The organism is Deltaproteobacteria bacterium (assembly GCA_021737785.1).
Taxonomy (GTDB): Bacteria; Desulfobacterota; DSM-4660; order Desulfatiglandales; family Desulfatiglandaceae; genus AUK324.
Window position 1 is genome coordinate 1 of record JAIPDI010000021.1, and the last position, 57671, is coordinate 57671.

Below are 57671 nucleotides of genomic sequence, written 5' to 3' on the forward strand. Positions count from 1 at the left end.
CAAGGAGACTGGAAATGCAATGCTCAGAATCCGCTGTGCGATATACAATGGGACCTACCAAAAGGTCTTCGAGAAGTACAAAAATGGCCAGCTTCCACTTTAGCCATCAATTTTTGTTAACAAACCGGTAATGCTCCCACGGGTATCGTACCTTATGGGGCAGACATGGGCGGTTGTGTTCCTTACGGGGATTTGCTTTTTGAAAATAACTATCTGCGCGATCATTTGGATTTTTACGATATTTGCACGAACAGTTATTATCCCAACGCCCCCACCAACATGACCTTCATTGATAATGTGAAGGTATCCGCCAGCGATGAGGTGCCGGCATGGATACTGGAATCCGCAGGAAGGCAGTAATTGCAGTTGTTGGCCGGCTACCCCGTTTCTTTCTGCCTGCCGGACGGGCATGGATGCCGCCGGAGCCAAGCCTCTTGTCCAGGGCGCCTTGCTCCTAACGACGTTCCCTGTGGTGGTGGCGGCACTTTACTTCTCCTCAACCCCTGAAGTTTCTGTCGGCGCCCATATCGGGATCATATACACCATTACACCATCGTTGGTGTTACACACCCTCTCCCAGGTTCATGGGGTCTTAATCGATCTGGAATCCCTTGCGAGCATGAGATAAGAAACTTGGGCGTTGGAATTATAATAAGAAACAAAACGGTCGATTTCTTCGGCCCGGTGTTCCAGTAGATTTTGAGCCCAGCGGAAGCCGATCGGCTGAAACAGCAATCGGACCTCTAGGTTGAGAGGACCGGAATCATTGGCAACGGGAATCGAGTAAAGAACGAGATCCCTTCCGCCCGTGAAATCCAGATCGCGGATCGCTTTACCCTGAACCGCGATATCCGGACCGGCGATGTGTTTATCGAAGCCTTGGGGCAGAAGACGATTGTCTTTGATAAAGCGGATGGCTTCCAGAAGACCGGTGGTTATCCTGCCATCGGGGGTCGCCATGACAGGTTCATAGATCTGGACCTGATCTTCATCATCGATACGGGTGTAGTGCGTTTCGTATTGTCCTTTGTCGGCATCGTTGTCATTACCGGTAATGGACCCATCAACCCGGAGCCCGCCTGATTCGAACATAACCCGTCCCTTGTGGTCCCGCGCAATAAAGTGGATCCACATCCGTCTTGAAGGGTAGGCCGTCGGCAGTTTATGGCCGGAAAGATTGGTCACCTCCACCAGCACCTGCATGCGTCCGTTTTCCACGCTCGTTTCTTTGATTAAGATGCGTGCAGCCTGTGCCTGCAGAAATGAAAACGTGTCCATGGCGGTGTCTGAGAGATCCTGGGGTGAGGCGGTCACCTTCAGGTCTGCGCGATGACGGTTCAACAGATAGAGCATGAAAAAATTGCCGCCCCGGAAGACGTGCCTGGAGAAATCTTTCCTCGGCTGTCCCAATACCGACGTAATTGCCATGGGGTGGTTGAGTTGGGGCATATGACAGCTCTGGCAGCTTTGGGTGTCCACATAGGCGCCGTGTCGCCACTCAAGAAAAGGCACCTGTTCAGGGAGTGTGCCGATGACCTCTCCCTCCGGTCCGAGGGTGCGGGTATACAGCGTATGACAGGAAGCGCAGAACGCCGATTCCCGCAAATGGACGGCCCGGGTGGGAATGAACCGGGCTGCCGAGCGCATGACTTCTGTGCGGCCCACGTCAACATCGTAAGGCCCGAAGATTGCGCGATCATCCAAAGGCGTTCGCTGGTCCACGACAAACCCCGCGGTAAAGCCTTCCCGGGTGCCAAGTTTTTCAGCCTGGATTTGATGGCACATGGTGCAGGACACGCCGTCTGCGGCCAGACGATCCAGCGGCATGGGGGTCGCAAGAACCGGAAGGTGTGCAAACACCCCGCCCTTCACCCCTTGCGCGTTGGATTGATGGCGGGACATCGGCATGTGGCAGGCGGCGCATTCATCCTGGATGTGTTGCGCGGCCTTTGAATGCATGAGGGTTTCGCGCCTGACGGAAGCCTGCCAGTAGGGATCACGTGAGGAATGGGCCATGATGGACGCCTGCCAGTCGGACCCGATGGAAACGTCCTTCCCGGATGAAGTGAGCAGCCCGTTGTGGCAGGCAAGACATCGATCCGCTGTTTCATAAAGCAGCGGAACGGGGTTCCGGGCGGCCCCCCCGGCCGTGAGGGCGGATACGGCGAGAATCAATACAAATAAGGACAATCCTATTCCGATGGGTTTCGTCATATCCTGTCTACCATCCCTCGAAAAAACCGCCGTCGAACCAATCCCAGAGGAGATAGGCACCAAACTGCACTTTACGAACGTCCGTGTTGTTCATCGGAACGCGGAACCCCAGGTTCAGCCTCACGTGCTGGCGCCGGCTGAGGGTCACCTGGAGCTGAGGCGCCAAATCCCAGTTGATTTCGGAGCCGGAGGTCAGTTCCTTCGAAGACAGCACCTCGATCATGGGCGACCAGCTCCGGCCGAAACGCCCGGTGAGGAATGTGCGTCCCACCGCCACCTTTAAAAAGACCTCCTCATTCAGCTTGTCGCGGTCGAACGGGTAGGCGAAACCGGCCTGGGTGTGCAGGAAGAAGTCCTTTGGCAGGATCTGACCGTATGCGAGATAGGGCTCGACCACGGTGGTATCGTTCCCGAAGTCTTTGTCTTTGTCACCTGTGGGAAAGAAGACCTCCCCGCCCAGGGAAACAATGGAACCGCTTTCCAGGCTGTGAAACATCACCCGCTTGAAACCGATGCCGATATCCCCCAGACCGGACGTCCATCCGGTGTCTCCGTCACGCGACATCCGTTGTTCGCTCCATCCGAAAGGGAGGATGAATTCCAACTGATTGCGGGCGCCCAATCGTTTTTCATAAACCAGCTCCCAAGCAATCCTGTCCCGGCCTTCAGTATCCGCAAAGGCGTAGAGGACCGCTTCATCTTCCGGATACGCCTTGGTGGTGAAGAGCGGGGTGGGCAGGTTCAGCTCCCCCCGGGGCCAGGTTTTGTCTGGACAGAAGGTCCGAATGTGGTCGAGGATCTTTTGACTCTGCTCTATGGTCAGGGCGGCGCCGAAGGCGGGCATCATCCGTTCAAAGGCCCGGGCCGGTCCGCCTTTTTCGGTCACGGCGATCCAATCCGTATCCGCTTCTCTCGGGGCGAATCTGCAATCCGTGAAATCCGGCAGGGGGGTATCGAAGCCGACACGGCTCGGGGAGGCGCCCGCGCCATCACTCCCATGGCAGGCCGCGCACGCTTTTTCGTAGAGATCCCGACCGGATTCAGCTTGGCTGAGCTGCTGATGATCACTCCCGGTTGCCGCGGATAGAACGGACAAAATGACCGCGAAACCAGCGAGAATGAAAAAACAGAGCGGCCGAATGATATGTTGACGGTCCATGAGTTTTTCCGTTTCAATAATTTCGTGGATAACTGCCTTTAAAATTCTAGCATAGTCCGATGGCATTTTTCATCAGCAAAACCCCTACATCTTGTTCCCCGGACGCGCCATTTCATGGAGAATCCGGCGGTACAATCTGTAATTGGCAAACGGAATGTTACTGCGCGGCCGGTCATCCAGACAGGGAAGGTAGTGACCGCCTGCAAGCAGTTCCGGCACGGTTTGTTCCACGGCGTTTTGCACGGCCGTCTCATCCCTGGACAATGCAGTTGCGTCAATCCCGCCGATCAGTGCCACGTCAGATCCAAATTGACGACGAAGTTCGGGGTATGCCATGCCTGCAGTTGTGATGGTGCTTATCCAGAGGCCGTTGATGCCGGCATGGATGAGAGAAGGCAAGAGCGGGGTCAGATCGCCGCCTGTGGTGCAAAGAATGCGAAGGGGAATATCATATTTTTTCAGGAGATCAATGATCTTCCGGTAGCCCGGTACGGCGAAACGCTCGAACATGCCGGGAGAAATCACCGGACCCATGTTATATGCAATGGGTTCATAAAACGAGGCATAATCCACCGACACTTTTGAAAGCACCCTCTCAAGGCAGACGCAGTAAAAATCCGTGGTCCTGTCAACAAGGTCTTCCACTATCTGCGGCCGTTCAATAAGCGCGACGCAGGCAGCCACCAGAGAATCCCAGTCTCCCACCCCCAACATCTGCAAGAGACCGCCCCCGGAAGCATCCACATAAACCACCCGGCCCTCCCGGCGGAGGCGTCGGCTTCGTTCCACAAAACCCTTTTCATAACGGGACTGTTGGTCCGGGTTGTAGTGTTTCTCAAAAGACGAGGGGTCGTCGAGAAGGTCCGGTGCTTTTTGGTAAAATGGATAGCTGCGGAGCATGAGTCCGACTGAATGGTGTGCCTCAAGATCAAAATATTCTTCAAAGGACGCAGTTCGGGGGAATCCCTCACGACGCCATCGTTTCAGGGTGTCTTCATCAGGCTCAAGATCGAAAAACGGAAACCTGTCAGCCCTACGGCCCAACAGGGTTCCCAAGAATCTTTGTCTCTGGCTGATTCCAAGCATTATCCCCCCCGGCGAGTTCTTAAGAGGTGAGTAACCCCTACATATATCGTTTCAAGATGGATGGCGGACAAACACCATTTTTTAATGGGTTAAAAGCAAGATAAGCTATTTTGCATATTTTATCAATCAGGGACCCGATAGGAGGCCCGGTCAAATAGCAGCATTCAATTGACAAGCGTACCAAAGAAGGGTATTGATCTCCCTATGATTTTTATAGGTATGCCAATATTTACCCGACGGCAGGCGTGCAGGTGATGAAAAAGACGGCCCTGATATTGGGCATTTCGGGACAGGATGGGTCCTATTTAGCTGAATTGCTTCTGGAAAAGGGCTACCGGGTGGTGGGCTCTTCCCGGGATGCCCAGATGTCTCAGTTTTCAAATTTGATTCGATTGAACATCAGGGACCGGGTGGAGGTGGAATCGGCCTCTCTAAACGATTTCCGGAGTGTCCTGCAGATCCTGAAGAAGGTCCGGCCCGATGAGGTCTATAACCTTGCCGGCCAGAGTTCGGTCGGCCTTTCATTTGATCAGCCGGTGGAATCCTTTGAGAGCATCAGCATCGGAACCCTCAATCTCCTGGAAGCCATTCGCTTTTTGGAGGTGCCCATCAAGATCTATAATGCGGGGTCCAGCGAATGTTTCGGCAATACGGACGGTCACCCGGCCGATGAACAGACGCCTTTTCGCCCCAGGAGCCCCTATGCCGTTGCAAAGGCCGCCGCCTTCTGGCAGATGGCCAACTACCGGGAGGCCTACGGCCTTTTTGCCTGCTCGGGTCTCTTGTTTAACCATGAATCCCCCCTAAGGCCCCGGCGGTTCGTCACCCGTAAAATCGTCAGCGCAGCCTGCCGCATTGCAAAAGGGGAGGGTGAAACGGTTGAGCTGGGGAACATCTCTGTGGAGAGGGACTGGGGCTGGGCCCCGGAATATGTGGAAGCCATGTGGCGGATGCTTCAGCAGGACACCCCGGACGACTATGTCATTGCCACCGGAGAAACCCACCGGCTGGAGGATTTCATTGAAAGTGTTTTCACGGTCCTGGGCCTGGACTGGCGGGATCATGTAAAAACAGACGAGGCCCTTTTCAGGCCCACAGATATTCTTACCGTGAGGGCGAATCCGGCCAAGGCGCAGCAAAAATTAGGATGGTCGGCCAGGTACCGGATGCGGGATGTGGCAAGGATGATGGTGGCGGCGGAGAGGGCGGAATAGAGATGGGAGAGATTATGAAACGGGCGCTGATTACAGGAATTACCGGCCAGGATGGGGCCTATCTGGCCGGGTTGTTATTAAAAAAAGGCTACGAAGTCCACGGTATTAAGCGGCGGGCATCGCTCTTCAATACAGATCGGATCGAACACCTTTACCAGGACCCTCACGAATCAGACAGAAAATTCGTCCTCCATTACGGAGACCTGACCGATTCCACGAATCTCATCCGGATCATCCAGCAGGTACAACCCGATGAAATCTATAATCTGGCGGCCCAGAGCCATGTCAAGGTCTCTTTCGAGACGCCGGAGTATACGGCCAATGCCGATGCCCTGGGGGCCCTTCGCCTGCTGGAGGCGATCCGTATTCTGGGACTGGAAAAAACCACCCGATTCTATCAGGCATCCACCTCCGAACTCTACGGGCTGGTGAGGGAGGTCCCCCAGAATGAAAAAACGCCCTTTTATCCCAGGTCGCCCTATGCCGTGGCCAAACTGTATGCCTATTGGATTACTGTGAACTACCGGGAGGCCTACGGCATTTTCGGATGCAACGGCATCCTGTTCAATCATGAATCTCCTCTTCGCGGGGAGACGTTCGTGACCCGAAAGATTACCCGTGGCCTGGCGAGAATCAAGCTCGGGTTTCAGAAGTCCATCTATCTGGGGAACCTGGACGCGAAACGGGATTGGGGCCATGCACGGGATTATGTGGAGCTCATGTGGTTGATGCTCCAGCAGGAGAAGCCGAAGGACTATGTGGTGGCCACAGGAATACAGCGTTCGGTGCGGGACTTTGTCAATGTCGCGGGGAAAGAATTGGGATTTGATATCCGCTGGGAAGGGGAAGGCCTGGAGGAAAAGGGGTATGATCAGAAGACCGGCCGGTGTATGGTGGCGATTGATCCGAGGTATTTCCGGCCGACTGAGGTAGAGTCCCTTCTCGGGGATGCCAGCCTGGCAAGAACGGAGCTCGGCTGGGCCCCGAGGATATCATTTACCGAAATGGTCGCTGAGATGGCGGCCCAGGATCTCAGGGAGGCGGAGCGGGATTCACTCTGCAGCCGGGAGGGGTTCACCGTGCGAAATTTTTTTGAATAGCCCGGAAAATTAATATCTTGACATTACGGAGGTTCGCCGCTATTATTAACAGTTTAATTAATTGGCTCCTTGTCCCTGTAATCCGATCTGCAGACCGAAAATTCGCCTGAAACCGGTTTAACGGGACCAATACAATCCTAATCAGGAAAAAGGCCGAAGGGAGAGAACACGTATGCGGTATTATGAGACCCTCTACATCATCAATCCCGATCTGACGGACGATGAGTATCGAGATGTCGTCGCCAAGATGAATACCCTGGTGGAAAAAGAAAAGGGTGTCATTACCAAGGTTGAGGAATGGGGGAAGAGGACATTAGCTTATGAGGTGAAGAAGTTTGACAAAGGCTCCTATGTGCTCCTGCAGTATTGCGGGGAATCAGGCATCGTTGAACAAGTAAAACGGGAAATGACCCTGGATGACAGGGTTCTTAAGTATCAGACAATCAAGCTGAGCGATAATGCCGATCCGGAGGCCTTGAAGTCCGCGGAAGAGGGGGACAAGAAGGGCTCCGGCGAAGAGGAGAAAACCACCGAAGACGACAGTCGCACAGCGGACGAGGGAGAAAATGGCATACAATAGAGAGGGGAGCGACGACAGAGCCAGGGGGAAAAACAATAAATTCAGAAGAACCTATCACAGAAGAAAAGTCTGCAAGTTCTGTGCTGACAGCACCCTTACCATCGACTACAAGGATATCAAGAACATCAGATATTTTACGACGGAACGGGGCAAAATTACGCCGTGCCGGATTTCCGGCAATTGCGCCAAACACCAGCGGTTGCTGGCCCTGGCCATCAAGCGGGCCAGAAACATTGCCTTGTTGCCGTATACAACATCCCTTGTGAACTGATCTTGAGCCCTCGGAGATATCCTGATCCTGGCTTTTCGAGGGTTTCGGGGCTTTTGTCATTCTTGAAATCCCATGAAAACGAGTGATGTACTGGGATGTGCCGGCGGAGCAATATCTCTTCTTTTGGCATCCGTGCTGATTCCGTTTGTCGGCCCTTTTTTCAGCCTGCTGACGCCTCTGCCATTCCTCTACTATTCCACCAGATTGGGCCTTATCGAGGGCATTAAACTCACGGCGGTGGTGGTTACCGCCATCGGCCTGATTGCCTACGCCGCCGGCTATTCGCAGATTACCCTCCTGGCCTTGGAGTTCAGTGTCTTAGGAATAGGACTGGCCGAGCTTTTCAGGCGGAAACTCAGCCTCGGGAATACCATATTTCTGGGAACGCTGTTCATGCTGTTCCTCGGTCTGGGGATGCTGGTCCTAACGGGTCTGTCGAGGAACTTGGGGCCTATTGAAATGATCCTCGGCTATCTCGGGGGCCATCTCGACACCGCGGTTCAGACCTTCGAGGATGCGAACCCGGATCAGCTGAATACCCTTGAATTAAATACCTATGTCAAGGCCTTCATGGCGATCATTTCACAGATTTATCCCTCCCTTATGATCATAGGGACCGGCTTTGCACTTTGGCTGAATGTGGTTATCGCCAGACCGCTTTTCAAAATGGGGAAACTCGAGTATCCGGAGTTTATCTCCATGGACCGATGGCAGGCGCCCGACCACTTGGTCTGGGGTCTGATCGGTGCAGGTTTTGCTTTATTTTTGGCATCAGAAAGCATACAATTTTTAGCGCTCAACGCCCTGATTGTCATATTGGCCATATATTTATTTCATGGGCTCTCTATTATTATATTCTTTTTGAACAAGTATCGCGTTCCTTCCTGGATCAGGCTCGGCATCTATTTTTTGATCATTGTTCAGCAGCTTTTTCTGGCCGTGCTGACCTTTGCCGGGCTGTTTGACCAATGGATTGATTTCAGGAAAATCCACAGGAGGGCGGATAGTCAACCCACGTGATGGAGGAGATATTTAAATGGAAGTGATTCTACGGCAGGATATGGATGAATTGGGCTTGGAAGGGGATATTGTCAATGTTGCGAATGGGTATGCGCGCAACTATCTGGTCCCCAGAGGATTTGCACTTCAGGCCACCCCTCAAAACATGAACGCCCTTGAGCTTCAGCGGAAAAAAATCGAAGTGAAGCGGCTGAAAGGGAGAGAGGTCGCCGAAAAGCTAAAAGAAAAGATGGCCGAGGTGGTCATCAATATTTCACAGAAGGCGGGCGAAGAGGGAAAACTTTACGGCTCGGTGACCACCATGGATATCGCCGCCTTGCTGGAGTCCCAAGGTATTGAGATAGACAGGCGGAAAATCAACCTGGACAAGCCGATCAAGACGGTGGGAGAATACGATATCCCGGTCAAGATCTATCCCAAAGTGACCGGGTCCATAAAAGTGATCGTTAGCCCCGAGCAAGAGCAGAAAGAGACAACCCGTTGAGAATTGCGCGGTGAGGGATTAAGGGATCAAAGGTATTTTGCCAATTAAATCCCCGGCACTTAAAGGTCCTATGCCTCAGCCAAAAGAAAAATCCCCTGTTTCCCATCTGAAGGTCCCACCCCACAATGTGGAGGCTGAACAGGCCATATTGGGCGGCATCTTAATTAACAATGACGCCATGAACCAGATTGTGGAGATCCTCTCCCTGGACGATTTTTACAGGGAGGCCCACGTTGCCCTTTTCGATGGAATGACCCTGTTGTACCAGCGTGGCGAGCCGATAGATATCATTACCCTTTCCGAGATCCTTACACAGAAAAAGACCTTGGAAAAGGTGGGGGGTACCGATTATCTGGCCCTCCTGGTCCAGGCGGTATCCACCTCGGCAGGCATTGTTTACCACGCTGAGATTGTCAGAAACCTGGCGGTTCGGCGGCGACTGATCAGCCAGTGTTCCACCATCTCCGAACTCTGCTTTCAGAACCAGGAAAGTACCGCGGATCTTCTTGAAAAGGCCGAGCAATCCATATTTGATATTGCCGAGAATCAGATTCGGGAAGGGTTTCAAAGCCTGAAGCAGGTCATTGACGGGAGTTTCAAGAAGCTTGAAAGCGCGGCCCAATTTGAAGGATATGTGACCGGCGTTCCCACTGGGTTCGAGCAATTGGATCGTCTGACCGCCGGGCTCCAGCCTTCAGACCTGATCATTGTTGCAGGCCGGCCGAGCATGGGAAAGACGGCCCTGGCCCTGAACATCGGCTACAACGCCACCAAGAAGACCGGGAATGTGGTCGCTGTGTTTTCGTTAGAGATGTCCCGGCAGCAGTTGGGCATCCGGCTGTTGGGTCTTGATGCAGGGATAAACGCCACAAAGCTGAGGACCGGCAGCCTGAGGGGTGACGACTGGCCCCGCCTCACCGAATCCGCCGACCGGTTGTCAGAGCTGCAGATATTTATAGATGATACCTCTGCCATCAGTGTGCTCGAAATGAAGGCCAAATGCAGACGGCTGAAGAAACGCGCCGATCTGGGGCTGGTCATCGTCGACTATATGCAGTTGATCCAGGGGCGCAGATCGGCGGAGTCCAGGCAATTGGAGATGTCGGAGATATCCAGATCGTTGAAAGGGTTGGCCAAAGATCTTAATGTTCCCGTGATAGCCCTGTCCCAGCTGAACCGGAAAGTCGAAGACCGGCCCAACAAGAAGCCCCAGCTGGCGGACCTCAGAGACAGCGGGGCCATTGAACAGGATGCGGATGTGATTGCATTTATCTACAGGGATGAGATTTACAATCCCAATGCAGAAGAAAACAGGAATATTGCCGAGATCATCATCGGAAAGCAGAGGAACGGCCCTACCGGTTCTTTCAAACTGACCTTTCAAAAGGAACTGACGCGTTTCAGAAATTACACCCAAGAGGATGTGCCGATGTAAGGAGGTCCCGGTAAATCTTCATGGGGTGCATGCCCCGATCCCCGATTCCCTAAGGCGGCCTGACGGCCGCAACCAAACAGGTTTCACCTCAGTCCCAGAAGCGTTCCGGACGCCCGTGGGTGTCTCTGCCTCCCGCCCAGCAGGCGGGACAAAAACCGAATACAGCTCCTGGGGACGGCAGCAGGGCTTAACAATACAGTCTGTTCCAGCCCCAAGTACAGCCTTTCATGGGACGGTATGTCCTTGCTGCCTTTACATAAACATTATCCGGAGCCCGGGGGCGGCCGCCGAACCATACGACCTCATTTTAGTACAGCTCTTGGGCAGAGACCCCTACGGGCGACAAAGAGTCTAAGGCCGCCGTCAAACCTGTGCGCTCTTCCATCCCGCCGAGGTGATTTTCCGATTTCCCTTTGTCACCACGAGAGATTCGCATCCCGGACGTGAGTTGATGAAGCGGGTGCCGCGCTCGGGCGTCATGACAAATACCGTAGTGGAGAGGGCGTCCGCCTCCATGGCCGTGTCCGCCACGACCGATACGCTGGTGCTTTCTTCAGGCGATCGTCCGGTGTGGGGATCCACGATATGGTGGAACAGCTTCTCTCGGTCAAAATAGATCTCATAGTTTCCGGATGTGGCAACCGCCCCGCCTGCCAGATGAATGACGTCGGGATATTGGTTTTTCTTGCGGGGATCCTGTACCGCGATGGTCCACGGCTTGCCGTCACGCCTGCAGCCCGCGGTCCGGATGTCTCCGCCGGCATTGATCAGGTGGTTGGTGATCCCGTTTCGGGAGAGAACCCCCGATGCCCGATCCACGATATATCCCTTTGCAATGCCGTCCAGCGTAATGCCCATGCCCGGCCGTTTGAAACGAACCGTACGTCCGGTGATTTCGATGTGGGATGCATTGACCAGCCGGATGGCTTTTTCCAGCTCTGAGCTGGAGGGGGGCACGGGGTTGCCATCGGAAAATTTCTCTTTAAACAGGTCTACCAGCGGTTTCACAGAGATGTCAAAGGCCCCGTTGCTGATACGATAATAGTCCAGCGACCTGGCAACCACCTCAGCCACCTCAGGGGGCATATCTTTCAGAAGCCCTTCCCGGTTGAGCTGGGCAATGGCGGTTGTCTGGTCAAAACGGCTGATGTCCCGCGACAGCCGATCAATCTCTAGGAAGGCCTCTCCCATGGCCGCTTCGGCCTGGTCCCTCGAGGCGTGCAGGAGGGTCATGGAGACGAAGGTTCCCATGGCCAACCGTGTCTTGGATACTTTATAGAGCTTGCGGTTAAACCGTACGGCCTCGGCCCCTGTCGGGATAACAACGGCGGCAGAAGCAAGGCCGATACCGAGAACTCCCGAAAGCTTCAAAAAAGACCTTCGATCCATGGTTCCCGATGCATGATGCAAGCGCTCATTTCTTTTCATTTTGTATTCCTCCATAATCCTGATGCCCCTGATTGTGGGAGTATGTCCCCTCTGACCGGGACCCCCAAATCGCCCTGTATCAGGCCGCTGCCATAGTTGTCTGCTGAACTCTTCTTTCGTCCTCGGAATAATTTCTGAAGATGCCCCTCGGGCATTTCTCCACACATATCTGGTTACACTCGGGGCCGAATTCCATACATTTCTGATGATCGATCTTAACAATGCCGTCTTCCAATGCCACTGCTTTGGCCGGGCATACCTTGACGCACATTTTGCAGGAGATACAGCCCACCTTGCAGACCTCTTTAACATCTTTTGCCGGGTCTTTGGTGCTGCACGGAACCCAGACTCTGGCCTTCAGGGGAATCAACTCTATAATCCCTTTCGGGCAGGTGCGCACACATGTCCCGCAGCCCACACAGAGACCGATATCCACCAGGGGAAAGCCGTCCTTCATGGTGATGGCGTCAAAAGGGCAGCTTTCTGCGCATTCGCCCAGGCCCACGCATGCATACCGGCATGCGTACGGTCCGCCAAAGGCCAGGGTGGCGCCGGTACACGACCCATATCCGATGTAGTTCAGCTTTTTCCGGACATCCCCCTCGATCCTGGAACAGCGGACTGCGGCGACCATGTTTTCGACGGTGGCCATCCTTTTGCCGGATATCTCGGCAACCAGTGCGGCGACTTCCGCCTTTCCGGGGAAGCAGAGGTTGGGGGGAACATCCGGATCGTTCACGACCGCTTCGGCGTATGCCTCACATCCTGCGAAGCCGCATCCGCCTCACTGGGCCCCTGCCAGGACCTCCAACACCTCTTCCACCTTGGGGTTGGCCTCCACCGCAAACTTATGGGCCGCCAGCGCCAGACCGATGCCGAAGAAGAGGCCGATACACCCCAATACGGCTAAACCGATTAACGCCATTTTGATTAGTGCCGGATCCATTCAAACTCCCTTAAAAAATGACTGAATTATCTGAATTTAAGAATGTGCCACAGACAGCATCACCGCTGCCAAGAAAATGTCTCGGATTGTCGTGCATCTACAGAAAATGCCTCAATTCCCAAATTTCTCAAAATATGGACATCCCTGAAAAGCCTAAAAATGCCAGGGCGAAAAGCCCGGCCACCACAAAGGCGATGGGAAGCCCCCGGTATGTCGGGGGGACATTGGCCAGTTCCAATCGTTCACGGACAGAGGACATCAAAAAGAGGGCGATCAAGAACCCCAGCCCCGCACCGAGGGCAAGCATCAGGCTCTCGAAGGCATTGTACGAGTTGTCCGCAAGGATCAGGGGAACGGCAATGATGATGCAGTTTGCAATAACCAGCACCAGATAGACCCCGAATGCCTTGAACAGCAGCGGATTGACCTTTCTCAATATGGTATCCACCGCCTGAACCGATAAAGAGACCAGACCGATGAAGACAACGATCTGGAGGAAGTCCAACCGGTAGGGCTTAAGCACAAACTGATAGAGGAACCAGGCCATCATGGCGCTCACCACAATGACGATGGTGAAGGTGATGCCCATGCCTACCGCGGTGGATTTTTTCTGGGATGTCCCGAAAAATACGCACAGCCCCAGGTATTTGGTAAAGACAAAGTTGTTGATGATCATGGCGCCGATGAGGATGGAGAACAGATATCCCAGGTAGACCTTCTTGACGCTGAGAATGGCTGTCCCCAGGGATTTCCCCTCAGCGGAGATATTGTCGGCCGTCAGCACATGGGGCTGATTCTGGTTGAGAGGGTCTGCGAATGACAAGATCACTGTTTTCCGGTCGGCACTGAGGGTGATATCCTGAATCTTCAATTTGATATCCGGGTCAGGTTCTTCGTAAACCGTGTAATTGGATGGATTGCCGGCCCAGGCCTCATCCACCGGTCCGGCAAATTCGATGACGATCTGATTGGCGTCTTTGAAGGCCGTCTTCTTTACAAAGCGATGCTCCTCGGTTGCGCACCCGCCAATCAGGAAGGCCCCGATAATAAGCAAAATAGCTGAAAACAGATAGTTTCGTCCGGAGATGTTCATATGCCTTTGGCCCTTCTCTTCCGGTTATAGACAAGCTCCATATAATTAAACATGGCCATCATGATCCCCACACAAAAGAACCCGGCTGCCGGGAGGACAAAGAAAAGGAGCGGTCGAACGCCCAGGACGTCATACCCGAGAAGCGTCCCCATCCCCAACAATTCCCTGACAAACCCAAGGGCCACCATCCCGAACATGAACCCGAGACCCATGCCGATCCCATCCCAGAAAGAGGCGGAAACGCTGTTTTTACAGGCGAAGATCTCCAGTCGCATGGTGATGATGGCAAAGGCCACAATCAGTTTAACGAAAATCCCCATCTCTTTGTAGGCCGCAGGCATGTACGCCGCAAGGACCAGATCAATGACCGTCACCCACGTGGCGATGGTCAGGGTATAGGTGGGGATTCTGATCCTGGGATGGATATAGTTTTTAATGGCCGCTATGGTGCAACTGGAAAAAACCTGCACAAAAAGGACGGCAATTCCCAGCATGATGCCGTTCATGACCGTGGTGCTGATTCCCACTGCCGGGCACATGGAAAGGGCCAGACGAAAAATGGGATTTTCGTTCAGAATGCCGTTGGAAATCAACTGAAAATTTGTTTTTGTAGTGGCGGGCACTGTCTTGCTCCTTGACTGAGGCGGCCTAACAGCCGCAACCAAAAAGATATTTGGTGCGCTAATGCATAGGGCACCAACTTCTCTTCATAATGCAGAGAAGTTACACCCAAAGATTCTAAAAAGCCACCGGAATGTCCTGGCTGGTGATCATCGCGTCCAGCCGGTTGATCCGGTAGGCAAACTTGCCAACCATATTCTTGACGCCGTCGGTCACCGCTTTGCTGGAGATGGTCGCCCCGGTCAGGGCATAGATGTCCTTGTCCTCATATGTGCTTCGGATGGCGTCCACCTCTCCTTGGGAAATCTGGGACCCCGTCCTTTCCCCGGCCTCCAGATACGCTTTGTATTCATCAGGGAGGGGCTCTTTGACCACATGGAGGTCCTTTACCTTTTCAAACGGCTTTCCCTGGAATTGATTCTTGAAATAGTCCTGCGTGATCTCTGCACCGAGACCCGGGTCCTCTTCATGCTCCATGATCTCAAGACCCAGGATCTCAAACGACGGATCCAGGGCCAGCATGACATGGATAAATGTCTTAAAGCCGGGGAACTCCCCGGGCAGCAGATAGGCCAACCGCTTCCCGCCTAACATGGCCACAATGGTGGCGTCTGCATACACAAACGTTTCAGGCGGTTTCAGGACTTTCTTCAGGGCGGCGGAGCGTTCTGCCGGTTCAGAGGCCTCTTCGGGTATCAAGTCGAGGGCATACTGATTCACAAACCGGCCGTCCAGATCCATCACCACAAGCTGGTACCCCACGCCGTCCCCTTTCCGTACAGGGAGCACATATCCCAGAGTGCTCGTATCGCCATCCGTGAGGATATACCTGTAGATGGTGTGCAGATTCAGATCAGAGGGGGCCGGATGGCTTTTGGTGTAGCCCAGCAACCCGAGCATGGTCTGTTGAACATTGACGTGTTCGTTGTGTTTTTTGGCCTTGTCCGTGACAATGAAAACCGAGCCCATTACCAGGGCTGCAATCAGGCAAGAAACCGTAAGACCGATGACGATGCGAATAATTTGCTTCATTGTCAGGCACCTTTTTGAGGAGCAAAACGCTTGGGTCTAAACCATCCCTCTAATGCCGGTACGAGCGGATTCATGAGCAGAATCGCATAGCAGACACCCTCCGGATATCCGCCTTTTAAACGGATTAAGACCGTCAGTGCCCCTATACCCATCCCGAAAATCAGCTTTGCCGGGGCCTGGGACGGGGAGGTGACATAATCGGTGGCCATGAAAAAGGCCCCCAGAAAAACCCCTCCCGAGAGAATGGCCAGCAGCGGATTTCCTGTAAAGAGACGCTCCCCGCCGAACACCCAGGTAAAGAACCCCACCGACACAATGACAGATACAGGGATATGCCAGGTGATATATTTTTTATACATCAGGAACAGACCGCCCATCAAAAGCAGGAGGGCGGATGTTTCCCCGATACATCCCGGTCTCCATCCCACAAAGAAATCAGCGTATATTGTGGACATGCTCCCGAATTTTTCCATCAGCGCATCCGGGCCATAATGCCGCAGCACATAAAGGGGGGTGGCCGTGGAAACCGCATCGATTCCCGATCCCATATACTTGAAAACAGCCGCGTCACGGATGGGAGGGAGCCAGGCAGAGGTGGCGGCCACGGGAAAGGTGGCCACCAGAAAGGCCCGGCCGATAAGGGCCGGGTTGAATATGTTGAACCCGATGCCCCCCAGGAGATGCTTGGCAACATAAATGGCCATTACCGCCCCCAAAATGGGGATCCAATAAGGGACCCCGGGAGGGATGACATAGGCCATCAGCAGCCCGGTGATGACAGCGCTTCCATCTTTTATGGTTATGGGCCGGTGGAGCAGCTTTTGGGAGACCGCCTCTGCCGCCACACAGCTCAAGACGCTGATGGCGGTAATAATGAGCGTCTGAATACCGAATATAAAAACAGATAAGATAAGCGGCGGCAGGAGGCAGGCCACCACCGTCCACATGATTTTTTCAACGGATTCACCGCTCTTTACGTGAGGCGATACCGAGACCGTCAGCAACGGCGAACCGACCAAAGGCGATCCACTCTCTTTTTCTACCGTTTCGATGGCACGACTCCTTAAATCAGTAAATCGGTTAACAGAAGCTACTTTTTTGCTTTCATTTTGGCCAAACGGATAAACTGGACCAGGGGGCGTTTGGCCGGACAGGTATAGGCGCAGCACCCGCATTCAAAACATTCAAATACGCCGAATTGCGATGTATCCCCTGCACGCCCCGCCTCTACATGGACGCCGATTTCATTGGGGAGAAGTCCCATGGGGCAGGCCTCCAGACACCACCCACAGCGGATGCACTGGCCGTAGGGACGGAGATCGATTTCCTTCTCGGTTAAAAAAAGGATTCCGGAGGTGGTCTTGGTAACAGGGATATCCAGGGTGGAGACGGCAAAGCCCATCATCGGGCCCCCCAGCACAATCTTGGCCAGGCCCGGCAGTGTTCCGCCCAGATAGGACACAATATCGCTGATACGGGTCCCGATTTTGACCAGGAGATTTGCCGGTCTTGCGATACCGCGACCCGAAATCGTCATAATTTTTTCGTATAAGGGCTTTTGCAGCACCACAGCGTCGTAAATCGCCTTGGCGGTTCCCACATTCTGGACGATGACGCCTACATCAAAAGGGAGCCCGAAACCGGGGACCTTACGGCCGGTAATACTCTGTATCAACTGTTTTTCCGATCCCTGAGGGTATTTGACCTTCAGGGGCGATACCGTTACATTGAAATCGTTGGACGCCTCGGCGCAGGCGGTTTTCATGGTTTCGATGGCGTCAGGTTTGTTGGCTTCAATGGCGATTTGGCATTCTTTAATGCCCAGGATGCGCAAAATGATCTTGGCCCCTTCAACCACCTTTTCAGGTTGCTCGAGCATGAGGCGATGATCAGCGGTCAGATAGGGCTCGCATTCAGCGCCATTGAGGATGAGGGTGTCCACCTTTGCGGCGGGAGGCGGGGAGAGCTTAACATGGGTGGGAAACCCGGCCCCCCCGATTCCCACGATCCCGGCATTCTTGACCCGATCCAGCAGTTCATCCTTTGAAAGTGCCTGCCAGTCAGATTCCGGCCATTCCCTCGGTGGGGCCTCGGTATCTGTCTGGATAACGACGGCCGGGGCCTTTACTGCAATGGGATGGGCCGATGCACCGATTGTCTTCACGGTCCCGGTGACGCTGCTGTGGATAGCGGCCCCAAGGCCCTTTTCCACAACTCCTATGACATCCCCTTCGGCAACCTGGTCTTTCTTCTTGACCAACGGCGTACAGGGGGCGCCGAAGTGCTGATTGAGAAGAATCTCCACGTCTTCGGGTATGGGCAGGGTTTCAACTGCCAGATGTTCTGTGAGGTCCTTTCCCTCGGGTGGATGGATCCCCCCTTTCGGAAAGGTAAGCAGTGATTTATTCATATTTCCACGCGACCTAATCGGAAGGTTGATTCGGATAAGGTAATTAAGAGCTTTTCCTATAGCCAGACGAAAAGGGCTTTGTCAAGTCATTTCCACTGGAACCAAAAACTTTTCCGGCCTCGAGAATATCCTCCCTGATCTGAAGAGACAGATCCTTTACCGACCCGAAGGGCCGTTCATCCCGTAATCGTTCGATGAACTGGATGCCGATCTGCTTTCCAAGCAAATCTCCATCAAAATTAAGAAGATGGGTCTCCACCGAAAACGGACCTTTGCCAAAGGTTGGATTAAAGCCGATGTTGGTCACACCGTTATAGGTTTGATGGTCCACTATTACATGGACGGCATAGACGCCCAGCTTGGGAACCAATTCGTCAATCAGCTCGATATTGGCAGTGGGAAACCCCAGGAGCCGGCCCCCCCTGTTTTTCCCCCTGACCACGGTCCCGCAGACCTGATAATCTCTCCCTAACAGCTCCCTGGCCTCGGAGAGATTCCCTTCCTGGATCAGTTTCCGGATGGAAGTGCTTGAGACGAGCTTATCGCCCACATAGATGGGTTCCACCACATGGACCATAAATCCGAAGTCCTGGCCCTCTTTCTGAAGAAATTGAATATCCCCTTCCCGATCGTGTCCGAATGTGTAGTCATATCCGACAACAATCTCTTTGACCCCGATCCTCCTTACCAGGATCTCCCGGACAAAATCGTGGGCTGAAATGGCTGCAAATTCCATTGTAAAGGGGATGCAGAATACCACATCAATATTCGCCTTCTCAATCAATTTCAGTTTTTGCCGGGTCAGCGTAATCAGCCGGGGGCCGTTGCCGGGTTTGACGACCTTTATCGGATGGGGATCGAAGGTCATCAGGGCCGACTGGCCGCCTATCTGTCGAGCCCGTTCCTTGACCAGGTCAAAAAGAGCCAAGTGGCCTTTATGCACACCGTCAAAATTCCCGATGGTCAGGACCGGATTTCGAAGAGGGTGTTTCAGATTTTTCAGATCATAAATAACAGACATGACGCAATATCACGAAGATCCGATACCGGGCCCGGCCTGCAGGGCCGGTTCCGTGAGGAAACCCCCGGACCTTTTGTTTTGAATACGTTTAGATCAGAACCGGCGGTCGCGGCCCTTGTTACAGGATGACTGAATTAAACACCGGGCCGATTCGCGGCAACAAAATTTATTGACAAACGGAATCTTTTAATATAAATTCATTTTTTAAAAAGTTCAACCTCATTTTTGTGCCGAAGTGGCGGAACTGGTAGACGCGCTAGGTTCAGGGTCTAGTGGGCGAATGCCTGTGCGAGTTCGAGTCTCGCCTTCGGCACCAGATAACTACAGCGCAACCTCTTGAGGTTGCGCTTTTTCGTTCTGATTCATACCGGGTTATCTGTGGGTGCGGCTTTCAATCCACAGGAACGTCAGGAAGTCGCTGGACGAGGATCCTTTTCCCGGTTCACCGTCACAATAGGCTTGCTGCCCGGACAGGCGGTAATCGTCGAACGGGCAGAACCCGGTATGGGTCACGCGTTAACTGAAGTGAAAATATTGCCGGATTGTAATATTTCCGAAAGAGTGATGCAAGGTTCGGCTGTTATGTGTCATAAGGTCTTCGGTTCGGCGCGTTTCAGAGGATCAAAAGAGATGGACGTATTGTCGAGGACCGGAGACACGCCGGATGAATGCCGGTGTTCCTGGCTACGGCAGGGAATCTGGAGAGAAAACGTTTTGCATCGCATCCTTTGAAATACCATCCGGTAAGGAGATATCATGCCAGAAAAAAGAGAGATCGCAGAAGAGGTCTTTGCGGCCATGTTGGATCAGGCCATTGAAGATTTGAAATTAAGTGGACTGGATGCAGGAGAGATCTATTCCATTGTGGAGGAGAACTTCGGCATCGCCTATGCCCGGAGGTTCTGCACGCGTATCAAAAGGTAAGGCGTATCCCCCCTGACGGCCGGCGGTATATTCAGGGGCCTGGGTCTTGAATTTTCAGGCATGCTCCCGGTGTGTCCCGAATTTCCTGGCACGGGTCGTGCATAAAAGGTTTAAGTGCAGGAACGGACGTGAAGTCGGGCAGAGTTCGGAAATTCCGTCTCCCGGGAAACCGAAGATCCGCAACCCCCTGTTGCCTGTCTGTCATGGCCGACTTCAACCGGCATCGATCGAAAAAGAGCCCGGCACTGAATCGGAAGCGCTGTTCTCCAAACCGGACCATTGCAGAACCCGGTGTTAAGGTTGTATATAATTCAAATCATTTCAGCTACCTTCAACAGAAAGAAAGATCATGCCGTATATCCCAAGACGCTCGGTCCCTTCCGGGAATTATGTGGTCAGTGAGTGCAGGGAATTGATCCTGGAGGTTTTCTTGGGAACCTGCGTGGGCGTCTCTCTCTGTGATCGTGAGGCCGGTGTGGGAGGGTTGATTCATCTCCTCCTGCCGGAGCCCACCAGTTCGGATATATTCGATCGACCCGAGACGTATGCCTCAACCGGCCTTCCCCTCTTTCTAAAGGCACTGTATGATGCAGGGGCCTCCAGGGATAGATTAGAGGCCCGGATTGCAGGAGGCGCCCTGGTAGGGCCTGTCGCCGAGAGAGATCTGATCCTTGACATCGGCGGGCGGACCAGCGAAACCGTGGAAAGAATATTGAACCGAGAGGGGATATGGATCGGCAAGAGCGAGACAGGCGGCTATTTTTCCTGCCGTCTGAGTCTGGATTTGAGCACTCTGGAAACCCTGATTGAACCTCTGGGCAAGCCGCCCTCTCTCTCGCCGGTCACGGATTTCACAAAGCCCAGCGCAGAGCAGCTTACGCGGGTGATCCGTTCAATACAACCGATCCCTCAGATAACCCTCAAGGTCATTCGAATGCTGAATGACGACGACTGCTGCATGGGGGAGATCGCCAAAGAAATCCGTCAGGACCAGGTCCTCACCGCCAAGGTGATCAGGCTATGCAACTCTTCGTTTTTCTGCCTGAAAACAAACGCCGACTCCATTGACAGGGCCCTCGTCATGCTGGGGGAAAAGCAGTTTCTGCAATTGGTCATCTCGGCATCCATGGAAGGCTTTTTCGAGGAAACCGCACCCGGATATTCCCTGTGCAAGGGCGGCCTTCAGAAACATGCCCTCGGAACGGCGATGATTGCCGAGAAGCTGTCTCATTTTACAGGAGGTGTCCCGACCGATAACGCCTATACGGCCGGCCTGCTGCACGACATCGGAAAGGTGGTGCTGGATCAGAGCATCGCCGCCTCCTATCCCTATTTTTACCGCAGAACGCAGGAGGATGGGGTCAATCTGATTGAGCTCGAACAGGAAGTATTCGGGCTCTCTCACGCCGATGCAGGCGGCCGATTGGCCGAGACCTGGCATTTGCCGGAGAACCTTACGGACACCATCAGGCATCATCACTCTCCTGAAAAGGCATCCATTATGCCCGAACTGACCCATCTCGTCTATGTAGCGGATCTCCTCATGTCTCGTTTCCTTGTGGGGCAGGAACTGGAGCGACTGAACACCGACGGGCTTGCATCGCGGCTGAAGAGGATAGGGCTCCGGCCGGAACAGTTTCCTTTCATCGTGGACAGCATTCCCCGTCAACTCTTTCAAACCACCTGAGTCGCCCTTTCCCGGATCGCGCATAGCAAGAAAAAGACCGTCACAATGAATCCCATCGCAGAAGAAATAAAATTCCAGCGGGTCTGGATACGGGAATTGGTCCGGGAGCATGAGGCGATCTGTTGGGGCTACAGGGTCGATCTCGCCAGACCCATGATCGAGATCTCCAAGTCCAGAAAGGAATGGGGGGCTTGGGATCCCGCTTGCCGCACCATCCGAATATCCGCGGCCCTCATAACGGGGCATTCCTGGGATGCGACCCTCAATGTCTTCAAGCATGAAATGGCCCACCAGATCGTCACGGATATATTCGGGGCGGCTGAAGGTCATGGACCGCTCTTTGACCGGGCCTGCGCCATGATCGGCGTGCCCGAGGCATACCGGGGGGCCAGGGGGGATGCCCCCCGAAGGATTGGGGATTTCAGGGATGAGCAGATCGACTCGGAAAACATGCGGATGCTGGATAAGGTCAGGAAACTCCTATCCCTGGCCCGCTCGGGGAATGAGAACGAGGCCTTTCTGGCCATGCAGAAGGCCAATGAACTGATCGAGAAGTACAACATCGACCGGATCGAGCAGGACAGGGCCGCCAAATTTGTGTACGCCATCATCCACCACAAGAAGAAGCGTGTGGAGAATTATCAGCGCCGCATATGCCTGATCCTGAAGGACCATTTTTTTGTGGATGTGGTCTATTCATCCCTCTATGATGCCACGGCATGCCAGACCTATCGGACCATTGAACTTCTGGGGACGGTGGAAAATGTCCGCATTGCGGAATACGTCTATTATTTCCTGATGAATCAGATGGAGGTCCTCTGGAAGGTCCATCAACGCAAGCGCTCAGCCCCCGCTTCCAGGAACAAGCGGTCGTACCGGCTGGGAGTCGTCAAGGGTTTTCACGAAAGGCTGGACCGGCAGGCGATGGAACGGTCCGGGCAGTATCCTTCTGCTGAGACCGGCGGCCCCAGAACCCTGAGCGCCCTGATCCTGGCGGAAGACAAGGCATTGAGCGAATTCACAAAAACGCGGTTTCCGCGATTATCCAGGTACCGGTGCGCCGGCGGGAACATCGATTTCACCATGTTTCAGGCCGGGCGTAAGGACGGGGAACAACTGAACCTTCACAGGGGGATTCAACACAAGGACGGCTTCAAGGGAAGATTGCTGACAGGCTCTTCCTCGGATTGATGATTGCTGATTGCCGATCGACGATGTAACCACCCGAAACGCATAGGCTTCATTTGATTATGGTTCATTCGATGTTGGACGTTCATGCTTTGAACCCCGCCGACAGACTGAACTGCCTCGATCTGATCCCGCTGAAGAACGGGAAGGCGGCGCTCGTCTCGAAAGGCCGTTCCCTGGGGACCCAAAACGTCCCCTGTTTAACGGCTTACATCTCCTGCAACTCAGCCCTCAGTTTTCGCGCCATCATCCGTTCATAAAGGACAGGGAATATCCGGCTGATCCAGTAACTGATCTTTCCCACAGGGGTCAGCACCAACAGGTGTTTTCGTTTAAGCGCCCCCCTGTAAATAGCCTCAGCCACGTTTTCCGGCGTATCCTGCCCACCAACCCGCGACTGGGGATGGGCCGTGACGCCCCCGTTGCAGCCCAAGGCCCGGGCCTGAAGATTCGTCTGCACAAAGCCGGGGCAGACGATCATGACATGGGTCCCGGTCTCCCTGATTTCGGTCCTGAGAGAGGTAAAGAGACCGTTTAGCGCATGCTTGCTGGCGCTGTATCCGGTCCTTCCCAAGAGCGGGGCCAGGCCGGCCACGCTTTCGTTGACGATAATGAGTCCCTTCCTTTGAATCAGGCTTCGGATGGCCGCCTTGGTGCAGTAAAGCGACCCGAAGAAATTGACCGCCATCACCTTCTCGAAGACCGAGATATCGGTATCCACGAAGGCTCCCCGCTGGGTGATCCCGGCGTTGTTGAAAAGGACGTCGATGCCGCCGTACCCATCCATGATCTGCCCGACGGCTGCCTCACAGTCATCTCTTTGGGCAACATCGCATGTGGCTGCGAGACACTCCACCCCCCTGCCGGCCAGCGCCTGTTGGGCCTCATGGAGGGCCTGCGAATCCATATCCAGCATGCCGATCTTTGCCCCATCCGCGGAAAACCGTCTGCACACCGCAAGGCCGATCCCGCTGGCAGCACCGGTGACCACTACGACTTTGTCTTTAAACGCATTTTTTGGCATAAAGATCCTTTCTGCCAGACATCACGATCCGCCTTCCTGGCAGGTTGGCATATTGTCTTGCCCTTATCTGAACTTGAGTGAGGGCATTTTCCGAACAGGGCGGATCAGAAAAGCCCCAGTTCCGTGGCGCGCGATACGGCAGCCGGGAACTTGTTTCTCAGGGTCTCCAATTCCTGGGCGTCCCGAACCATGCGGATGTCGTCGATGTGCCAGCCCGGCACGACCATAACCCCGTAAAGCCCCCAGTCATATTCTGGGACCTCCTTTTTGACAAAGCCCATCCATGTGCCTGCGGGAATCACCTTCTGCGGGACCTGGCCCTTGTCCACCTCCGGACCGAGGGCAATTTCCTCCCAGGTCCCGTCCGGATACAAGAGCATCTGGATCATGGGCGCTCCGGCATGATAAAGGAGGATCTCGTCGGATGTGAGGATATGCCAGGGGTCGATAGTGACCTCCCGGGTCATGAGATAATAGATGAGGGAGGCGCTGGACCGGTCCGTTTCCATATCGGCCTTGAGGGCCGATTGATAGGTGGGTTTGTAAAACCCCGGACAGGCGTCGTCAGACATGGGTTCAAGGGCCAGGCCCTGAATGACCTGATGTGCGGACAGGCGTTGTTTCTGTCCCACGGTGGCGCATCCACCGATGGTCATGGCCGTTACCCCCGCGACAATTAACCAGGGAATCGATTTTATCATTGTAACACTCTCCATCGTTTTGAGGTTTAGGGGCTGAAGCCAATTTGGGGAAAGGACCCGAAAGACCAAAGGGCAAAGGAAAAGGTCGAAGGCCTTGTCACCCGCCAGGTCCCGAGGGCTAGGAAAGCGCCCCATGTTTGTCCGTGTTGACATCCACGGCATAGATACCCGGGCTGTAAGTCTCTCCCTTTTCATGCCGGGAGACGAAGCCGCACAACAGGCTGTACAGCTCTTCAAAGACGCCGTCGATCACCTCGCCGGGCACCCCGTAATAGAGAAAATTAATGGGCATGGCATCGCCCAATAGATACAGATCCTTGCGCCAACCCCCGAAGCCGGGAGGGGAACCGGATGCCCCTTCAAAAACGATCCGTACGTGATGGCCTTGCAATACCTGGTTTTGGGGGTCCTTGATGGGCCGTTTCTCCAGGCGCACCGGATACCCGCCGATGGCAGGGTCGGGGGCATTGGAAAGGGTCTCGATCCAGGCAGTGAGGTCTGCGAATTCAATGGTTTTGGTCGACCCGCTGGCAAAAAACAGGTCTCGCGCCGATCCTTCTAACAGGAGCTTCTCAAAGAAATCCCTCTGGAGCACCGACACCCCGGTAACGCCCACAAAGAGATCCAGAGGCTTCCAGACCTCTTCCGGGAGTTGATCGATGTGGGAGAAGTCCCGGGACCCATTGTTGCCGTCGCTCTTTGCCTTGATGTCCAGACCAAAGGCGGTTCCATAGGACCCCCGGTCAATCATGGCCTTCAGCACGAAACGGCCGATGTTGCCGCAGGACCCCAGGATAAGGGCATGACGGTGGAGCATGCTCTTCCCGAGACCGTTGAAGATGGATTCCACTGCGCTGAGGATGGAATAGGCGCATGCCTCCGCTTCCACGACGTTCTTATACCGCGATGTGGCAATGGTCAAAACGGGAAACGTGAGCCCGTTGCAATCCTTTTCCACGGCCTGCAACTGATAATAGCCGTTGGTCGTGTGTTCAAATGTGGCGGGAAGCAGCCCTCGAAGCCATTCTTTGAGAGGGATATTCACATCAAGGTCCGAAGGGGGCAAAACAGCGAAGAAGTCCAGGGTATGGGCCAGGGACCTGGCGTCATGGCAGAGGCGGTTCAGGACCGGGGCCAGATACCCGCCGTCTTCAATGAGCAATAACTTGCGGCCTTCCTCCACTGCCGCAAGGGCTTCCCTGAAAAAGAGGTGCCCGGCCGCGAGGCGCATGGCCTCTATGTAGTTGCCCCGCAGGACCCGCAGGGCCTTATCCAGATCCTTCAGTCCTTCCAGGGAAGAATACTGGCGGGAAAGGATATAGGCGCCGTCTACAGAATCCCGCAGCTCGATTCGCTGGAGCGCGTAGAAGAGGAACCGATGCTCAGGCATGCTCAGCATGTCTTCCAAATGAGCGTCCGGCACAATGCCCTGGTAGCGGATGAAGAGGGTTGTCAGGAATCCACACCCGGAGGCTTCCAGGGCCTTGACAAAGCCCAGCACTTCCGATGTGGCATGGTGAACCAGAAATATCCGGTAATTTTGGAGAATCCCGGAAGGCGCGGCAGACTGGGTCTCCAAAAGAGAGGGCATCCGCCTCAGGTGGGCCCCCATATCCGGAGGCTGGCGAGGTTCGCCGATACTGATATTGAGCATGGCCCCTTTTCGAGACAGGTCCATATAGATGCGGGTCTCGGCGTCCATCATCTCCAGGATGTTGCCCGAGGCCAGTATCCGGATCAGATTATCATCTTCCAGCAAGAGGAGGATTTTCGACAAGAGAAAGGAAAACTCAGGATCCTGACTTAGAAGCAATCCTTCCGACGTTTCCTGAGTCCACCTGAAGAAGGCCCCGGTCACGTTCTCAAGTCCTGAGGCCACCAGCAGCTCAAAAAGCGCCGCCTGACGCCCCGGAATTTCAATATATTCATTATGCTGGTTCTGGCATTCCCTGTGAATGCCGGTAAAAATCTGTTCCGCCATGATGGCGATGTCCTGGCGGTAGTGGCGACGGCCCACCTCATTGACCACCCGGTGGGGGATCCGTTTCAAGAACAGCCGGGACTGGACCCCGTCCTCTATGGTGAGGCGGAGGAACCGGCCGTGTCGATCGTATTCGAGCAAAACAAAATAGCTGAATGCCCCTTCGCAGGTGGTGTGAAAGGGAAAGAGCATGGCCAGGCCTTGGTCTTCGGACGGCCCGCAGGACGCCTTATCTTTCATTTCAAAGGCCGTGGGAAAAAGAAGACCTCCCCATCGGGGCGTCTGAATCGCGTCAAATACGAGGCGGAGATGACGGCTGAATCCTTCCTGGTCGTCAAGGAGATGGCGGGCCACAGGGCCCCGGGCGTAGACCACCACATGGGTGACGCCGAGGGCCGCCAGCTCCGGCGTATTTTCGGGGTCCACCATGGTGCGGGTGAGAACATCCACCGGCGAATGACGGCATTGCTCCAGCACCTGCCTGGCCAATGAACTGACAAAACCGGGGATCCCCGAGAAGACCCGCATGGCCGTCATGTCTATAAGATAGCTGCCGTCGTCTTGTTCCATCAGGGGGATGCCGAAGGAGGTCAGTTGCGGCCCATGGGGGACCTCCCGGTCCTTTGCGTCCTTTTTGAATCGCGACGAGCGCATGAGGTTGTCCAGGATGGAACCGATCTGTTTTTTCTTTCCGCTCTCTTCCAATGGCGTTTTTCTCCTCATGAATCATCCGCACCGGCCCTGCGGCGCAGGTTCCCGGCCTTCTGCTTCAGGGTTTTGAAATAGTCTGATTCGGTAATTTTTTCAAGGTCTGCGGTCTGCTTGTCCCGGTCGATTCGGACCCTCAGTATTTTCACTTCCCGCTTGAGTTCCTCCTCGCGCTTTTCCACGGACTGGACCATGTCCGAGAACACGGCAGCCATGGTTCCCAATTCATCCGGTCGGCTCCGGATGGCCGCCAGATCGCCCACATGGGAATAATCGCCGTCAGCCACCTGGCGCGCCACGGTGGTAAGGCTCACCACAGGCGCCGTGATCTTCTTGGCGCTGACCGCGCTAACGGCCAGGCCGATGATCAGGACGATCAGCGTCACAACCCCTAATGTGTAAAGCTCCTCCACGTGAAGCTGCTCCCCCATGGTGATCAGGATGCTGCTCAGCCAGGTGGCCATGACCGTGATGATGAGGAGGTAGTAGACCGCCTGAATGGTGCGCATCTCGATGCGGGCGATGAGGAGTCCGGCCGCCCGCATCATGGGGGGAATCAGCATAAAGGCCCACAGGGTGTCGGTGATGAAGATGGGGAGAAAGAGCCCGAACAGGGCCTGATGAAACGGGATCCGGCCAAGGCCGTACTCCACGGCCGTGGAAAAGGCGAACGGGACGCTGGATGCCAGAAGGAGGAGGATCAGGAGTTTTACAAAGGACGCAATGGCATCCACGGGCCTTGCGCCCAGATATCGGGCCAGTCCCGGTATGAAACCCATGAGTCCGTTGGCGAGGCTCCAGTGAACGGCAAAAAAAGGACCCTTGCCCCCGATGGCGTAGCCCAGCATATCCCCCAGTGCCCCCGATACAAAACCGCCCGCAGGACCGTACAGGATCCCCATGAACATGGGGAGGACCACCTGGGGCCGCAGTTCGGCAAAGTTGCATCCGGGGAGATAATATTTGCCCGACAGAAAATTGGCAAATCCGTAAAAGCACCCCACGGCAATGCAGACCAAGACTGTTATGACGGGTCTTTCTGACCCGATCTGTGGTGGGGGATGTGTCATGCCCTCAGGAACGTAAGGCCCTTGCCACATGCTTCAGTTCCGATACAATGGGATGATCCGCGTATCGAACCGCGAAGATACCGTGGCTGGCCAGGCCCATCATCTCTTCGGAATGGGGGATGACCCCGGCCACGGGGCAGTTGTAGGTGTCTGAGACCGTCCGGCGGATCTGTTCCAGGTCAAAGGTTGACGGGGCCTTGTTGATGAGGATCATCATGCAGGGGACGTCCAGTTCCCGGGCCACCTCCACGGTCAGCCCGGTCCCCTGGTAATCCTGGAAATCGGGACGCATCACCACCAGAAGGGCGTTTGAAATGGCGATGGAGAGGAGGGTCTCCTCATTCAACCCTGGATGGGTGTCGATCACCAGGATATCCAGTTTCAACGCCCGGATCAGGTCGCGAAAGCCGTCGCTTAAGAGATCGATGTCGTACCCGTCGTGGAGGACCCGGGCGATGTCCGCCGCATTGACGCTGGAGGGGATGAGGTAGATGGCCCCGGTGCAGGCCCCCCCGAGGGCGCTGCTCACGTCGCAGGCGGTCTGTTCAATGGCACATCGGCCCCAGAGGTAGTCGTTGAGGGAATAGGGCGCTTCATCCTCGTCCAGACCAAAGATCACGTGGATCCCCGGCGACTGGATGTCCGTGTCGATCACCCCCACCCGGAGTCCGTCCATGGCATACAGCGCCGCCAGGTTGGCCGACGTATTGGACTTGCCGGTCCCCCCTCGGAATGAATGAACAGATATGATGTCGGCCATTTCTCTTTCTTCCAAAAAACTAAGAAATTCAGAAATTCAGGAATTGAGGAATTTAGTGCCTTATCGCCAGATTTTCTGTCACAAAAAACAAGAAGATGATTGTGAGAAGGTGACGTTCCCCAATATTCCCCACCTGTCATCCTTCCTGGCCGGCCGGCAGGGAGATGCGGGTAAAGATAAAGGCGGTGATGAGCCCGGCGATGATGTGCCAGATTCCCCACCAGGCCACCAGGATGGCCATGCCCCCCAGGCCCCCGAAAAAATTGAAGACCAGGACCAGACCCAGGGCCGAATTCTGAATCCCCACCTCGATGCAGACAGCCCGCGCATCCCTCTCTTCCAAACCGAGAAGACGGCCCGACCAGTACCCCAGATTCAGGGCCAGCGCATTGTGGATCAAGACCACGAACATTACCAGGCCGATCACCTGGAGGAAGATCCGCCAGTTGGCGGCCAGGGCACCCAACACAATGACGATGAAGAAGACCAGCGAAAAGATCTTGAAGGGCTTTCTTACCTTGCCGGCCATGTTGGGGAAGATGCGGCTCACGGTCATCCCTGCTGCCAGAGGTATCCCCAATATGATGAAAATGGTGGTAAACACATCCATGGGACTGAGGCTGACCTGCCTCAGAATGTCCGCCGTATGGGGGTTGAGGCTTCCCCACAGGCTCAGGTTGAGCGGCGTCATGACGATGGCCGCTGCCGTGGAAACCGCTGTCATGCTGATGGATACGGCGCAGTTGCCCTTGGCCAGATAGGTGATGATATTGGAGAGGTTCCCCCCGGGGCAGGCCGCCACCAGGATCATGCCCAGGGCGACGGAGGGTTGCGGCCGCAGGATCAGGGTCAGCAGGAAAGTGAAGGCGGGAAGAAGGATGAACTGGGCGCCCAGTCCGATGCCCGGGGCCTTGGGCGAAACAATGATCCGCTTGAAATCCTCGACCTTGAGATCCAGGGCCACCCCGAACATCATCAACCCGATGGCGGCATTAATAATGAACAATCCCTGGGGATTAAAATTGAGCCTGACCTGATCCACCACTGCCGGGTCCATAGGGTTGCCTCCGTGCACGACAATGAGAAATGAAGAATGAAGAATTAAAGGTGACGCATTCGCAATAAGTCGGCCCTTCCAATCCTCCGAATCATTCGTCCATCCAGCATCAAGCCATATAGGCCCCCACATTGGCCAGGGCAATGCTGGCCGGGCTGATGGGGGCCTGATCGGTCATGACATTGATGCAGGTGGTTATCCCTGAAGCAAAGGCCGCTTCCAGGGCGGGCCGGATTTCCGCCGGCTGTTCCACCAGGATTCCCTTTCCTCCCAGGGCCTCCACCATCCGGTGATAATCGACCCTCCCTATATGGGTTCCCTCCCTGACCGAGTGGCCCATCCGTATTTCCTGACTGTGCCGGATCATGCCCCATCCCAGATCGTTGCAGATCACCACAACAATGGGGAGCTTTCTCCTGAGAGCGGTTTCAAATTCCATGAAGTTGAATCCCACAGACCCGTCTCCCGTGATCAGGCAGACCCGCTTTTCAGGATAGATGAGCTTGGCCGCATTGGCATAGGGGATCCCCACTGCAAGGGAGCCGAAGATTCCGTAGTCGAGATAGTGTCCGGGCTTACGGATGGTGCGGGTCATCCCCATCCAGGTGGCGGTATCGCCCCCGTCGGTCACCACGATGTCGTCTTCCCTGTTCATGAATTCATTGATTTCTCGGGCGAGGCGCATCGGGTGAATCGGCACGGCATCGCTCTTCCAGTCGTTGACCGACATGGCCTTACCCTGCTCGTGTGCGGTTTCAAGGGTGGAGATCCACGGGGCAAAACGGGACGTGAGCATTTCATTGAGCTTCTTTTCCCGGACAACGGTATTGCATCGTCTGAGCAGGGCCCCCACATCGCTGACCACCGGAAGATCCACCGTGCGGTTCCTGCCGATCTCTTCAGGCTGGATATCCACCTGGATTACCTTGGCCTGGCGGTTGAAGATATCGCCGAACATGTAATAAAGGCAGATTCGTGTCCCCAGAAGAACCACCAGATCGGTCTGCATGTAGGCGGAGAATCCGCTCCCCGGCCGGATGGCAAGGGCCCCTTCGAAGCACAAGGGATGGGTATCCGGGATCGTGCCTCTACCGGAAAGGGAGGTGTATACGGGAATGCCGGTGTTTTCAATAAACTCGATCAGCTCCTTCTCGGCCCCGGACTGCCATACCCCTGTACCGGCAATCACAATGGGCTTTTCAGCCTGTTGGATCATGTCGATCATCTGTTCCGCCTTTGCAAGGTCAGCAGGATGGGAAGTTACATCCGTTTTCATCTCCTTGACCGATGACGGATTGGCCTGTGCATTCAGGACATCCACCGGGAACTCCAGGTATACAGGCCCCGGCCGGCCGCTGGAGGCGGTCCGGAAGGCGATATCCATGAATTCCGGGACCCGCTCCACCTTGTGACAGACCAGGGCCTTTTTGACCATCGGCCCGATCACCGGGGCCTGGGGCATGTCCTGGAGGTCGAGCTTTTCCCTGTGATCCAGACCCACACAGCCGGCAATCAGGACCAGCGGCGTGTTGGAAAAGAATGCGCTGGCAATGCCTGTCAGGGAATTGGTGAATCCCGGGCCGGCCGTCACCATGGCCACACCCGGTGTCCGGGTCAGCTTGCCCCATGCCTCGGCCATAAAGACCGCGGCTTGTTCATGCCGCGTGTCGAAAAGCGTTACATGGCTGTTTTCAAGATATTGATAGATCGGCGTGATATGGCCCCCGCTGAGGGTAAACACATATTTCACGCCTCTCTTGGTCAGCCCATCAGCCACCAGTTGTCCGCCTGTAACGGTTTCCATCAATAATACCCCCGTTGGATTGAGAATTATGAATTAAGAAGTAAAAATTAGGAATGAAAACATAAGGAATCGGCCGCCGAAGCAGGTCATTGTTCAACTTTATTCCATTTGCTCACTACTAACGCGGATGACCGCAACCAAAACGCTCGTGCGCTGTTCCGTCATTCCGGCATGCCGTTAGCCGGAATCCAGTCCGCCGCTTTTCTGGATTCCGGCCAAAACCGTGCCGGAATGACCAAAGTTGAGATTTTCTTGTTTTTAATGACAGAAAACCCAGGTACTAAAGCTCCATCAATTGTCCGCCGGTCACATTGACGGCCTGGCCCGTGCAATAGGAAGAGGCATCCGATGCCAGGAACGCCACCAGACCGGCCACTTCTTCGGGAGTCCCGATCCGGCCGAGGGGGATGGTTTTACACATCTCTTTTTCTCTTTCCTCCACCGTCGTTCCGAAGACCCTGGCCTCCAGCCCAAACCGCCATTTCTCCAGATCGGTCATGATCTGTCCCGGACAAACGGCATTGACCCGTATGCCGGCCCCGGCCAGTTCCTTGGCCATGACCTTGGTCAGCATGATGACCCCGGCCTTTGCCACGGCATAGGCCCCGTTGAACAGGGGCGGCACCTTGCCGGCACGGGAGGCCGTATTGATGATACTCGCCTTCCTCCCCATCATGAGGGGCAGCACGGCCCTTGAAACCCTGAAGACGCTGTGCAGGTTGATATCGATGGTCTTCATCCAGGCTGCTTCATCATAGGTGTGGACAGCGTTGGGCACGCCGAAAGAGGCCCCGGCATTATTGCACAGCACATCAACGTGATCAAACCGTTTCTTCACCTTTTCAACCATCCGGCCGATGGCCTCACTGTCCGTCAAGTCCACCTTAACGGCCAGGGCCGAGACCGAAAAGTCTTCCATGATTTCCTGCACAATCTCTTCCATTTCACCCTGAGTGCCGGTCTTCACCTGAGCTTCTTCGGCGTCATTTCGGCCGAGATCGGCCACCACCACATGAGCGCCGTTGGCCGCCAGTGCCCGCACAATCGCATAACCGATCCCGGTCCGCTTTCCGGCGCCCGTGACCAGTGCCGTCTTTCCTTTCAGATCTTCATACATATCTGGCTCCCTGAGTACCCCGCATAGAGGATATTGAATCTGGATATTCCCGGTGAACAATTGTCATGTTAAACTTGCTGTTTATATAATGATGCCCCGGTTGCGCAGCGTAGCCGTTCTGGCGTGAAAAAGGACAATTCCAAAAATCCCTGAATTCCACCTTAATTCGCGTTTGCTGATGGATACCCTATTTTTCACGACAGGTCAAAGAGAAATGGAAATCTTTATTTGCCTAAAGGCGGTCTGAGAAATTACATACCAAGAAATCACTGATACACCACCCGGGTCCTCATCAAATGCAGCAAGAAATGGCCGAAGGTTCGTTTTTCGCCCGTTCACTCAAAACAGGACATGAGAGTTACATGACATGTCCTTGGAATCCGGAGACCGCCATTTACGGATATCCGGTGCAGAAGGGGGGCCATTCTTCCCCTAAACAGAACCGCTTTTGCGCAATTTTTAAATTCGTTATGGAATCTATTCAAAGGACGAAGATCCTGTTGAGGGTTTTGCTGCCAAAAACGGTGACCACGCTTTTTTTCCTTGACAGGAAAACACAATTTTCCTATAGGTTTCCCTCAAACCAAATTTTCCATGAAAGGCCCAAATCTGGAGCCATGAAATGAATCTAGAAAATCTCCCGTCAGCTAAAAGATCTAAAATCATCAAGAGATGGCAAGATGCCATCATCGCCTCATATCCCAAGGACAGTCAGGGATTTTTTAAAAGAACAAAAAGCCAGTTCGCAAACCCCGTCGGATCCATCGTCGCAAAAGAGATTGAAACCCTGTTTGACGAAGTGGTCAAAGGAGACAATGCCGATAGGATAGCTTCCTCCCTCGATACGATTATCAGGGTCAGGGCGGTACAGGATTTCAGTCCCTCTCAGGCCGTTGCCTTTGTCCTTCAGTTGAAAGATATTATTAAGGAAGAATTGGGAAATGAGCACTCCCCTGACATGCACGCGCTTGACAGGCAGATAGATGGGATTCTGCTGATGGCCTTTGATGTCTATTCGAAGTGCCGCCAGGAAATCTACGAGATCCGCGTCCATGAGGTGAAAAACCAGGTGGGGAAATTGTTGGAGAGAGCAAATCTCATTGTCGAGATCCCGGAGACGGCGCCCGGGCTTCGAGATGACAATGCCGGGACATCTCTTTGAAATTGAAATGAGGTAATAGTCTATGAATTTCTTTCTGAGCATTATTGTTTCTTCCTTGGCGGTGTTGGTGGTTGTTGCAATTCCCTGGATAGGCGTCGGGGCATTGGATCTACGTGTCCTTTTCGGCATCGTCATCCCCTATGCGGCCATGGCCACCTTTTTTGTGGGGATTGTGGTCCGGGTCATTGACTGGGGCCGGTCGCCCGTTCCGTTCAGGATTCCGACCACTGCGGGGCAGGAATGGTCTTTTCCCTGGATCAAGAGAAATCCGGTCGACAACCCGAAGGGCCTGGGCGGGGTGATTGTGAGGATGCTCTTCGAGGTGCTGACCTTCCGTTCTCTCTTCCGAAATACCCGGCTCGAATACCGGAGAGTCGATGGTGTTCCCAAGATCGACTATGAATGGGAGAAGTGGCTCTGGCTGGCTGCCATCCTGTTTCATTATTCTTTTTTGGTCATTTTCATCAGGCACTTCAGGTTTTTTATGGAACCGGTCCCGGGTTTCGTGACGCTCCTCCAGAACCTTGATGGGTTTATGCAGATGGGCGCGGCGCCGTTCAACGGCTTTGGACTCCCCGGAGTATATCTGACGGATATGCTCCTCATGGCTGCGGTGACATGGCTCCTGGTGAGACGGATTCTCTATTCCCAGATGCGCTATATTTCCCTCCCTTCCGACTATTTTCCCCTCTTTCTGATCCTTTCCCTCGGTTTTAGCGGCATGCTTATGCGCTATCTGTTCAGGGTGGACGTAACCAAGGTAAAGGAACTCGCCATCGGCCTGTTCAAATTCTCCCCGACCGTCCCTGAAGGGATCGGGGTTATTTTTTTTATACACCTGTTCATCCTGTGTGTGTTAATCGCCTATTTTCCGTTCAGCAAACTGATGCATTTAGCCGGAGTATTTCTCAGCCCGACAAGAAATCTTTCCAATAACAGCCGGTTTGTCAGGCATGTGAATCCCTGGAGTTATCCTGTACCGACCCATACCTATGAGGAATACGAAGATGAGTTCAGAGAGCATATGATTGAGGCCGGTTTGCCCGTAGAAAAAGGGGCCGACGCAACAGCAGGATCAGAAGAAAAGGAGTAACCATGGCAACTACCCCAAAACCGGAAGAAACCGCGAAGATAGATCACCGGTCGCCGTTATTTGAAAAGGGCTGGATGGATAAGCCGGCGGAACCGAAACCAGGCATCTTTTGCTATGGGTCCAAGCCGAAGAACCTCGAATATGTCGGGATGCCTTTTCCCAAGGAGTGGAATCCCGCAGATGAGGACTGGCAGTTGCCTGAAAACTGGAAGGAGATTATCGAGGAGGGCTTCAAGGATCGCCTGGACCGGTTTAGATCGCTCAAGCTCTTTATGGATATCTGCGTCAGGTGCGGTGCCTGCGCCGACAAGTGCCATTTTTTTATCGGTTCGGGCGATCCCAAGAATATGCCGGTGTTGAGAGCGGAACTCCTCAGGTCGGTTTACCGGAAAAAGTTCACGACCGGCGGGAAACTCTTAGGCAAATTCGGCGGCGGCCGGGAGTTGACCGAAGATGTCCTCAAAGAGTGGTGGTACTATCTGTACCAGTGTTCCGAATGCCGGCGCTGCTCTCTCTTCTGCCCCTATGGGATTGATACTGCCGAGGTGACCATCCTTGGCAGGGAACTGACAAATCTCCTGGGCCTCAACACCGACTGGATCGCCGCGCCTGTGGCCAACTGCTACCGGACCGGAAACCATCTGGGGATCCAGCCCCATGCCTATAAGGATATGCTGGATTTTTTCACCGATGAAATCGAGGACATCACCGGGATCCGGATGGAGCAGGACATGAACCGTAAAGGCGCCGAGATCCTCTTTGTGACGCCTTCGGGCGATGTTTTCGCCGACCCGGGGACCTACACCTGCATGGGCTACATGATGCTCTTTCATTACCTGAAATCCCTTGGTCTGGATATCACCTGGAGTACCTACGCGTCGGAAGGGGGCAACTTCGGCTATTTCACCTCCCATGAGATGGCCAAACGGCTCAATGCCAAGATGTACGCCGAGGCCAAGCGCCTGGGGGTCAAATGGATACTGGGCGGTGAATGCGGACATATGTGGCGCGTCCTGAATCAGTATATGGATACCTTCAACGGTCCTCCCGATTTTCTGGAAGAACCGGTCTCGCCCCTGACCGGCACCAAATTCGAAAATGCAAAAGCCACCAAGATGGTCCACCTTGTGGAGTTTACAGCGGATCTCATAAAACACAACAAGCTCAAACTGGACCCGAGCCGGAACGACAATCTGGTGGTGACATTCCACGATTCCTGCAACACGGCCAGAGGGATGGGATTTTTCGAAGAACCGAGATACGTGATTAAGAGCGTGTGCAATCATTTCTATGAGATGCCGTCCGAGACCATCCGGGAACAGACCTTCTGCTGCGGGAGCGGTTCCGGGCTCAATGCGGGTGAAGACATGGAACTGCGGATGCGCGGGGGCCTTCCCCGGGCCAATGCGGTGAAATATGTACACGAAAAACATGGGGTGAATATGCTGTCGTGCATATGCGCCATTGACAGGGCGGTATTTCCGGATCTGTTGCGGTACTGGGTGCCCGGCGTAGAGGTCACCGGGGTGCATGAGATGGTTGCCAATGCCCTGGTATTCGAGGGGGAACAGAAGCGAACCACGGATCTGCGTGGGGAACCTCTCCCAGGAATGGAGGATGAAGAGGATGTATGATGGCGGTAAGATTATTGTCGGCCTGATCATCGGTCTTGGTCTGTTGCTCTCCCCTTTCTTTTACAATGCAGGGAAGGCGGCCAAGGCCCCGGTCCCGGAGTTGACACCAAAGGCGAAGGAGGCCAAGGCATGTGTGGCGCCTGTGACCTATATGAGGGAGTCCCACTTTACCCTGCTGGATGAGTGGCGGCACACGGTGGTCCGCGATGGGGAGCGGTACTACAGGTCGCCTGACGGAAAGCGATATTATAAGAGCCTTCAGACCACCTGCCTGGAGTGCCATTCAAACTACTCCAAATTTTGTCTGCAGTGCCACAACTATGTGGATGTGGACCCCTATTGCTGGGACTGCCATATTCAGCCGGAGGAGAAAAAGTAATGGGCGTAGACAGAAGAGAATTCCTCAAGATTGCCGGAATGGCCGCCCTGTTCGGCCTTGGAGGTAAGGCGGCTGTTGATATATTCGCCCCCGGGGAAGTGGAAGCCTCCATGGAGGGCATTCCGCTGACCCAGGGAACCCGGTGGGCCATGGTCATTGACATCCGCAAATGTCTTGAAAAGCAGGCCCAGGAGAAAGACGGGTGCAAGGCCTGCATGGATGCCTGTCATCGGGTACACAATGTTCCCGACTGGGGAAATCCGAAGCATGCCATCAAATGGATCTGGCAGGAGTCCTTTGAACATTCGTTTCCGAATCAACCCAATCCGTATATCACGGAAGGGTTGAAGCACCAGCCGGTGATATTGCTATGCAACCACTGTTTCAATCCACCGTGCGTGAGGGTCTGTCCCACAAAGGCGACCTTCAAGAGAGAAGAGGACGGCATCGTCTGCATGGATATGCACAGGTGCATCGGATGCCGGTTCTGTATGGCGGCCTGTCCGTTCGGTGCCAGAAGCTTCAACTGGGGAGATCCCAGAAAGGCACCCAAGGAGTTGAATCCCGAGTTTCCGACCAACAGGGACTATCCGGAGAGGTCCATGGGCGTGGTCGAGAAGTGCGATTTCTGCGTGGAACGGATTGCGAGAGGCGAACTGCCGGCATGTGTGGAGGCCTGCGACAAGATCAAGGCGCATGCCATGACGTTCGGAGACCTGGCCGATCCGGAGTCAAACGTGAGAAAGCTGCTCAGGGAACATTATACGATCCGGCGCAAGGCCGAGCTGGGCACCGAACCTAATATATTCTATATCGTATGAGGTGATTATGCTTGACAGGGCACTGAAAGGAAGTCAGGGATACTGGGGGTGGCTCGTTTTTCTCCTTGTGTTGATGGGGATAGGTACGGGATGCTGGTTCTATCAGTTTTTTGAAGGCCTCAAGGTAACCGGGATGAGCAGGGATGTGTCGTGGGGGCTCTACATTGGCCAACTCACCTATTTTGTTGGCGTAGCGGCCTCCGGGGTCATGGTCGTCTTGCCATATTACCTCCATGATTACAAGGCGTTCGGCAGGATCACGATCTTGGGTGAATTCCTGGCAGTGTCGGCCATTATCATGTGCCTGTTGTTCGTGTTTGTGGACCTGGGAAATCCGGTCCGGATCATGAACGTGATCCTCTATCCCACGCCCAATTCCATCCTCTTTTGGGATATGATCGTCCTGAACGTCTATATGCTCCTCAACCTTGTCATCGGGTGGAATGTCCTGGCCGCAGAGCGGAAAGGGATCCACTACCAGAAATGGATCAAGGTCCTGATCTATATCTCCATTCCCTGGGCCTTCAGCATCCATACGGTGACGGCATTTCTGTATGCCGGTCTTCCGGGGAGACATTACTGGCTGACCTCTATCATGGCCGCCCGCTTTCTCTCATCGGCGTTTTGCGCAGGTCCTGCGCTTTTGATCTTGCTGTGCCTTATTGTCAGGAAGGTTACAAAATTTGATCCGGGAAAAGAACAGATTCGAACCCTGGCCGGTATTGTAACCTATGCCATGCTGATCAATGTCTTCTTTTTCCTCCTGGAACTCTTTACGGCATTTTACAGCCAGATCCCCGGGCATATGCACCCGATTGTCTTTCTCTTCAAGGGACTGGAAGGGGTCGGCAACCTGGCGCCATGGATGTGGGCGGCAGCCGTATTCGCGGTCATCTCCCTCATCCTGCTGGTGGTCCCTGCGACCCGCAGGAACGAGGGGACGCTCGCCGTGGCCTGCGCCGTGCTGATTGCAGCCACCTGGATCGACAAGGGACTGGGCCTCATCGTCGCCGGTTTTACGCCCAACCCTTTCCACACGGTTACGGAATACTGGCCCACAACGCCGGAGGTTCTGATTACCATTGGGGTCCTGGCAACGGGCTTTTTTGTGTTGACCATTTTGTACAAGGTCGCGACCTCCGTGAAAACGGAAGTGGCCGCATCATAACCGATCAAGAGGACGTTCTAACCTTGGGGCCGATTCGGAGATGTAATCGGCCCTTTTATTTGAGAGGTCTTTTCAATAGGATCTGGCAGGGCTTAAAAAAGGCACATAAAAGGGCCCTATCCAAAGTAAAAAAGCTTGACAGTCAAAATTTTGTCTGTTAAGTAACCGCTGGTTCGTGAAGAATGGGTAAGGAGATCCTGTCTTGAGGCGTCCGCCAACAGGCACTAATTTGAGGATTTTTAATTATCATTCAGGAGGTTAAGACATATGGGCTACGAAGTTGTGGTGGATCCGGAGAAGTGTGAAGGATGTGAGGAATGCGTTGAGGTCTGTCCGGTGGATGTCTATGAAATCATAGATGACAAATCCGTGCCGGTCAATGCGGAAGAGTGTCTGGGATGTGAAAGCTGTATAGAGGTATGCGAACACGATGCCATTACTGTGACCGAAGTATAGACCGTTTTCCGAGGCAGTATTCGAGGCGTGGTCTTATCCAATCTACCGGATGAGGCCACGCCTTTTTTTGTACGTCGGAAGGAAACAAAAAAGCCGCACCCGGTGGGGCGGCTTTTTTTTAAGGCCATCAAACATCGAGGCACCTATTTTGCCTTTGCCTCGTGGCAGTCGTTACATTTCTTAAAAGGACCGGTGGGTTTGCCTTCCTCGGCTAATGCCTTATGGCAGTCTTTGCAGTTTGAGTGATAGGCAAGGTTCAGCTTCTTCACCTTTCCTTCTGTTTTATCAGCATCATGGCACTCGCTGCATTTCTGTACCGGATCCCCTTCCTTCCACACATTCTTGCCGTCTTTGTACACATGGTGGCAATCTGTGCAGGCAGCTTTGTAATCCTCGCTGTGCTTTTTGTGCGTGAATTTAACAGGACCTTTTATATCCTTTGCGTAGCTCTTGTCGTCGAGCATCAGCTCATCAGGCACATCACCGGCTACAAGGACGCCCACAGAGAGGAACAGAAAACCTGAAAGTAAAGCGGCTAAAAGCTTCTTATTCATCGACGTTGTCACCTCCTTTTTGTCTATTTATAAAATTTTCCATTGGCCCCCCACAACCTTGATCAAGATCATAGTAAAATAGCACCACAGATGTCAAGAAAATATCTCGCTAACCGGGCTCACCATCCATGAAGGATACCAGTTCCCGGAGCACCTTCAAGGATTCGTTGGCCTCCGCCTCATCGATTTTGTGGATGGCAAAGCCCGCATGGACAATCACGTAATCCCCTACCCGGGCGTCTTCGAGAAGGAGCAGACTCACTTCCCTCCGGGCGCCTTCCATGTCGATGGTCGCCATCCGGTCATCTATCCTGGTGATCCTCGCCGGGATGGCTAAGCACATGACAGTTCGGCCCTTTTTCTAGCGTAGCCGCCTCCGAGACGATCAAGTTCCCGAAGGGTCATCTCCTTCAGAGATTCAAGCTTTTCCTGCACCGGGGCCGTCAGTTCAAGACCAATTGTCTCGATATCCTGGGGCTCGACGCCGATGATAACGGTTTCAGGAACCCTGTCAAGGGCCTGGCAGAGAGTCAACGCCTCCAGAAGATCCACCTGATGCAGCGAATTTTTGGCAAGAATTCGGTTAGGGATGGCATCCCCCTCGATCCGGTAAAGGCTTCCGGGTGATCCCCCGTTTCGGATGGCATCCACTACGATGAGATCGTCGGCCTCGGAAATAATTCCTAAGAGACGGATACCCAGAACCCCGCCGTCCTCTATGGATATGTTGCTGGAAAAGGCATATTCCTCAACAAGGGCCTGCACCACATGAATGCCTACGCCCTCATCGGTAAACAAGAGGTTCCCCACACCCAGTACCATGATATGTCTGTCTGCTGAATTCGTTCTTATCTCCATAATATTTCAAGCATATCGCAGGACCCTCTATTTTGGCAAGTTATTTCTGCATGACACCTTCTCATGCCTCCTCTCCTTGGTCCGGGTAGGCCTGTTGTGCCTGTCGGAGGGCGTCCCAGGCAGACGCAATCAACGGCGTCACCTCCATGTCTGATTCAGGAGAAAGGGAACTGACGCCGAAGGCGGCCCTGATGTGAACGGTTTCGCCCTCAATCTGGAAAGGCATATGGTTTATCAGAGTGTTCATCCGGCTGCAAAAGGCGCGGGCCGTGTCGCCATCAATATGGATAAGCAACCCGGCAAACTGGCTGCTGTCGTAACGGCAGAGGAGGTCCTCCTCTCTGAGATGCGCTTTGATAAGTCTTCCGGCCTCTGCAATGAGATGGTCAATTCCACACTGATTGTACCGGGCATTCAGATCTGAAAGATTCTCCAGTGTGAGGATAAAAAGAGAGATGGGGGTCCTGTGCCTGCGGGATCTGGCGATCTCCCTTTCCAGCATGGTCAGAAAGAAACTGCGAGTGTAGAGACCGGTCGGCCGGTCGATGATCGTCTCCTTCAAATAGGTGTTGGTCAGATGTTCCAGACGGTCGCACAGGATGGTCATGAGATTGAAAAAGAACCGATGGGCCGTGGGGGGGTACAACCATTGTAGACGTCTGATCATTCGGTCGTTGATTTGAAGAAGTTCCGTCCTTTCGGTTGCAATGACGGTGGCAGATCGCTTGCAGGAGCGGATCATCCCCATCTCTCCGACCACATCTCCGCTTCCAAGGGTGGAAATCACCCGTTTGAACCCCTGAGCCCCATCCCGATCCGCCTCGGAGAGGTCCACCACTTCCATCGCCCCCGAGATAATGGCATACATGGAGTCGCTGACTTCCCCTTTTCTGAAAATGAGGTCGCCCCTTTCATGCACCTTTAACGCTCCGGCCATCAAGACATAATGGACCTGTGTGCGGGAAAGACCTTTGAAGAGGGGTATCCCCTGCTGTGGGTCTTTTCCCAATTTAAGCTTGAGCAGATCCCAGAGGGTTACCAGTTCCACATGGAGCATGAGCGAAGGGAGAAGGAAGAGATCCGCCGCCAGGGCAGAGACCATGGTAATCATCATCAAGAGGCCGAACACGGCAGTGGGCTTGAAATTGGACAGCATCAACACGGAAAATCCGAGGCTTATCGTGAAGGTGGTGAACAGGATCGGCTTTCCCAGGTGACGAATGGTCTTACTCAGGGCCGTTTCCTTATTGAGCTCTGCTTTGAATTCCCGGTTATACCCCACCAAGTAGTGGATGGTGTCATCGACGGCCAGGCCGATGGCGATGGTGGCGACCAGACTGGTCGCCATTGAAAGAGGGATCCCGAACCATCCCATTATACCGAAGGTGACGACGATGGGAAAACAGTTGGGAAGAAGTGCAATGGCCCCGACCTTATAAGACATGAACAGCATGAACATGATGGCAAACACGAGAACAAGGGTCAGCCCCAGGCTCTTGACTTGGCCTTCTGAAATCAGCTGACTGCTGTGGGAGATGACCATGCCGAACCCTGTCACCTCGAAAGACATTTCGTCTGGAAAGGTCCTGTGGAGATAGTCTCGAATTTTTTTCTCGGTGGTGAGAAAATCGACGGAGCTGGAGATATGGGTCCTCAGCATAAGATTGGTCTGAGAAAATTCCGGGGAGGCGAATTGCAACAGCATCTCCTGACCTAACATGGATTTGAAGTTGTTCATCAGCATGCGGACCTCAAAGGGGGCCTCCGGCAGGACATAGAAGGTGGGATTGTATTGGTTGCCCGCGTAATTGACCAGCTTGAGGTAGTCCGCAAGGGAGATGGTCTTGTCCACGCCCGGCAGGGAATTGAGAAACTCTTGTATCTTCTCGATCTTCTTCAGGTTCTCTGGATCTTCAAAATACCCGTCTTGGCGGCCGGCAAGGACCACGTTCAAAGGAAAACTCCCGGCCATATCCTGGTAGATATCGTGAAAATGTCGGGCCACCGGCGTATCCTTTTTAAAAAATTCAACCGGATTGGTCTCCACCTGTATGCGGGACATGCCGATCAGCCCTACGACGCCGATGACGACGATCAGGGGGAGGGTGATCTTCTGATGCTTCAGATTGAGGTGGATAATGGTCGAGAGGAGGCGATCCATGGCCCGGCTCTGGAAAGATGGGGAGACCATAGAACGCTTCGGGAAAGGGAGAAGACCCATTACCGCGGGCACAAATGTGAGGAGGAGAATGAGCAGCGAAAAGATGCCGAAGCAGGAAAATACGGCAAATTGGCGGATATCGTTGACCTGGCTGACCAGCAGAGAGCCTAACCCTATAATGGTGGTGACCACGGCAAGGGAGGTGGGAAATCCCAGCCGGCTGAAACATCGGACGGCCGCCTCCCGGGGGGTGGCCGATTGTTCCACCGAATCAAAGTACTCCGGGAATATATACATGGCGTAGGCGGTCCCCACCGCGATCAGAAATACCGGTACGATCATGGTCAGCAGGGACAGGGGAGTCCCGGTCCAGGCCATGAGACCGAAGGTCCAGATCAGGCTGATGAGCACTGTGCCCGAAGGGATCAGGATCCCGCGCAGGTTTCGGAAAAGAAGGAAGAGAACCGTGGCAATCAGGAAGAAGGTCGCGATGGGAAGGGTCAAGAAGTCTTGCTGGGTGAATTGGGCCAGGGCCGATGAGACAATCGGCATGCCCACCTGATAGAGGGAAAATGCATTCTGATACGCGTCAATCAAGCCGTTGACCGCATGGATGACCCGCTCCTTCTGATCAATATCCTCCAATACAAGGGTAATCGCCGTGGTTTTGCCGTCGTCGGATATCAGGTTTCTCTGAAAGAGGTCAACGGCAGACACGACCTCCTGGAAGTCGGTAAGACGCCATCTGTCTGTGATGTCCATGTCCTTCTTGATGCCGGGAAGGCTGATGACCCGTTTCACCCCATGGATTTGGGAAAGGGATTGGGCCAGCTGTGCAATCCGGTCGAAGGTTTCAGGATCAAAAACCCCTGTTGTTCTTGCCACAACCAGGATGATTTCTTCGCAGCCGAATGTCTCCTTGAACCGGTGGTATGTCAGGGTCTCGGGCAGATCCTCGATGGTGAGGTCATAGATGGATGTCTCAAATCTGAGGGAAGGGAGGTGTGAAGCAAAGAGGAGGGTGATAAGTACCGTCAGGAGGATGACCCGGCCGGGATGATATACCATATGCCTGAGCCATGATTCGGGGCGCAACCATTCAGGGAGGCGCATCGGCATATCCCCCATGACCACATGTACCTCTTTATTGCCTGCAAAAACAGCCCTCCGGCCCCTGCGATCTGCAGGGGCCGGAAGGGCTGTCTATGTGCATGAGGTTACAGTACCTTGACCTTATAGACTTCGTTGGAATGAGGGTCGATGACGTGTACGGCGCAGGCGATGCAGGGATCAAATGAGTGGACGGTACGAATGATCTCCAGCGGGTTCTTGGGGTCTGCTACCGGGGTGCCGACCAGCGCCTCCTCCACAGGACCCAGTTTGCCGGCCTCGCAGCGCGGCCCCAGGTTCCAGGTGGAAGGCACCACGTACTGGTAGTTCTTGATCTTTCCGTCCTCGATCTCCACCCAGTGACCCAGAGAGCCCCTGGCCACATCGTTGAGGCCGCAGCCCTTGCCGGTCTTGGGCATGGTCCAGGACGTATAGGTCTTGTTATTTCCGTTTTTGAGGTTCCCCACGAGTTCCATGATCCATGGTTCCATGGCATCGCCGATGACTACGGTTTCCAGGGCTCGGGCAGCCGTGCGCCCAAGTGTGGAGAAGAGGGCGGATGCAGGGAGGTTAAGCTTCTGAAGGGTGCCGTTCACCAGCTCTGTTACTTCCTTCTTTCCATACCCATAGGCCACCAGCATCCGTGCCAGCGGTCCGACCTCGCATGGCTGGCCATCATAGCGGGGGGCCTTCAACCAGGAGTATTTGTCGGCCGTGTCGTACTTGGGATCGCCTTCAATCGGATCGGTCTCCCCATCATAAGGATGTCTGGCATCCTTTCCATTGTACCATGAACGGGTCACGTGTTCGGTAACCTTTTCAGGGGCGGCCATTTTGACGCCTTTGAGATCCCGGTTCATGATCACGCCCCTGGGCAAAAAGAGGCTCTCGGGTTCTTTGGCGGATTGGGGGAGTTCCCCCCAGGCAAGAAAATTGGTGGTTCCTCCGATGGCGCCCCAGTCCTTGTAAAAGGGTGCAACCGCCAGAATATCCGGCACATAAACGTTTTTCACAAACTCCTGGGTCTCTTTCCACAGATAGAGAAACTCGGCAATACGGTCCGGCGTGAGATCATTGACGCAGGTCACACCGCCCACCGCCAGAGACTGGAGATGGGGGTTCTTGGCCCCGAATATGGCGTGCATCCGGGCGGCCTTGGCCTGAAGGCGAAGGGCTTCGATATAGTGGGCCGCTGCCATCAGATTGGCCTCCGGAGGGAGCTTGTAGGCAGGATGGCCCCAGTAGGCATTTGCAAAGGGGCCTAACTGGCCGCTGTCCACAAAGGTTTTGATCCTCTGTTGGACCTCCTTAAAGTAGACAGTGCCCCCTTTGGAATCGTTGCTCACATTGTCTGCGAGGGACGCGGTCTTCTGGGGGTCTGCCTTCAGGGCGTTGACCACATCGACCCAGTCCAGGGCGGACAGACCGTAAAAATGAACAATGTGATCGTGCTGAAACTGCGCCCCATGGAGCAGATTTCGAATGATCCTCGCATTGTCCGGGATCTGGACGCCGACCGCGTCCTCCACGGCCCTGACCGATGCAAGATAATGGGTGTAGGTGCAGACGCCACATGATCGCTGAGTGAACAGCGGTGCATCACGGGGATCCCGTCCTCTCAATATAATTTCAATTCCCCGGAACATCTGACCTGAACTCCAGGCATCCTTGACCTTGCCGCCCTCCACCTCCACTTCAATGCGCAGGTGACCCTCTATTCGGGTAATCGGATCAATGATAATTCTCTTGCCCATGGATATCTCCTCTCTTTTCTTAAGAGTTGTTTTTCAAGACGCAATTCTCTGCCCGCACCTATGCGCTTTCCTCGAAGAAGGGGGTCATTTTGTCCCAGAACCCCGGTTCACTGCATCCGATACAGGGATGTCCTGCCTGAATCGGCCAGCTTGTCCCGTCGTTGAACTTGGCGATCGAGCAGTTGTTGTAGGTGTCCGGTCCTTTGCAGCCCATCTTGTACAGGCAATAGCCCTTCTCAGCCTCTTTGGAGCCGAACTCCTCCACGAATTCACCATTCTCAAAATGGGATCTTCTGGGGCATTGATCATGAATGGTTTTACCATAGGCGAAGAGCGGTCTCCCGAGATCATCCAGGGCCGGGAGCTTGCCTAAGAGAAGGTAATTGACGACGGTTCCGACAAAGTTGATGGGATTGGGCGGGCAACCGGCGATATTGACCGTTTTGATCCCCAACGCATCGCCGACGCCTTTGTATCCGCCGGGATTGGGACTGGCGGCCTGTATCCCTCCGTAGGTTGCGCAGGCGCCGATACAGATGACGGCAGCGGCCTTGGGGCATACATCTTTGGCGATCTCCAGGAATGTGCGACCGCCGATCTTGCCATAGCCCCCGTTGTATTTGGTGGCGATGGCCCCTTCCACCACGCAGATGAATTTGCCGTCGTATTTTTTGACGGATGCGTGGAGAAGATCTTCTGCCTGGGTCCCGGACGCGGCCATAATGGTCTCATGGTAGGCAACATCGAGGATGTCTATGACCAGTTCATCGATCCAGGGGTACATGGACCGGAGCACGGCCTCTGAGCAGCCCGTACACTCGGCAAAGTGGAGCCAGATGACCGGCGGCCGCTGTTTGGGCGCCGCGAAAACCTCTGCAACTTTAGGGATAAACGATGAAGACAGCCCCATGGTAGCGGTAAGCACGCCGCAGAACTTCATGAAATCCCTTCGTGAGATTCCCTTCCTTTCAAGCCTTTCGTAAAACTCCTTTTCCTCTTTCATGCGGCACCTCCTGATGCTGGTTAACAATATGTATTCAGAAAAAACCACAAATCGCAGCGGGTGGGGAGACGTCCTCTCCCTGCGCCGCTGATCGGCCAACCCAACAGCTTCACATGATGGCGCCGCCCGGCCGTCAGACGCAGGCAGGCAGACACTTGGCGTTCAATCCTTAGGGGTTCCCCTTCAAGGTATCAGACCCAGTCCGTATTACCCAAGATTATATTTTTTATTTGAGATAGGTTAATCAGAGCGAATGAACCTGGTATGGCAGGAAAAATATGAAAACCTTCTCCCTGACCATGCGGCCCAATGCATCGGAAACAGGTGTGTAAAATATAAAGAATAGAGGAGGGTGTCAAGAAAAAAGTCGCCGTTCCGATTTTGCCGTCTATCTGGAGAGTTTCTCCAGTTCTCCTATCAGGATCTCGAGACGGGGTCTCTGGTTTATGTCATGCACATCGATGTATTGGATGACGCCCTCCCTGTCGATGACAAAGAGGGCCCTCTCGGACATGCCGTCGGAACGCAGAACGCCATATCTGTCGGCCACCGCGCCGTGGGGCCAGAAGTCCGAGAGCACCGGGAACCACAGCTTTCCCATCTGGCGGGTCCATGCAAAGAGCGAGGGGATATTATCCACTGTGATGCCGATAAGCACCGCGTCGTGCTGCTCAAAGAGGTCCTCCACGATATTGTATCCCGGCCACTGGTCTGAACAAACCGGCGTCCATGCGGCAGGCACAAAGGAGATCACCACGTTCTTTTTTCCGCGGAATTGGGACAGGGAGACCTGTTCTCCCGAGACTGCGGGGAGGGAGAACTCCGGGGCCTGTTCTCCCACCCTCACCTTCAGGGCGCTGTCATTCGGTTTCAAAGGTCCCGGGTCATAGATGTTTTCCTTAAACGCATCCGATCGTCCATATGTGCCGGTTCCCATGGTTAAGACCACGACACACCCCAGCAGGAGGGCAAAGGTAATCTGTTTCATCTCATTGCTCCTGATCGATCCCTGATTCTTTGAGCATCAGGCCTAAAAAGTGATCGACGCCTGCCAGTCCCCCCAGCTTGGCATAGATCACCCGGTCTGTTCCGTCGCTGTTTACCCGGACCCCCACAAAAAAGGGCGTCCGGACTTCCCCGAAGGCCTTGTGTATGACAAAATCAGCATCCGGAAAGAGGGGGAAGGGGATTTGATACCTCTTTTTGAATATATCCACCTCAAATCGGGTATTGCCCGCACCGATGCCGATGAGTTTGATCTTATCCTTCAGCGAAGGGGTGTTCTCAATCTTTTCATAGAGGCGATTCACCATCGGCGCTTCTCTCTGACAATGGGGGCAGTACATGCTGAAGATCTCGATAATGACCACCTGGGCCTTTATCTGGGGAATATTAAAGCTGTCGCCTTCTGAAAGACCCAGGTAGCGCTGATGGGCCGGATCCTCAGGCGCCGGGAGGGTGATGGACGGCAGGGGGGTCCCCTTCCGGGGCCCGTCTTCGGCCAGGGCGGCGGCAATGACGCTGAACCCCATCCAGATGCCTACGATACAGACAAGGAATCTTTTCATGGTGTGTATCCGAACGTAGTTCGCTCCGCTCACAATTGGAATGTTTAAATGTTATAATATCAGAATAATGAGTTTAGCGGAATGGAAACAATTAGAAAATGATTTGCTGCTTTTCAAGAGCCAATTCCCGGAGACGGAAAAGGGACGCCGAAGCGCCCCTTTTCCTCTCTGAGATCCGGCCGTTCGGGCTAACTGGCCAGTTTGTGTATCATGGTCCACTCACTGGAAAGCTCCTTGAGAGATTTCCCGATCTTCCTGAGGGCCATCTTCCTGTTCATGCCGCCGGGCAGGGCATCCACCTTGGCATAGGTGTAATACTTCTTGGGCTCGTCAGACAACAGATAAAAGGCCCTGAGATCGTCAATGCCCGTCAGTGTGGCCTTGGGGAATTTCGATTTCACCTCTTCAAAACGCTTTTTGGCCAACTCGACCATCTTGTCCCTGTCTCCAAAATTCATGGCCCCCGTGGGGCAGGTCTTGACGCAGGCCGGCAACAGTCCGTTATGAACCCTGTCCACACACATGGTGCACTTGGAGAGATACCCTGTCCCCTCCTGGGCCCTCGGGATATTGAAGGGGCACGAGTCGATCACTGTCTGTGCATCCATTTTCTTGAGTTTATCGGTATAGAGGACCGCCCCGGTATGGCTGTCGATGATGATCCCGCCGGGGGCCTCATCGTCCGCCATTTCTTTGCAGGGGGGTTCCACGCAATGCCTGCACTGATCCGGGAAAAAATACCATACGGGTTTCTTGTTGGCCCCCATATGTTCCTCGAACCGGACCACCTTGTAGGTCTCGAAAGAGAGATCCTTGGGGTTCTGCATGCTCCCCCATTGCTGGGTCTTGGTGGCCGGAAGCTGGTTCCATTGCTTGCAGGCAATCTGACAGCCTCTACATGCCGTACACACTGTAGTGTCAATAAAAAACGCCTTTCCGCTCATCAGATCACCTCCTTTATGCCTTTCTCACATTGACCATGAAGGCCTTGGTTTCAGGGATCCTGGTATTGGGATCGCCGGTGGACGGGGTCAGCAGGTTGGCGGAATCGCCGCCCTCCTTGGGATGTACCCATCCAAAATGCCACGGGAGACCGACCTGGTGGACCGTGGTCCCCTGGATCGTGAAGGGCCTGAATCGGATGGTCACCATGGCCACGGCCTCGAGCTTGCCGCGGGCCGATTCAATGATCACCTTTTCGCCGTTCTTGATTCCCCGCATCTTGGCCAGTTCCTGACTCATCTCCACAAAGAGCTGGGGCTGGGCCTCAAGCAGCCATGGCTGCCAGCGGGTCATGATGCCGGTCTGCCAATGTTCACACACCCGGTAGGTACTGGCCACAAAAGGATATTTGGGGTCACACGACTTATAGATATCCATTTTGGTCTGATACGTCGGCGCCACCGGGTTGACCAGTTGGCCGGAAATAAGGTTCTTTTCCACCGGACATTCCATCGGTTCGTAGTGTTCGGGGAAAGGTCCGTCCGCCAACCCCGGGCCGAACACGTGGGCATGCCCTTCCGGCTTCATAATAAAAGGATACTTGGTTGCGGGATTGGGGGTGCCGTCCGCCTTGAGCATGGGCGGCCATCCGCCGTCCGGCACATCGCCGACCCAGCCGCCTTTTCCGCCGCCGGCATTGGGATCCCAGGCAATCACCGGATGTTCCTTGTCCCACGGCTTTCCATATTTGTCTACGGATGCGCGGTTGTAGATAATCCGGCGGTTGACCGGCCAGCACCAGGACCATCCCAGGTTGAGACCGATGCCGGACTTCTCCCTCTCCCGCCTTGCGGCCATATTCCCCTTGCCGGTATAGGAGTTGCAGTAAAGCCAGTTGGCGCTGCTGGTGGAGCCGTCATTCTGGAGAAATGCAAAACTCGGAACGAGTTCGCCCTTCTTGTAGAGCGTTCCTTTGATGGTGACATCCTTCAGGAAATAGCCGTTGATCTCTTTGGCCATGGCATGGGCGTCAAACTCGCCGTGCTTGGTGTAATCCCACTTGAGATTGACGATGGGTTCGGGAAAAATCGCATCCTTGTCCTGCTTGTAGAGATATTTCAGCTTTTTCCCCAGTTGCATCAGGATATCGCCGTCCGACCAGGCCTGGCCAGGCGGATTCGCCGCCTTGTACCGCCACTGCATCCAGCGGCCGCTGTTGGTGATGGACCCTTCCTTTTCCACTGAGACGGAACAGGGGAGCATGAAGACCTCTGTCTTGATCTTTTTGGGGTCCATGCCCGGGCCCTTCCAGAACGAACCGGTCTCGTTGTCAAAGATATTGACATTGACCATCCAGTCCAGCTTGGCCATGGCCTCGCGGTTCTTGTTGGCGTTGGCCCCTGAGGCTGCCGGATTCTGACCCCATGCAAAAAATCCTTTGAATTTTCCCTTATACATTTCGTCAAAGAGGTCCAGCCATGAGTAGGTAACGCCGTCATCCAGCTTGGGAAGCCAGTTGTACCCGAAATCATTCTCCTTAGTGGCCTTGTCCCCGAAAAAGGACTTGAGAAGGCTGACCGAGTATTTCGAATAGTTGCCCCACCAGTTGGCGCTCAAGGGATCGTTGGTCTTGGGCGTATACTTTTCATTATAGGCGGCCAGGGTGGGCTGGGATGCCTTCGGAGTCTTGAGATATCCAGGCCAGATATGAAACAGGATGCAGTGATCCGTTGATCCCTGGACATTGGACTCCCCCCTCAGGGCATTGACGCCGCCTCCGGCGACCCCCATATTCCCCAGCAACAGCTGAATCATGGCCATGGTCCGGATATTCTGGACCCCCACCGTATGCTGGGTCCACCCCATGGCGTACATGATGGTTCCGGCCTTCCCTGTCTGACCGGTGGCCGCGTACATCTCGTAAACGGCCTGGAGATCTTCTTTCGGGGTCCCGGTGATGGCTGAGACGGTTTCCAGGTCATACCGGCTGTAGTGTTTCTTGAGCAACTGGAGAACACAGTTGGGATCCTGGAGCGACCGATCCTTTTTGGGGATCCCTTTATCGTCCTTTGCAAAGGCCCAGGTGCTCTTGTCGTACTTTTTCGCCTTGGGATCATAGCCTGAAAAAAGGCCGTCATTAAAATTAAAGGCGTCGGTTACAATAAAGCCCGCATTGGTGTACTCGGCCACATACTCGGTAAAATATTTGTTGTTGTCGAGGATATACTTGATCATGCCGCCCAGAAAGGCGATATCCGTCCCTGATCGCAATGCGGTGTAAAAATCCGCCTTGGAAGAGGTCTGGGTGAAACGGGGGTCTACGCTGATGAGCTTGGCGCCATTCTTCATGGCCTCGGTCACCCATTTAAAGGAGATGGGGTGGTTGGCGGCCGCATTGGACCCCATAATGAGAATGCAGTCGCTGTTTTTGATATCGATCCAGTGATTGGTCATTGCGCCGCGTCCGAACGACTCTGCCAGAGCCGCAACAGTGGCGCTGTGTCAGATACGGGCCTGGTGCTCGATGTAAACCAGTCCGAGGGACCGCATGAGGGCCTGGATGAGCCAGCATTCTTCATTATCCAGGGCAGCGCTCCCCACATTCGCTATGGCCGTGGTGCGGTTGACCGTCTGGCCCTTGCCGTTCTTTTCCTCAAAGCTCTCGTCCCGGGTCTTTTTGATCCGTTTGGCAATGGTCCAGAGGGCCCAGTCCCAGGATACCTTCTGCCACTGGGTGCTGTAAGGAGCACGGTAGAGCGGGGTTGTCAGCCGGCTGTCATTGTTGGCCAGTTGACTCAGGGCCGCTCCCTTGGCGCAGAGGGACCCTTCATTGATCGGATGATCCGGATCTCCCTCGATGTTGATGATTTTTCCTGCCCCTGCCTCCCCGGTGCTGCAGATCAAGCCGCAGCCCACCGCACAATAGCAGCAGATGCTGGTTGTTTCCTTGGCAAAGCGAAGTTTCAAGGTCTGGGCGTGAGATTTGAATGGCTTCAAATCAAGGCCTAATCCCAGGATCGCAACGCCTGCGGCAGAAGCCCCGGTGATCTTAAAGAAATCACGACGCGTAACGTTCATGCCTCCTCCTTTCTTCTGTCAGGTTAAGGTTTTTGGGTTGATTCAAAATGCCCGGGTCCGAAGGCGGGCGTCTGGAACACACCAGCGGATGGACCCGCGGCAATATTGGAAACTGCGGCATGACCTTTTCCGTTAACGCAAAATTTATTTTAGAATCGGTATAAATGTTAAAATGGCGAGAAAGTAACTTCTGAATGTGATTAAATACCCAAAAAGATCTTGTTGTCAACAACTTTTTTGCTTAGAAATCAATAAGTTATTTATGTCAGTCCTGACATAAGGCATGTGTTGGAATCTTGCGACATGAAGGCCCGTAGGATGTCGTATCTTTAAACCGGAGCGTTTCAGACGGGTTGTAGGGAAAGGGGTGTTCATGGTAGTAGATGCTGTGTTCCGTAATCCGGGCTTGCGGGACACCCTGCGGAAAAGCTGGCGTCTTATGGATTGAGTGCCTCGTTTGTGTGAGGGGTCTTTTTCCGCCTCCGGCGCAAAACATCAAATCAGGGATGGTTTACGCTCGTCGGCCGCCCCGGGTATTGAATACCTGGCATGGGGGGTCCCAGAGACAGAGGGACAGGGGGGAGTAACGTGAAAAATGCAAACATACTGCTTCTGTACACAGACCGGTATTATCTCACCAAGCAGGTCTATCCCTTTGGACTGGATCTGATCGCCGATCATCTTCGTTGGCACGGGCATCGGGTTACCCTCGAATATCCCTTCCTGCCCGAGCCCGATCCGGAGACAAACCTGGTGAATATCCTGGAAGAGAACCGACCGGACATCATCGGCTTGGGCATACGCAACCTGGACACCTGCCTCTCCTGCGAACCCCACGGCGATTATGCCGGCAAAGATTTCAGGACCTTTTACTTCCTTCCGGAAATACGGAAAATCGTCGATTTCCTCAAGATGCATTCCCCCGGGATCCCTGTCATTGCGGGGGGAGGGGGATTTACCATCTCTCCCAAGGCGATTTTGGAATACCTAGATATCGAATACGGGATAACAGGAGAGGGCGAAGAACCGATCAGGCAGTTTGTGGATGCCTTTCCGGACAGAGAAAGGATCCGGGGGGTCAGCGGGCTCGTCTACAGGGATGAAGGAGGTGTCCGGCACAATCCCCGGAATGCCTTTGGTTTTGCCGAAGGCACCGGTTCAGGCATCCGGGAAGCGAGATTCCGCTTCGCCTTTGAGACCACCGGTCTTCCGGTGCAGGTGAAGCGGGGGTGCAATCAGACGTGCAGCTACTGCGTGGAGCCGATCATCGAGACCGGGAAAATCGTATTCAGGGAAATGGATCGGATCATCGCGGAACTAAAGGCCCTGTCCCAGGGGGATGCCGGGATCAGGGAGATATTTTTTGTGGACACCGAATTCAATCTTCCGGATCTCACCTACTGTACCCGTTTGATTCAACGGATTATCCTGGAAGGCCTTCATGAGCGGTTTGGTTTCACCTCGCAGTTTTTGCCCAAGCCCTTTGATTCCGATTTTGCCGCGCTTCTGGCCGAAGCCGGGTTTTCCATTATTCTGACCTGCGACAGCTTCTCCGATACGGTCCTGAAGCGGAATTATACCTCCTATTGCCGGAGGGATATCCGGAACACCCTGGAGATGTGTGAACACCACGGCCTCCCCTGCACCCTGTCCATGATCTTCGGCCTTCCCGGCGAAACCTATGAGACCGTGGAGGATTCCATTGAACAGATGAAAAGATACGGGCCGGGTCCTTTGAGACGGTATGAATATACGGTGGGCGGAAGGATCTATCAGGGGACCCGCTTATGTCGGATGGTTGAGAAGGGTGAAGGATTGGAGCATGTCTATGGAATGCGGTCCCAGGGGTATCTGGCCCCTTGCTATTTCTGTTCCCCTGAAAGCCCGTTTACCCTGAAAAAATATATAGAGAAGGGTCTGGGTTACGCCATCGCCTACGACAACCCCTATGATGGGGCGGCCGGCCGGTCTCTCGCCATGGCCTATATGGCGGACCAGGAACAGTGGGACCGGGTCGTTTCCATATTCACGGCCAGCAGCATTCCCGCCCGCTTACGGATCTATGATTACCTTTTTCAAAAGATGACCGGAGCGGGCAGAATCCATGAGGCAAAAATCATATCTGAAAACCTGCTGACCGCCATGGAGGGGGATGCCGGCAACGACTATGGGGAAGAGGTGTCGCTCATCCGGTTCTATCTGGGGTGTCTCATGCAGTGAACCCCCATTTATTTAAACCCGTTCTCCTGGGCCAGCAGATCCAAATGAAGCGTGGCCAGATTTTCCAATTCGAGGGGGGCTGCCTCTTCAAAGGTCTTCTTATCGATGGTCTTGATATACCTGAGGCATTCCCTGCAGAAATAAACCCGAAAGCCCTCTTCCTCTTCGGCCTCGAAGTATCCCAGTCGTTCCTGTTCCGTGGTGCTGCAGAAAGGGCATTGAATCCGGGGAAAGGGCCATTCCTGGCCGCACAGCTCGCAGTGGAGGTATCGCTTGCCGGTCTTTTCAAACCCGGCCATGTCCGGCTGAGATCCGCAGACGGGGCAGTAGCCCTTGTCCCATCCGGTGTTGTCCATATCTTTTGCGGCTGTTTCTCGAAATCGCTCAATGGACGGCCGCAGGGCGGTCTTTCCCAGAAACGCCAGCACATTGGGGTCCAGATCCACCTCTATTGCCATGTCGGTCAAGGTCTTTTCATCCTGACTCAGGATTCCCCGGAACAGTCTTTCCGCCCAGTCGTCCGCAGATTCGATCTGTTTCAGGGCCTTTTTCAGCCCTTTTACGTCATCCCTCCCCGCTTGGCTCAGGTGCACCAGGAACGCCTTCAGCAGGTCGGCCGCTGAATCGAAATCAAGGGGGAGATCTTCTCTTGAGAAGAGGGGAAACCCCTCCTGCTGCTGGATTTCCCTGATCCCCTGGTTCACCTGAACCGGCTTGACCCCGGGCGATGCCTGGGCCATGAGAAGGGCGAGTTCCCGAAAAGGGGCCAGCGCGGTCCTGGCGGCCGGTCTTTGCTGAATCAACCGATCAATATGTGATACTAGGTCCCGGGTCATACATCATCTCCCTTTTTGTGCGGATTTAAAGGTTAACAGGTGCAGGGTCCACAATTCAGTCCTGATCAAGGCGGGATTGCCGGCCGTCATCTTCTGTTGCACCCATTCCCCTTCGCAGTGCACTTCATGTGAAATCACAAAAGTTTAAAGATATGAGAGGTTCTGTGCCTGACGCTTCCCCATGTTGTATATCATGGAAGATGCCCAATAGCAAGGACTGGTCCCGGGAATAAAAGGCCGGCGTTGGGATGACGTATATGAACCATGATGTGAGCATTAAGTCACTGGAAGACCCACCCGCCGACACAGATAACAACGCCTGAAGGCGCCACCCATTTTTCGCCCTTTGGTTGCATGACCGAAATGACAAAATTCCCTTGAAGAGTCAACCAAAGAGCACCCCTGCATCGGTAATGCCTTTCAGCAGATTTTCTACCTCTGCGGCTCCCGCAGGATGCGCTCCAGGTGGGTTTCCACGACGGAGATCACCTCTTCCGCCTTCAGGTCGTCCAGACAGCGGCTCTTTTCGGTCCCCTGACATCCCTTCTGGCGGCAGGGCTGACACCACATCCCCTTGGTGGCCACGCAATGGCGTTCCCCCCTGGGGGCCCAGCTGAGCGGTGACGATGGGCCGAATATCCCTATTGTGGGAACATTGACGGCGCAGGCCATATGAAGGGCGGCGGTATCCACACCCACGAACAGGCTGCATGTCCGGAGTATCGCAGGGAGTTCTCCGATGGAGGTCTTTCCCGCAAGATTGAAGGCCCGGCCCCTGAACGCTTTTGTCAGCGCTTCTGCGCGGGCCTGTTCGGCTGAAGATCCTGTGACGATGACGGAGAACCCCCGTGTTCCGGTGAGGTGACGCATGAGGGAAATCCATTCCCTCGGCTGCCATTCCTTGTACTGCCACAGGGAAAAGGGATGGATGGCCGCGATGGGCCGCCGGTCCGGTATGCCGGCCTCCCTGAAAACGACCCGGGCCCTCTTTTTCCGCTTTTCCGGTATATGCAGGGCCGGGAAGGGATCCCCCGTTGATAAACCGAATGGTGCGAGGATATTGAGATTGTGTTCCGGGGCGTATTGAATGGCCTCGTTTACAGGCCGCACGAGATGGGTAAACAGATTGTTCCGCCACCACGGGCCCTCTTCTGCAAACCGGCCGATCCGGTACGGGGCCCCCGAAAGGAAGGCCGCGATGGCGCCCCGGGACCCGGTTCTGAGGTCAATGGCCAGAGAAAACCGTGGGTTACGGAGGGTCTTCAGGAATCGGGCATGGTAGGCGAGACCCCGGCGTAACCCGCGCCGCTGCTTGTCCACAGAGATGACGCCATCTGTCCATGGACAGTCTTCAGCCAGTTCCCGCGCATGTTCTCTGACGCACACCGTCAGCTCGTTGTCCGGGAAATGCCGGCGCAGGGTCCTGATAGCGGGCATGGTGAGGACCACATCGCCGATGTCCCCCAACTGGATAAGGAGGACCCCGCCTTTCGGTTCCGGCAGGACTATGCTTCCTTCAACCAACATGGCCCCTTCTCAGGGACATCCTTTCATGTGCCAGGCAATCAACTGAGCGTACATGACGAGCCTCCTGTTGAGATTCCTTTTCAGACCGAGGGTCAGGCCGACGCCTAAGAGCGAAATGGCCGTATTGATGAGCAGACGGGAAAAGATAATCACGCAGATGAGCGCATAGGACCCCGGTCGCCACTTCTTAAAATAGACGTATCTGGATCGAT

The 57671-nt window shown here is 54.4% G+C and carries 49 protein-coding genes, 1 tRNA gene and 1 pseudogene (1 of these 51 running past the window's edge); 19 read left to right on the plus strand and 32 right to left on the minus strand.

Annotated features, from left to right (window positions below; genetic code table 11):
• Nucleotides 1–582 precede the first annotated feature (582 nt).
• From K9N21_11675 to K9N21_11685, 3 genes are all read right to left on the minus strand, one after another.
• Nucleotides 583–2214: a hypothetical protein gene (locus K9N21_11675; protein MCF8144568.1), complete on the minus strand. Its 1632-nt coding sequence runs from the start codon at nt 2212–2214 to the stop codon at nt 583–585.
• A 7-nt stretch (nt 2215–2221) separates the two neighbouring features.
• Nucleotides 2222–3373 carry a transporter gene (locus tag K9N21_11680; protein MCF8144569.1) on the minus strand — a complete coding sequence of 384 codons (1152 nt, stop codon included), beginning with the start codon at nt 3371–3373 and terminating at the stop codon, nt 2222–2224.
• Between the two features lie 84 nt (nt 3374–3457).
• Complete coding sequence (locus tag K9N21_11685) at nt 3458–4459, minus strand: hypothetical protein (GenBank protein ID MCF8144570.1); 1002 nt, start codon at nt 4457–4459, stop codon at nt 3458–3460.
• A 254-nt stretch (nt 4460–4713) separates the two neighbouring features.
• On the opposite strand from K9N21_11685, the gene K9N21_11690 reads away from it, so the two are divergent.
• The 7 genes from K9N21_11690 to dnaB all read left to right on the plus strand — a co-directional run bounded on the left by K9N21_11690 (nt 4714) and on the right by dnaB (nt 10563).
• On the plus strand, nt 4714–5673 hold the full coding sequence (locus K9N21_11690) for a GDP-mannose 4,6-dehydratase (protein ID MCF8144571.1): 960 nt from the start codon (nt 4714–4716) through the stop codon (nt 5671–5673).
• 14 nt (nt 5674–5687) lie between these two features.
• Nucleotides 5688–6773, plus strand: coding sequence for a GDP-mannose 4,6-dehydratase (gene gmd / locus K9N21_11695; GenBank protein ID MCF8144572.1), 1086 nt, complete (start codon nt 5688–5690; stop codon nt 6771–6773).
• A 172-nt stretch (nt 6774–6945) separates the two neighbouring features.
• Nucleotides 6946–7353 carry a 30S ribosomal protein S6 gene (rpsF, locus tag K9N21_11700; protein ID MCF8144573.1) on the plus strand — a complete coding sequence of 136 codons (408 nt, stop codon included), beginning with the start codon at nt 6946–6948 and terminating at the stop codon, nt 7351–7353.
• The gene (gene rpsR, locus K9N21_11705) at nt 7340–7624 is read left to right on the plus strand and encodes a 30S ribosomal protein S18 (protein MCF8144574.1); all 285 of its coding nucleotides are present in this window, start codon (nt 7340–7342) and stop codon (nt 7622–7624) included. Before rpsF ends, rpsR begins: the two co-directional genes overlap by 14 nt.
• A 72-nt stretch (nt 7625–7696) precedes the next feature.
• Complete coding sequence (locus K9N21_11710) at nt 7697–8644, plus strand: YybS family protein (protein ID MCF8144575.1); 948 nt, start codon at nt 7697–7699, stop codon at nt 8642–8644.
• A gap of 16 nt (nt 8645–8660) precedes the next feature.
• A complete protein-coding gene (rplI, locus tag K9N21_11715) occupies nt 8661–9128 on the plus strand; it encodes a 50S ribosomal protein L9 (GenBank protein MCF8144576.1) in 468 nt (155 codons plus the stop codon).
• 70 nt (nt 9129–9198) lie between these two features.
• Nucleotides 9199–10563, plus strand: a complete 1365-nt coding sequence (dnaB, locus tag K9N21_11720; protein ID MCF8144577.1) for a replicative DNA helicase — start codon at nt 9199–9201, stop codon at nt 10561–10563.
• A gap of 363 nt (nt 10564–10926) precedes the next feature.
• Here dnaB and K9N21_11725 read toward each other — a convergent pair whose 3' ends face one another.
• The 8 genes and pseudogenes from K9N21_11725 to K9N21_11760 all read right to left on the minus strand — a co-directional run bounded on the left by K9N21_11725 (nt 10927) and on the right by K9N21_11760 (nt 19114).
• Entirely contained in the window at nt 10927–11991 is a 1065-nt protein-coding gene (locus K9N21_11725; protein MCF8144578.1) for an FAD:protein FMN transferase, read from the minus strand.
• A gap of 79 nt (nt 11992–12070) precedes the next feature.
• Nucleotides 12071–12937: pseudogene (locus K9N21_11730) on the minus strand (Fe-S cluster domain-containing protein).
• Between the two features lie 127 nt (nt 12938–13064).
• Nucleotides 13065–14030 (minus strand): NADH-quinone reductase, encoded by a 966-nt coding sequence (locus K9N21_11735; protein MCF8144579.1) that lies wholly within the window; start codon nt 14028–14030, stop codon nt 13065–13067.
• Nucleotides 14027–14653, minus strand: coding sequence for an electron transport complex subunit RsxE (gene rsxE / locus K9N21_11740; protein ID MCF8144580.1), 627 nt, complete (start codon nt 14651–14653; stop codon nt 14027–14029). The genes K9N21_11735 and rsxE overlap by 4 nt, the downstream gene beginning before the upstream one ends.
• Before the next feature lie 115 nt (nt 14654–14768).
• Entirely contained in the window at nt 14769–15683 is a 915-nt protein-coding gene (locus tag K9N21_11745) for an FMN-binding protein (protein MCF8144581.1), read from the minus strand.
• A 2-nt stretch (nt 15684–15685) separates the two neighbouring features.
• On the minus strand, nt 15686–16858 hold the full coding sequence (locus K9N21_11750; protein MCF8144582.1) for an RnfABCDGE type electron transport complex subunit D: 1173 nt from the start codon (nt 16856–16858) through the stop codon (nt 15686–15688).
• The gene (rsxC, locus tag K9N21_11755) at nt 16774–18093 is read right to left on the minus strand and encodes an electron transport complex subunit RsxC (GenBank protein MCF8144583.1); all 1320 of its coding nucleotides are present in this window, start codon (nt 18091–18093) and stop codon (nt 16774–16776) included. The genes K9N21_11750 and rsxC overlap by 85 nt, the downstream gene beginning before the upstream one ends.
• Nucleotides 18094–18136: 43 nt before the next feature.
• Entirely contained in the window at nt 18137–19114 is a 978-nt protein-coding gene (locus K9N21_11760) for a bifunctional riboflavin kinase/FAD synthetase (protein ID MCF8144584.1), read from the minus strand.
• A 229-nt stretch (nt 19115–19343) separates the two neighbouring features.
• Here K9N21_11760 and K9N21_11765 point away from each other — a divergent pair.
• From K9N21_11765 to K9N21_11780, 4 genes are all read left to right on the plus strand, one after another.
• A tRNA-Leu gene (locus K9N21_11765) sits at nt 19344–19430 on the plus strand.
• A 440-nt stretch (nt 19431–19870) separates the two neighbouring features.
• Entirely contained in the window at nt 19871–20038 is a 168-nt protein-coding gene (locus K9N21_11770) for a hypothetical protein (GenBank protein ID MCF8144585.1), read from the plus strand.
• 349 nt (nt 20039–20387) lie between these two features.
• Entirely contained in the window at nt 20388–21725 is a 1338-nt protein-coding gene (locus K9N21_11775) for an HDOD domain-containing protein (protein ID MCF8144586.1), read from the plus strand.
• A 45-nt stretch (nt 21726–21770) separates the two neighbouring features.
• Nucleotides 21771–22916 (plus strand): SprT-like domain-containing protein, encoded by a 1146-nt coding sequence (locus tag K9N21_11780; protein ID MCF8144587.1) that lies wholly within the window; start codon nt 21771–21773, stop codon nt 22914–22916.
• A 205-nt stretch (nt 22917–23121) separates the two neighbouring features.
• Here the strand turns inward: K9N21_11780 and K9N21_11785 are convergent, their stop codons facing one another.
• From K9N21_11785 to K9N21_11820, 8 genes are all read right to left on the minus strand, one after another.
• Nucleotides 23122–23937 (minus strand): SDR family oxidoreductase, encoded by an 816-nt coding sequence (locus K9N21_11785; protein MCF8144588.1) that lies wholly within the window; start codon nt 23935–23937, stop codon nt 23122–23124.
• Between the two features lie 104 nt (nt 23938–24041).
• Nucleotides 24042–24638, minus strand: coding sequence for a cupin domain-containing protein (locus tag K9N21_11790; protein MCF8144589.1), 597 nt, complete (start codon nt 24636–24638; stop codon nt 24042–24044).
• Nucleotides 24639–24756: 118 nt separating this feature from the next.
• A complete protein-coding gene (locus K9N21_11795) occupies nt 24757–27342 on the minus strand; it encodes a hypothetical protein (protein ID MCF8144590.1) in 2586 nt (861 codons plus the stop codon).
• A complete protein-coding gene (locus K9N21_11800) occupies nt 27339–28397 on the minus strand; it encodes an ECF transporter S component (protein ID MCF8144591.1) in 1059 nt (352 codons plus the stop codon). The genes K9N21_11795 and K9N21_11800 overlap by 4 nt, the downstream gene beginning before the upstream one ends.
• 4 nt (nt 28398–28401) lie before the next feature.
• Nucleotides 28402–29157: a MinD/ParA family protein gene (locus K9N21_11805; protein ID MCF8144592.1), complete on the minus strand. Its 756-nt coding sequence runs from the start codon at nt 29155–29157 to the stop codon at nt 28402–28404.
• 136 nt (nt 29158–29293) lie between these two features.
• Nucleotides 29294–30214 carry a bile acid:sodium symporter family protein gene (locus K9N21_11810; protein ID MCF8144593.1) on the minus strand — a complete coding sequence of 307 codons (921 nt, stop codon included), beginning with the start codon at nt 30212–30214 and terminating at the stop codon, nt 29294–29296.
• 109 nt (nt 30215–30323) lie between these two features.
• A complete protein-coding gene (locus K9N21_11815; protein MCF8144594.1) occupies nt 30324–32018 on the minus strand; it encodes a thiamine pyrophosphate-binding protein in 1695 nt (564 codons plus the stop codon).
• A gap of 280 nt (nt 32019–32298) precedes the next feature.
• A complete protein-coding gene (locus tag K9N21_11820; GenBank protein ID MCF8144595.1) occupies nt 32299–33135 on the minus strand; it encodes an SDR family oxidoreductase in 837 nt (278 codons plus the stop codon).
• A gap of 622 nt (nt 33136–33757) precedes the next feature.
• On the opposite strand from K9N21_11820, the gene K9N21_11825 reads away from it, so the two are divergent.
• The 7 genes from K9N21_11825 (at nt 33758) to K9N21_11855 (ending at nt 39848) form a co-directional block, all read left to right on the plus strand.
• Nucleotides 33758–34297, plus strand: coding sequence for an RsbRD N-terminal domain-containing protein (locus K9N21_11825; GenBank protein ID MCF8144596.1), 540 nt, complete (start codon nt 33758–33760; stop codon nt 34295–34297).
• Between the two features lie 34 nt (nt 34298–34331).
• Complete coding sequence (gene dsrM / locus K9N21_11830) at nt 34332–35390, plus strand: sulfate reduction electron transfer complex DsrMKJOP subunit DsrM (protein MCF8144597.1); 1059 nt, start codon at nt 34332–34334, stop codon at nt 35388–35390.
• Nucleotides 35391–35392: 2 nt separating this feature from the next.
• A complete protein-coding gene (locus tag K9N21_11835; GenBank protein ID MCF8144598.1) occupies nt 35393–37024 on the plus strand; it encodes a (Fe-S)-binding protein in 1632 nt (543 codons plus the stop codon).
• Nucleotides 37017–37403 carry a sulfate reduction electron transfer complex DsrMKJOP subunit DsrJ gene (gene dsrJ / locus K9N21_11840; protein ID MCF8144599.1) on the plus strand — a complete coding sequence of 129 codons (387 nt, stop codon included), beginning with the start codon at nt 37017–37019 and terminating at the stop codon, nt 37401–37403. Before K9N21_11835 ends, dsrJ begins: the two co-directional genes overlap by 8 nt.
• Nucleotides 37403–38224: a 4Fe-4S dicluster domain-containing protein gene (locus tag K9N21_11845; GenBank protein MCF8144600.1), complete on the plus strand. Its 822-nt coding sequence runs from the start codon at nt 37403–37405 to the stop codon at nt 38222–38224. Before dsrJ ends, K9N21_11845 begins: the two co-directional genes overlap by 1 nt.
• A gap of 7 nt (nt 38225–38231) precedes the next feature.
• Nucleotides 38232–39392 carry a polysulfide reductase NrfD gene (gene nrfD / locus K9N21_11850; protein ID MCF8144601.1) on the plus strand — a complete coding sequence of 387 codons (1161 nt, stop codon included), beginning with the start codon at nt 38232–38234 and terminating at the stop codon, nt 39390–39392.
• A gap of 267 nt (nt 39393–39659) precedes the next feature.
• Nucleotides 39660–39848 carry a 4Fe-4S binding protein gene (locus K9N21_11855; protein ID MCF8144602.1) on the plus strand — a complete coding sequence of 63 codons (189 nt, stop codon included), beginning with the start codon at nt 39660–39662 and terminating at the stop codon, nt 39846–39848.
• A 143-nt stretch (nt 39849–39991) separates the two neighbouring features.
• Here K9N21_11855 and K9N21_11860 read toward each other — a convergent pair whose 3' ends face one another.
• The 10 genes from K9N21_11860 to fdnG form a co-directional block, all read right to left on the minus strand.
• Nucleotides 39992–40402 carry a cytochrome c family protein gene (locus K9N21_11860; GenBank protein MCF8144603.1) on the minus strand — a complete coding sequence of 137 codons (411 nt, stop codon included), beginning with the start codon at nt 40400–40402 and terminating at the stop codon, nt 39992–39994.
• A 109-nt stretch (nt 40403–40511) separates the two neighbouring features.
• Entirely contained in the window at nt 40512–40745 is a 234-nt protein-coding gene (locus K9N21_11865) for a HypC/HybG/HupF family hydrogenase formation chaperone (protein ID MCF8144604.1), read from the minus strand.
• Nucleotides 40736–41260 carry a HyaD/HybD family hydrogenase maturation endopeptidase gene (locus tag K9N21_11870; protein MCF8144605.1) on the minus strand — a complete coding sequence of 175 codons (525 nt, stop codon included), beginning with the start codon at nt 41258–41260 and terminating at the stop codon, nt 40736–40738. Before K9N21_11870 ends, K9N21_11865 begins: the two co-directional genes overlap by 10 nt.
• A gap of 61 nt (nt 41261–41321) precedes the next feature.
• A complete protein-coding gene (locus tag K9N21_11875; protein ID MCF8144606.1) occupies nt 41322–44549 on the minus strand; it encodes an MMPL family transporter in 3228 nt (1075 codons plus the stop codon).
• An 89-nt stretch (nt 44550–44638) separates the two neighbouring features.
• Nucleotides 44639–46285, minus strand: coding sequence for a nickel-dependent hydrogenase large subunit (locus tag K9N21_11880; protein MCF8144607.1), 1647 nt, complete (start codon nt 46283–46285; stop codon nt 44639–44641).
• A gap of 58 nt (nt 46286–46343) precedes the next feature.
• Nucleotides 46344–47288: a hydrogenase small subunit gene (locus tag K9N21_11885; protein MCF8144608.1), complete on the minus strand. Its 945-nt coding sequence runs from the start codon at nt 47286–47288 to the stop codon at nt 46344–46346.
• A 388-nt stretch (nt 47289–47676) separates the two neighbouring features.
• Nucleotides 47677–48276, minus strand: coding sequence for a peroxiredoxin (locus tag K9N21_11890; GenBank protein MCF8144609.1), 600 nt, complete (start codon nt 48274–48276; stop codon nt 47677–47679).
• Nucleotide 48277: 1 nt separating this feature from the next.
• Nucleotides 48278–48856: a TlpA family protein disulfide reductase gene (locus K9N21_11895; GenBank protein ID MCF8144610.1), complete on the minus strand. Its 579-nt coding sequence runs from the start codon at nt 48854–48856 to the stop codon at nt 48278–48280.
• A gap of 188 nt (nt 48857–49044) precedes the next feature.
• Nucleotides 49045–49800: a 4Fe-4S dicluster domain-containing protein gene (locus K9N21_11900; protein MCF8144611.1), complete on the minus strand. Its 756-nt coding sequence runs from the start codon at nt 49798–49800 to the stop codon at nt 49045–49047.
• Nucleotides 49801–49813: 13 nt separating this feature from the next.
• Nucleotides 49814–52876, minus strand: a complete 3063-nt coding sequence (fdnG, locus tag K9N21_11905; protein ID MCF8144612.1) for a formate dehydrogenase-N subunit alpha — start codon at nt 52874–52876, stop codon at nt 49814–49816.
• A gap of 588 nt (nt 52877–53464) precedes the next feature.
• Here fdnG and K9N21_11910 point away from each other — a divergent pair.
• Complete coding sequence (locus K9N21_11910; GenBank protein MCF8144613.1) at nt 53465–55096, plus strand: radical SAM protein; 1632 nt, start codon at nt 53465–53467, stop codon at nt 55094–55096.
• An 8-nt stretch (nt 55097–55104) separates the two neighbouring features.
• On the opposite strand, the gene K9N21_11915 is transcribed toward K9N21_11910, so the two are convergent.
• From K9N21_11915 to K9N21_11925, 3 genes are all read right to left on the minus strand, one after another.
• The gene (locus K9N21_11915) at nt 55105–55932 is read right to left on the minus strand and encodes a formate dehydrogenase accessory protein FdhE (protein ID MCF8144614.1); all 828 of its coding nucleotides are present in this window, start codon (nt 55930–55932) and stop codon (nt 55105–55107) included.
• Nucleotides 55933–56364: 432 nt separating this feature from the next.
• Nucleotides 56365–57459: a glycosyltransferase family 9 protein gene (locus K9N21_11920; protein MCF8144615.1), complete on the minus strand. Its 1095-nt coding sequence runs from the start codon at nt 57457–57459 to the stop codon at nt 56365–56367.
• A 9-nt stretch (nt 57460–57468) separates the two neighbouring features.
• On the minus strand, nt 57469–57671 hold the end of the coding sequence (locus K9N21_11925) for a glycosyltransferase family 2 protein (GenBank protein MCF8144616.1). Its footprint extends 712 nt past the window's final position; only the last 203 of its 915 coding nucleotides appear in the window; its start codon lies beyond the right edge, outside the window; it ends in the stop codon at nt 57469–57471.

Bases quoted from the DNA above. Each gene is read 5' to 3' on its own strand.
- K9N21_11795 (MCF8144590.1), bottom strand. From the start codon at position 27,342: ATGAGGAGAAAAACGCCATTGGAAGAGAGCGGAAAGAAAAAACAGATC.
- K9N21_11745 (MCF8144581.1), bottom strand. From the start codon at position 15,683: ATGAAGCAAATTATTCGCATCGTCATCGGTCTTACGGTTTCTTGCCTG.
- K9N21_11900 (MCF8144611.1), bottom strand. From the start codon at position 49,800: ATGAGCGGAAAGGCGTTTTTTATTGACACTACAGTGTGTACGGCATGT.
- dnaB (MCF8144577.1), top strand. From the start codon at position 9,199: ATGCCTCAGCCAAAAGAAAAATCCCCTGTTTCCCATCTGAAGGTCCCA.
- K9N21_11895 (MCF8144610.1), bottom strand. From the start codon at position 48,856: ATGAAAAGATTCCTTGTCTGTATCGTAGGCATCTGGATGGGGTTCAGC.
- K9N21_11810 (MCF8144593.1), bottom strand. From the start codon at position 30,214: ATGGACCCGGCAGTGGTGGATCAGGTCAGGCTCAATTTTAATCCCCAG.
- K9N21_11890 (MCF8144609.1), bottom strand. From the start codon at position 48,276: ATGAAACAGATTACCTTTGCCCTCCTGCTGGGGTGTGTCGTGGTCTTA.
- nrfD (MCF8144601.1), top strand. From the start codon at position 38,232: ATGCTTGACAGGGCACTGAAAGGAAGTCAGGGATACTGGGGGTGGCTC.
- K9N21_11760 (MCF8144584.1), bottom strand. From the start codon at position 19,114: ATGTCTGTTATTTATGATCTGAAAAATCTGAAACACCCTCTTCGAAAT.
- K9N21_11920 (MCF8144615.1), bottom strand. From the start codon at position 57,459: ATGTTGGTTGAAGGAAGCATAGTCCTGCCGGAACCGAAAGGCGGGGTC.
- K9N21_11825 (MCF8144596.1), top strand. From the start codon at position 33,758: ATGAATCTAGAAAATCTCCCGTCAGCTAAAAGATCTAAAATCATCAAG.
- gmd (MCF8144572.1), top strand. From the start codon at position 5,688: ATGAAACGGGCGCTGATTACAGGAATTACCGGCCAGGATGGGGCCTAT.
- dsrJ (MCF8144599.1), top strand. From the start codon at position 37,017: ATGTATGATGGCGGTAAGATTATTGTCGGCCTGATCATCGGTCTTGGT.
- K9N21_11870 (MCF8144605.1), bottom strand. From the start codon at position 41,260: ATGGAGATAAGAACGAATTCAGCAGACAGACATATCATGGTACTGGGT.
- K9N21_11875 (MCF8144606.1), bottom strand. From the start codon at position 44,549: ATGGGGGATATGCCGATGCGCCTCCCTGAATGGTTGCGCCCCGAATCA.
- K9N21_11805 (MCF8144592.1), bottom strand. From the start codon at position 29,157: ATGGCCGACATCATATCTGTTCATTCATTCCGAGGGGGGACCGGCAAG.
- rsxC (MCF8144583.1), bottom strand. From the start codon at position 18,093: ATGAATAAATCACTGCTTACCTTTCCGAAAGGGGGGATCCATCCACCC.
- K9N21_11835 (MCF8144598.1), top strand. From the start codon at position 35,393: ATGGCAACTACCCCAAAACCGGAAGAAACCGCGAAGATAGATCACCGG.
- K9N21_11725 (MCF8144578.1), bottom strand. From the start codon at position 11,991: ATGAAAAGAAATGAGCGCTTGCATCATGCATCGGGAACCATGGATCGA.
- K9N21_11735 (MCF8144579.1), bottom strand. From the start codon at position 14,030: ATGAACATCTCCGGACGAAACTATCTGTTTTCAGCTATTTTGCTTATT.
- rplI (MCF8144576.1), top strand. From the start codon at position 8,661: ATGGAAGTGATTCTACGGCAGGATATGGATGAATTGGGCTTGGAAGGG.
- K9N21_11815 (MCF8144594.1), bottom strand. From the start codon at position 32,018: ATGGAAACCGTTACAGGCGGACAACTGGTGGCTGATGGGCTGACCAAG.
- K9N21_11770 (MCF8144585.1), top strand. From the start codon at position 19,871: ATGCCAGAAAAAAGAGAGATCGCAGAAGAGGTCTTTGCGGCCATGTTG.
- K9N21_11860 (MCF8144603.1), bottom strand. From the start codon at position 40,402: ATGAATAAGAAGCTTTTAGCCGCTTTACTTTCAGGTTTTCTGTTCCTC.
- K9N21_11855 (MCF8144602.1), top strand. From the start codon at position 39,660: ATGGGCTACGAAGTTGTGGTGGATCCGGAGAAGTGTGAAGGATGTGAG.
- rpsF (MCF8144573.1), top strand. From the start codon at position 6,946: ATGCGGTATTATGAGACCCTCTACATCATCAATCCCGATCTGACGGAC.
- K9N21_11750 (MCF8144582.1), bottom strand. From the start codon at position 16,858: ATGCGGGTGCTGCGCCTATACCTGTCCGGCCAAACGCCCCCTGGTCCA.
- K9N21_11710 (MCF8144575.1), top strand. From the start codon at position 7,697: ATGAAAACGAGTGATGTACTGGGATGTGCCGGCGGAGCAATATCTCTT.
- K9N21_11820 (MCF8144595.1), bottom strand. From the start codon at position 33,135: ATGTATGAAGATCTGAAAGGAAAGACGGCACTGGTCACGGGCGCCGGA.
- K9N21_11680 (MCF8144569.1), bottom strand. From the start codon at position 3,373: ATGGACCGTCAACATATCATTCGGCCGCTCTGTTTTTTCATTCTCGCT.
- K9N21_11915 (MCF8144614.1), bottom strand. From the start codon at position 55,932: ATGACCCGGGACCTAGTATCACATATTGATCGGTTGATTCAGCAAAGA.
- K9N21_11780 (MCF8144587.1), top strand. From the start codon at position 21,771: ATGAATCCCATCGCAGAAGAAATAAAATTCCAGCGGGTCTGGATACGG.
- K9N21_11675 (MCF8144568.1), bottom strand. From the start codon at position 2,214: ATGACGAAACCCATCGGAATAGGATTGTCCTTATTTGTATTGATTCTC.
- K9N21_11800 (MCF8144591.1), bottom strand. From the start codon at position 28,397: ATGACACATCCCCCACCACAGATCGGGTCAGAAAGACCCGTCATAACA.
- K9N21_11885 (MCF8144608.1), bottom strand. From the start codon at position 47,288: ATGAAAGAGGAAAAGGAGTTTTACGAAAGGCTTGAAAGGAAGGGAATC.
- K9N21_11865 (MCF8144604.1), bottom strand. From the start codon at position 40,745: ATGTGCTTAGCCATCCCGGCGAGGATCACCAGGATAGATGACCGGATG.
- rpsR (MCF8144574.1), top strand. From the start codon at position 7,340: ATGGCATACAATAGAGAGGGGAGCGACGACAGAGCCAGGGGGAAAAAC.
- K9N21_11880 (MCF8144607.1), bottom strand. From the start codon at position 46,285: ATGGGCAAGAGAATTATCATTGATCCGATTACCCGAATAGAGGGTCAC.
- K9N21_11775 (MCF8144586.1), top strand. From the start codon at position 20,388: ATGCCGTATATCCCAAGACGCTCGGTCCCTTCCGGGAATTATGTGGTC.
- K9N21_11790 (MCF8144589.1), bottom strand. From the start codon at position 24,638: ATGATAAAATCGATTCCCTGGTTAATTGTCGCGGGGGTAACGGCCATG.
- K9N21_11690 (MCF8144571.1), top strand. From the start codon at position 4,714: ATGAAAAAGACGGCCCTGATATTGGGCATTTCGGGACAGGATGGGTCC.
- K9N21_11785 (MCF8144588.1), bottom strand. From the start codon at position 23,937: ATGCCAAAAAATGCGTTTAAAGACAAAGTCGTAGTGGTCACCGGTGCT.
- K9N21_11685 (MCF8144570.1), bottom strand. From the start codon at position 4,459: ATGCTTGGAATCAGCCAGAGACAAAGATTCTTGGGAACCCTGTTGGGC.
- K9N21_11845 (MCF8144600.1), top strand. From the start codon at position 37,403: ATGGGCGTAGACAGAAGAGAATTCCTCAAGATTGCCGGAATGGCCGCC.